Consider the following 55,862-nt stretch of genomic DNA (forward strand, 5'->3'; position numbering starts at 1 on the left):
TCGGATTACGGGTATGCCGAGCCTAGGCGAGGCACCTAGTGGTGGGGCAAGAGCGTTTTGGTTACTTTTGGCTGGGCCGGCTTCCGGAACCAAAAGTGAGGCGCCCTAAGGGCGCAACCAATAGAAGCCGTTACCTAAAAAACGGATATGTACACACCAACGGATATGCACACAAATCAAGCCCCACCTTCAGCCTGATTCCTCTCCCCCATCTTCTTGCTCCGCTTCTCCAGCACCAGATAAACCACCACAGCAATCGTCAGCGGCAGCAGAAAGTAAATCGCCCGATAACCGATCAACGCCGCCAGCAACGTGCCTTTGGAAAACTCATGCTGCAACAAGGTAATAAACACCGTCTCCAGCACCCCAAGGCCCGCCGGGATATGCGTGATCACACCGGCGATGCTGCTGATCAACAACACCCCAAGAATCGCCGGATAAAAAGCCTTCTCCGGCAACAGCGTATAAATAACCAACGCCATCAGCGACCAGTTCAACGCCCCCAGACTCGCTTGCAACAGTGCCTGCTTGAGCGAAGGAAGATTGATTTCCTGCTTGCGGATGGTCCAGGAGCGCCGTTTGGAAAACCGGCAGGCCAGCAAATAAGCCCCCGCCACTACCAGCAGTGCAAAACCAATCAAACGCAGGGTCCCGGAACCTACCGCCCAGTCCTTGGGCAACTCCAGAAAGCCCATGGCAAAAACGCCACCCGCCAGAATCATGTAGCCGAGCCAGTTAGTAATCAGGCTCAGACTCAACACACGAGTAATAGTCGGCACATCCAGCCCTAGCCGGGAATACAGGCGATAGCGCAACGCAATACCGCCGACCCACGAACTAAGGTTCAGGTTGAACGCATAACAGACAAAAGCCACCGGTACGATCTGTTTGATCGCCAGCTTGTGCCCGGTATAAAACCGCGCCAACACATCGAAACAGCAATACGTCAGGTAGCTACACAGTGCAATCACTACGCCCAGCGCCAGGGTGCTTAGCTTGTAGGACTGCAACGCCTGCTTCACTTCCTGCCAATCGAGGTTCTTGACCAGCAGAAACAACAACACCGGCACAGCGATGAAGAAGAACAGATTGAAAGCGCGCTTGGCCCACTTCCACTTGTTGCCATGCTTGTCTGGCGACTGATCCGCTGGCTGCTCGGAAGACGCTTCATAAGCCTTGCTCATAGCGACTTCTCCTGATCCGACTGCAAACTGGACTTCAGCTGCTGCGCAACGCTGCTCTGTTCGTTTTCAATGACGCTGGCTTCAGGGATCACATCGGCTGTCCGAAGCGGCTTGAGACGCATGCCATGGGCCGGGAACAGACCGGCAATAGCCGGAAAATGGCGCAAGAAGTGAAAGCTCAGGAAGATCATTGGCGTACGCCACCATTGACCCCGTGCAGCGCCCTTCAGGCTCATCTCTTTACTGTGAGCGGCGGCCAGCCCCGTCAAATGCTCATGCAGATGCTGATTGAGATGCTGATCGCGGATGAACAGGTTCACCTCAAGATTCAACGCGAGACTTAACGGGTCAAGGTTGCTTGAGCCCACGGTTGACCACTCACGGTCGATCAGCGCGACTTTGCCGTGCAGGGCGCGCTGGGTGTATTCGTGGATTTTCACCCCGTCACGCAGGAGATAGGTGTAGGTGAGGCGTGAGCAGACCCGCACAAAAGGCATGTCTGGCTGGCCTTGCAGAATCAGCGTGACCTTGACGCCCCGCCGCGCCGCATTACGCAGCTCACGCAGGAAGCGATAACTGGGGAAAAAGTAGGCATTGGCGATGGTGATCCGCTGGGTCGCGTTGCGAATCGCCTGCAAATACTGCTCTTCAATATCTGTGGTGTGTTCTTCATTGTCGCGTTCGCACAGCAGCATTCTCGCACTGCCCGCGTGCTGGGTTGCCACCTTCAAGGCAGGTACTTTGGCTCGCACCGCTTCGCTGAGTAAGCGCAAGGCCGAGTGATGTATATCGGCAACAATAGGGCCGCGCACCAGCACCGCATAATCCTGCTTGGCGGTCAGACCGGTGTCACTCATATGGTCGACGCTGTAGTTGATACCACCAATGAAGGCCAACTCACCATCGACAACCACTACTTTGCGGTGCAGGCGCCTGAACAGGTTGGTGCGCATGCCCATTAGACGTGGCCGTGGATCAAACAGCTGGATATGAACACCCGCAGCCAGCATGCGGCTGACGAACGATTTACTCAGATCTGAGGTGCCGTAGTCGTCGACCGTCACCACGACGTGCGCGCCATTACTCGCTGCCTGGATCAGGGCCTGTTGCAGTGCTTCACCAACGCGGTCTTCGAAGATGATGAAAGTTTCAAGCAGCACTTCTTTGCGGGCGGCCCGAATACACTCAAAAACCCGGCTGAAGTAGTCTTCGCCATTGATCAGCAACTCAACCGAATTGCCGTCTTGCCACTGCCCACGGTTATTCGCCTGGTCACTCATAACGTTACCTCCACAGCCAGCGGTGCATGATCTGAAAGGTGAGACCACGGACGATTGGACAATACTTTGGGTCGATTGCTCGTCGCGTTGCGCACGTAAATACGGTCCAGTCGAAGTAACGGCCAGCGTGCAGGGAAGCTCTTGGCGGGGACACCAAAGCGCTGGACAAAAACTTCGTGCAGGCCTGTGCCCTCCAGTACCGCGTCTGCGCGTTGCCGCCAATCATTGAAGTCACCAGCAACGATCACTGCTTCCCCCTCAGGCAACCGTTCCAACAACCCGGCAAGCAGTTTGAGCTGCTGCAGACGATGATGTTCCCGCAAGCCCAGATGAACGCAGATAGCATGCACCTGGCCGTGATGGGGAACCTCCAGTACGCAATGCAGTAAGCCTCGCTCTTCAGTGCCATGAATCGATATATCGAGGTTCTCGTGGTAGCTGATCGGGTACTTGGACAGCAATGCATTGCCATGGTGGCCATGGGGATAAACCGCATTGCGTCCATAGGCGAAGTCGGTCCACATGCTGTCTGCCAGAAACTCGTACTGGGAGGTGGTCGGCCAGTCTTTAACACGCTGCGCATGGTTTTGATGTTCACCATGCACCTCTTGCAAAAACACCACGTCGGCGGACACCGTACGAACGGCATCGCGTAGCTCGGGCAAAATGAATCGACGATTAAGAAAGCCAAATCCCATGTGCATATTCATGGTCAATACGTTCAGGGAAACGTTTGCAGAGGTTGCTGTTCGCACGCCAACAGGCGTTGTGGCACTGGTCAAAACTCAACTCCTTTCAGATCGCCCGGCGCGACTTCCAGTTCTTGGGCCAGGCCGAAGCGCTCAAGCAACTGACGTGCGTCATAGGGCGCCCGGACTTTGATGTCGTTATCGAAGTAACAATAAATATCCCGGGATTTGCGTGCGGGACCGCTTTTGGCCATCACCAGATGAGCGTCGGCAGGTTGTGAGCCGTGGCGCCAGGCATCGATACGCTCACCCCAGTGTTTAATAGCCGCGTCGCTATAACCACTGGCATAGAGCTTCTTGTCACCGTGCAGCCGCAGGTACACAAAATCACTGGTCAGGTCTTCGATATACGGCCACTTCCCCGCCGTATCAGCCGTCACCAGCGCAACGTTGTATTTGCGCAACAACGTAATGAACTCGGGGACCCTGAAACTTTCATGACGAATTTCTACGGCATGACGCAGATGACCCGTCTTGGGAATGTCCAGATAACCAGGTTTGTGCATTTTTTCATCACAGGCTGCCGCGCAGCGCCTGGCCTCTTTCATGTCATGAGGCAGCAGCGTCAGGAAGTGTTCGAATATCTCGGCATCGAATTTGAAGCTGGGCGGAAACTGCCAGAGAATCGGACCCAGTTTGTTTTTGAGCTGAAAAATGCCCGACGCGAAGAAATTCGCGATGGGCTTTTCCACGTCATTCAGCCGTCGCACATGGGTAATAAAGCGGGGCGCCTTGATGCTGAACACAAAATCATCAGGCGTATCGGCATACCAGCGCGCATAAAGGTCAGGCGACTGCAGGGCATAGAAAGATCCGTTTATCTCGATACTGTTGACCGCTCTGGAAGCGAATTTCAGCTCGTTTTTTTGCGTCAGCCCTTTCGGATAGAAGTCACCTCGCCACGGGACGTAACGCCAGCCAGAGATGCCAATGCGGATGTCGCTCATGATGAAAAGCCCAGTGCAATGCGCGTCGCTTGAACAGTTCAGACCTCCGGGCAACTCCTGGCCGGGGGTCCATGTCCGTGCTCAAGCATGAATGTTCAAATCATATGAAGCCTGGCACTGGCACAGGTTCAATACCGATCTAGCGGCTTATCCGCCCATCACTGACAGCGCTTGCGAAGTCGTTATATTTACGGCCGAGCTCTGCCGCGCACTGGTGAACATCATGAAGTTTCATGTGCGAGACAGCGAACCCCAGCAGTGACTCGATGATTTCCATATTCTCAGACTCGAAGCTGACACTGCCGTCAGCACCTATCGCGCGAATCCCGTCCTGGCGCTGGCCCGCCTGATTGACCGCAATGGCGTCGCCACGCGACACCCCATAAGGGAGCGCCAACATAACCTGCCCCATGCCCACCCGAACCGGATACCCGCCCGGCAGCCCATTTGGGCTTGGGGCATGGGTGATGATTTCATGTTCAGCATGCAAACTCTCGAGCAGCCGAATAGCAGAGATTGCGTTAAAGAAATTAATGTCTACCCCACCCAGACTGCGAAAGTGTGTGCACACCGCCTTGAAAATAACCTCATCATCAAACTCTCCAGTACATTCCCGGTTGTCCACCCAGTAGGTGAGTCGATACTGCGCATCCGGCGGCAATCCCGCTCGGGCGACCTGATGACAAAAACCTTGCTGCGCAACCAGCCTGACCTGAACGTTCTCGGGAGTACGCAGGGCTAACCGGGCGATTGAAAGTCGAATGGCAGGAACCAGATTAGCCACACCGCCAATTCCGGTGTCGGGGGCCATGCCGACTTTGTCGAGTACAACATTGACGGCGTCGGGGAATGCCGCATTGACCGTGAACACTTTTAAGCCTGAATGCTTGATGGCCCGCATGAGTTCATAGGCAGGGGCTAGGTGCATAGGCAACCAAGGGCCAAAACGGGCACGGTCCAACGCCTGATAGTGCACAGAGGATAGTTGCGTGATCACTCGCCACGACTGCAAGGAAGCACTGTTAAAAATAACATCAGGACGAATACGATGAATGATACCGGCGTTTTCCTCAATGTTGCCTTCCGCAAGGTCCATCGCCACAGGATAAACAGTGCAAGTCCCTCCTCCCATCTGCAAACAACCCAAGCGTAAAAAATTACAACTCCGGGTTATTTTTTCAATATCGCGACCGGCGACGTAAAAAATAAAACCATCACGGGGCACCAGCATTTTCAGAATTTGCAGGCAAAGATCGCCTCCACCCACTAGCATTAACCTTTTACGCTCCATTGACATTTCTCCCTCGCAGCGCGCTGCACGTCGCCTTGGCGGGGGCTCAATAGAGCGCCTGGCTCAGTGACGATATCCTTCTGTACCTTTGATGACGCACTCTAAAAGACAACCAACAGGCTTCAACGACTCACCTCTAAGAAGGCCACCTACGAAAGAACCAATCCGCTTTTAAATTTGCCGGCCTGCCATTAACCCGGCCCCCTTTATTTATTAAACGCCCCACAACCATTCAAGGCTTGTCCCCCTGACTGCTCTCAGGTGTAAGACGCCCGCTACATTACAAGCCCACTCGTCAACCGCGCTCACAAGCAGATCTGTTCCACGACAAGATGGATCCAATCGAAAAAGCTGTCAAATAGATAGGCAGCATTTACCATCATCATTGGATATAACCGCACGCTCTTTTAAAGCAAACATCTAATTCGACTGTTTAATTCAAGCGTTCGACTTCTTCTAATGCGCTCAAAAAGACCTCATTCCGCTTTTGCGCAACGCACACTTCAGGCATGGGGATTGCTTTTGACAAAGCAGATGCAAGGCAGTCAAAAAAGCGTCATTGCACAGGTCACGGATTATTTGTTGAGATTAAGCAAAAGAGAGTATCGGATAGTCAGAAAGGCAAGCGGCAACCCTGACGGTTCCTGTAGAGGCGGCTCCAACGCGAGCAATATCGACGGCCCGCTCCCCCAAAAAATCAACCAAGGAAAGCACCGTGAACACAACATCCGGAGCACGCTACAGCTACAGGGCTCGCTGGCTTCACTGGGTCATGGCGGTTTTGATTGTGCTGGCCTACGCCCTTATTCTGAGCCGTACGCAGTTTTCACGGGGTTCGGAACTGCGTGCACTGGTTGTGCAAAGCCATTTCTGGGTCGGCATTGTCGTGTTGATCATGGCTATATTTCGCATTGCAGAGCGACGTCGCCATACGCCCCCGGACATCACTCCGCCCCTTGAAGGTTTTTTGCGGCAAGCGGCCACCCTCTCCCACTATCTGCTTTATGCATTTCTGTTGGCCCAACCACTATTGGGGCTGTTTACCGTATTGATAGAAAAGGGCTCGTTACCCATACCGCTGACACAAATATTGATCCCTTCACCCTTCCCTCTGTCCGAACGTTTCGCGGAGTCTCTGGAAGACCTGCACAAGCTGCTGGGGTCGATTTTTTATTACGTGATTGGCTTGCATGTCGTTGCCGCAATCTGGCATCACGCTGTGCGCAAGGACAATACGCTCAAACGGATGCTGTAGAGACTTGTGGACGTTATGGTGACGCAAGGTATCATCGCCTGCGCTCGCCTTCAGAGCCTTCAGATATCAAGGACGCTCCATGCATACCCGCTTGTTCACTGCTCTGGCCATTGCCCTGAGTGCAACCATCGGCTCACAGGCCCATGCCAGTTCCGATGATTCCTGCTACCCGACATGGTCACTGCTCAAAGAACATCTGGACGTATGCAGCAACCTGTCTTTCCTCAGCCCCGGTAACGACAGTTCGGTGAACTTGCGGCTGTTGCTCGCCAATGCCAAAGACCACGGATTGACTCCGGCAGCCCTGACCGAAGATGACCTGGCGGAAGGATACGGCGAGGTGCCGTTTGCGCATTACCGTTTACAGTCAGCAGCGGAGAAAAACGAAGAAAAAACGTCAGAAAGCTCTGATACGCTTGGCCTCAATGAGATGTTGGCCACATTGGGCGTCAAGCGCGAGCCTGCACAAGTGGCTGGCGATACATTACTCGACGGAGAAGGTAGCCGCTGCCGCAGCAACAACGAAACAACCGCCACGCATTTCATCCAGACATTGATCAATACCCCACAGCTTGCTCCGGCCGAGCGTGCGGCACTGGCAACCAGCCGAATGCAAATGCTCTCCGCCTGTGGCTGGGAACCCGAGCAGTTGACCAGCCTGCTGCCGGGTAATATCCAGTCAGCTGCGGGCAAGTCATTCGTGAACTACCTGCAGGCTGCAGCCGACTTCTATAGCGGGCGCTTCATCGAAGCGAGCAAAGGTTTTACCCTGCTGGCCGACAATCCTCAGGAGTGGCTGAAGGATACAGCGCTCTACATGATTGGCCGTACCGAGCTGAACCTGGCTCAGGAAAAAGCTTTTGAATACGGCGAACTCAAGCCCGATCGCGTAGATCTGGGCGCAGCCAGACGCGCCGAAAGTGCCTTCAAGAACTACGTCGACAACTACCCGTACGGCACCTACTCCAACACCGCTCGCGGCTTGCTGCGTCGGGTGCACTGGCTGACTCAGGATAACAATCAGCTCGCCGCCGATTATGAAGCACATCTTTTGGGGGAAGACAGTCAGTCGGCAGGCCCGGCAGATGAAGCGCTGATCCGCGAATCCGACCTGAAGCTGATCACTGCGAACAAGGCGCCTGTCAATTCGCCGATCATTGCCGCTGTCAACGATCTGATGTGGATGCGCGAAGGAAGCAGCAACGCGCTGACCAAAGCCGCTCTGCTGGCGCAGAAGGATACCTTTGCCGGGCATCCGCAACTCTTTACTTATCTGCAGGCAGCTTTTGCGCTGTACGTCGAAAATGATCCCGACAGCGCGTTGAAACTGCTGCCAACGGAGATACCAGACACACTTGGCTATCTGGCGTTCAGCCAGCAAATGCTGCGAGGGCTGGCTCTGGAAGCCAGTCAGGACTGGAAGCAGGCACAAACGTTATGGCTGCAGTTGTTGCCATTAGCCAAATTGCCGTTGCAAAACGAACAACTGCAACTGGCACTGGCCATGAGTTACGAGCGAGACGAACAGATGGCCAAAGTGTTTGCCGCAGACTCGCCCATCAAAGCGGCAAAGTTGCGCTATATCCTGCTAAGCAAGACCGCCGATGCGGACCTCTTGATCCAGCAGACGACACAAGGCGCCAGCGAAACAGAGCGCAATACTGCGTTATTCGTACTGCTTTACAAAGACTTGATGCGCAGTCAGTTCGCCAGGTTTGGCGATGACCTCAAGCGGCTGCCGGATGCTCCGTCGCCAGAGAAACTCGGCTACAGCCTCGGCTATGTACACAACCAAGGCCCGTCGCTGAGTCTGTTTCACTGGAAAGGCAACGAAGCTGACGCCGGCTACGCCTGCCCTGGCATTGCTGAAATAGCAGCCGTACTGGCCAAAGATGCAATCAGCCCTCGAGGTTTGAACTGCATGGGCGAATTCATCCGGAGCAATCACCTGGACGGCATGCCGCTGGACGAGAAGCGCAACCCGGAAGTACTTGGCGGCACACCGCCTGGTTACGTGAAAAGAGTATTCGCCCGGCACACGGCCTATCAGGCGGTGATCGTCAATCCGAAAGCAGGCCACGAAGACAAAGCCTACGCACTGTATCGCGCCATCAACTGTTATGCCCCGTCAGGCAACAACGGCTGCGGCGGTAAAGCCGTGGTACCCGCAGAGCGCCAGGTATGGTTCAAAAAACTCAAAAGTGAATTTGCCGATACACCCTGGAGCAAGTCGCTGCAGTATTACTGGTAACCCATTGTTAATCTCGCTACGAACCTGGCTGATGTTGCTTAGCCTGCTGCAAACGGGTTCAGCCAGTGCGGCGGTGAACGCCGAAGAGCACGATGCATTTTGGCTGTGGGGAGGCGTTGCCGCACAGCCGGTGCTGGCCCAGGCGAAAACCCTTTACCTCTTGCAGGGGCAGGTCAGCAGCTCGCGCAGCGAACAGCACCGCAGGGTCAACTTCGTCGCTCAAGGCATGGCCGTGGCACAACTGCCTCAGCGCGAAATCTGGATCGTCTATCGCGCTCACACCTTGCGCTGGCCTGAACCGGTTTATAAACAGCTGCTGGGTCAAATCAAACGCTGGCGTGATACAGGCAGCCGGGTGGTCGGTGTCCAGATCGACTTTGATGCACGTACCCGCTACCTCGATGAATACGTGACGTTTCTGCGCGATTTGCGCAAACGCCTGCCTGCAGACTATCGCCTGAGTATCACCGGCTTGCTGGACTGGAGCAGCCATGCAGATACCGCCGTTATCGGCGAACTCAAAGGCGTGATCGATGAGGTGGTGGTGCAAACCTATCAGGGCCGCCACAGCATTCCCGACTACGACGCTTACCTGCCCCGTATGGCTCGACTAGGCCTGCCGTTCAAGATAGGCTTGATACAGGGCGGCGAATGGCAAGCGCCAGCCAGTCTGCAAACCAATCCGTGGTTCAAAGGTTACGTGGTGTTCCTGCAAAATCCTTGATCAGAGTCTGCTCAATAGCTCTTCGGTGGCCATTACCGTCGCATACTCTCCATGCAGATTGCCCAGAGACATAGCATGTACATCTTCCGCACTGCGCGGGGTACCGAAGAAGTCAGGTTTGTCGAAGGTAAAACATCCGTCATGAGGCACTATCACCTCAAAGCCGAGGTTGCCGCCCGATCGCGCACTGGACTCGACCGAGTTATTGGTCACGACGCCCACTATGATCAACTGAGTGATGGCTTCGCTTTTCAACCATTCTTCTAGCGGCGAATTGCAAAACGCATCCGGCACCTCTTTGCGCAATTCGCGCTCGCCTTCCATCGGCAAAAAAGCCGGCTGATAGTCAACGCCGGACTGCTGCGGCCAGAACACCGACTCGGGCTCACGGGAAAAATGCCTGACATGAATGACCGGCCGCTGCGTTCTCCGCCAGGCTTGCAGCAATTTGAGCATCTGCTCATCTGCATGAGCATTGTTGCGCCGCCCCAGTTTTGGATGCTGGATGCCTTGTTGCATGTCGATGATCAGTAATGCCGCGTTGGCCTGAATATCCATGTTGAAACGATTCCATTGAGAAGGGTTATACCGCACTGAATGTTCTGGCCAGTCCCTGACTGGCAAACTGCTCAAGCACAAAATCGACAAATGCCCGAGTCTTGCCCGGCAGCAATTTGTGCTCACTGTAATAGAGAGAAATATTGCCGTCATCGACATACCAGTCCGGTAACACGCGGCTTAGCTGTCCGCTACGCAAATAAGGCACGGCGAATGGCATGCTCACCAAAGCAATGCCCAGGCCTTGCTCGGCGGCAGAGCATGCCGCTTCCGAGTCACTCATGGTCATGCGCGGCTTCAAGCTCAGAGGGCTGTACTCATGCTCGCGACTGGTCAAGGGCCAGGAACGGATCCGGCCGGTCTGGGGCGAGCGGATCAGAATCCCCGGGTGTGCCTGCAGGTCTTCCGGGTGCTCAATGCGTGGCTGTTCAGCCAGATAACCCGGTGACGCTACCAGGATTCGATGCGCAGGTGCCAGCTTGCGGGCTACGACGCCTTGAGGCAGGTCGAAACCGCCGCCAATGGCCGCATCAAATCCTTGGGCGATCAGATCGACCTGTCGATTATCAAAATGCCAATCCGGTGTGATTGCCGGGTAACGATGCAGAAACCCGGCCAGCAGCGGCATGATGTAAAGCCGCCCGAATACAGTGCCCATGCTTACTTTGAGCGTACCGGCTGGCTGCCCTTCCGAGCTCGCCAGATTGGCAACGGCATTTTGAATGGTGATGAAGCTAGCGCCAACCTCCGCCAGAAAACGGTGTCCGGCTTCTGTCAGTGTCAGGCTGCGGGTACTACGCTGGAACAGGCGTACGCCCAACCGCGCCTCAAGTTTGGCGACACTTTTGCCCACTGCTGCGGGCGTAAGGCTCAGACGCCGGGCTGCTTCGGCAAAGCTGCCGACTTCGGCGCTACGCACAAAGCATTCGATGCTGCTGAAGTTATCCATGAGTCGGATTCTAAACTTTTGGTTTACTCAGACTATCGCAATTACCGTCTACTCAGCATGCAATCTGCGCCTGATACTGCTCGCCATTCACTCACTCGCAATTGCTCAGGAGAATCACATGACTCAGCACACCCCTCTCAGCACTAAAGTGGCCCTGGTCCAGGGTGGCTCACGCGGCATCGGCGCGGCCATCGTAAAACGTCTGGCCGATGAAGGCGCCGCAGTGGCCTTTACTTATGTCAGTTCAGAAACCAAGGCGCAGGAACTGCAGGACAGCATCACCGCAAGCGGTGGCAAGGCCCTGGCCATCAAAGCCGACAGCGCAGATGCCGACGCCATTCGCAACGCAGTCGCGCTCACCGTTGAAAAATTCGGTCGGGTCGACATTCTGGTCAACAATGCAGGCGTGCTCGCGATTGGCCCACTGGAAGAGTTCAGCCTGGAAGATTTTGACCGTACGCTGGATATCAATGTGCGCAGCGTGTTCATTGCCTCACAAGCCGCAGCGAAGCATATGGGTGACGGCGGTCGCATCATCAACATCGGTAGCACCAACGCCGATCGCATGCCCTTCGCGGGCGGCGGCGTGTACGCCATGAGCAAATCCGCCCTCGTCGGCCTGACCAAAGGCCTGGCAAGGGACCTCGGCCCTCGCGGCATCACCATCAACAACGTCCAGCCCGGCCCCGTAGACACTGACATGAACCCGGCAAGCGGTGATTTCGCTGAATCCCTGATTCCGTTGATGGCGGTAGGCCGTTACGGCCATGCCGAAGAGATCGCCAGTTTCGTCGCGTACCTCGCAGGCCCTGAAGCGGGTTACATCACCGGGGCAAGCCTGACAATTGATGGCGGGTTTGGCGCTTGATGCAGGCTTGAGCCCTGTATTTACTCAGCGTCTGCTGAGAGGCTTCAGGAAAGCCAGAAACGAAAAACCCCTGATTTCTCAAGGAAGTCAGGGGTTTCGTTTGTAGCGAATTTGGCGGTGAAGGAGAGATTCGAACTCTCGATACAATTTCTTGTATACACACTTTCCAGGCGTGCTCCTTAAGCCACTCGGACACTTCACCGTATCTCGTCACACCGTTGGTCTGTCGAGGCGCGCTAATGTAGTCGAAAGCTTTTACGAACGCAAAGGTTTTTTCAGAATTTTCATGCGGTTAAGCAAAATACCCACCTGCGCTCAGGTGCGTGCAATTCAGGGATGCAGGTTCAAGGGTAATGCTGATGCTGGCCAGGGTGATTTCCTATAGGGCATTGCTCTATATTCGAGGCCTGCTTGGCGGAGATAGAAATTAATGGCCCACTCACCCCGATATCAAGTCTCAGAATCCATTCGCACGATCGAAACAGAAGTCGGCAAATTGCTGGATCTGGTCGTCATGCTCAAGGAGGCTGGCGACGAAGGGTTATCCGCCTGCGTGGCGCTTCAGGCGCATAAGCTGCTGGAAACAGCAGTGGCACTGCGGATGGCGATGGCGGATTGAGAGCCTGAACACTCTTGAACACCAAAAGCCCGGCGGCACTGGCAGCGCCCCCCTCAATCAAGCACAATCGCGCTTCCTGTCGCTCCGGCGCATTAGCCGCCGGAGATGATCGATTTCGCTGCACACCTGCCGGAGAACCTAATGAATCTGCTCGAATGGAACGACGTCACTCAGGCCAAGTACCTGGAGACCAATCCGCTCCTGCGCGACGAAATCCAGAACCTCAGCGCCAAGGATCAGCAGGATCAGATCAAGTGGGCCTTTGAGGACGAGGCAGAGGCTCAGGGCATTGAGCCTTGGGAGCTGGCGGCGCAGTTGATCGCTGAAACGCCAGAACAACTCAAGGAAATACGTCACAACACCCATCAGCAGGTTGCTGAGGCTCTGGGCATGGAATGGACTGAATACTGCGAGTTGAACGACATTCAGGAGTGAGGCACGCATGAGTACTTCGTCCGAAGCCGGGGCCGCCGTTTACTCTCCTCTCACGCTGAAACTGTACGACGCCTGGGTGCTGGGTATCTCGAACCGTTTTGCCTGGCACTGCCCTACCCGGCAAGTGTTGCAGCCATTCTTCGACCGACATGTGGGCGCGCGCCATCTGGATGTCGGCGTCGGCACCGGCTATTACCTGGCCAATGCCCACCTGCCGGATACCACCCATGTCACGCTACTGGACCTGAACCCCAGCAGCCTTCAGGCAGCCAAAGACCGCTTCGGCCGCACTGACACGCAAATCCTGCAGCACGATGTGTTCAAGCCGCTGGATACCTCGCAGCATGGTCGCTACGACTCTATTTCGCTGTTTTATCTTTTGCATTGCCTGCCAGGCAACATGGTCGACAAGGCTCAGGTCTTCGCCAGCCTCAAACCCTGCCTGAAGGACAACGGCGTGTTGTTTGGCGCGACAATTCTCGGGGATGCTGCTGAGCACAATGGTTTTGGCCGCAAGCTGATGGACATCTACAACAAGAAAGGGATTTTCGGTAACCGCAGCGATAGCGTGGCTGGTCTACGCAGCGCCCTTGAACAGCACTTCGCTCAGGTGAGCATTGAAGTGGTGGGCAAGGTTGCGCTATTCAGTGGCCGTTCACCTATTCAATGAGCGGCCATAGGCCCGTGGCGATCAGAACAAAACTGACTCGGTAGTCATTGCTTTACCTGCCCCTTCGGGGTGGGTAACGTCTGCTCACGTCAATAACAAGGAACATTGCCATGAGTGATTTGATCTCTTACCAACTGGAAGACGGTATTGCCACCCTGACCCTGAGCAATGGCAAGGTCAACGCCATTTCTCCTGCGGTAGTGGCCGCTTTCAACAGCGCGCTCGATCAGGCGGAAAAAGACCGCGCGGTGGTGATCATCACCGGCCAGCCCGGGATTCTTTCCGGTGGCTATGACCTGAAAGTCATGACATCCAGTGCTGAAGCGGCCATCGGCCTGGTCAAGGAGGGCTCGACACTGGCCCGTCGCATGCTCGCACACCCCTTTCCTATTGTGATCGCCTGCCCAGGTCATGCCGTTGCCAAGGGTGCCTTCCTGTTGCTGTCCGCGGATTATCGAATTGGCGTCGAAGGGCCGTTCAGTATTGGCCTGAATGAAGTGCAGATCGGCATGACCATGCACCACGTCGGCATCGAGCTGGCACGGGATCGCCTGCGCAAATCAGCCTTCCATCGCTCGGTCATCAACGGCGAAATGTTTGATCCTGCCGGTGCCGTAAACGCGGGCTTTCTCGACAAACTGGTCAGCGTTGAAGAACTGCCTGAAGCTGCACGCACGGTGGCGCTGCAACTGAAAAAGATCAACATGAGCGCCCACAAGCACACCAAGCTGAAAGTGCGCAAAGCGTTGCTGGAAACGCTGGATGCAGCTATCGAAGCGGACCAGCATCACGCTCTGAGCTGAGATCAGGTCGCCCGTCAACGCGGGCGCACTCAAGCCCGCGAACTCCGCAGGCTTTACCGACTCTTAATCGTTAGCCCGCTGCCCGGGCATCCCCGCCATTCTCAGGATGCAAAAACAAATGGGTCGAGTCGTTGCCGCTGCGGTGTACAGCGCAGGCAAGAAAGTCTGCAATATCAGCCTGGAAGAAGGCGCAGCCTGGGCTGCAAAGCCCGGCCACTTTGTCTGGATAGGTCTGGAACAACCCAGCGCGACAGAACTGGCCAGCCTCAAGGAGCAATTCAACCTGCATGAACTGGCCCTTGAGGACGCTCTTGAGGTTCACAGCCGCCCCAAGCTGGAAACCTTTGGTGATGCGCTGTTCATCGTCACCTATGCACCCGTCAGGGAGAACGGAAGACTTGAGTTCATCGAGACTCACATTTTCGCTGGCAAGGGTTACATCATCACCTCGCGCAATGGCCACTCCAAGTCCTACGGGCTGGTGCGCCAACGTTGTGAAGCACGGCCATTGCTGCTTGAGCATGGCGAAGACTTCGTGCTCTACGCCTTGCTGGATTTCGTCACTGAAAACTATCAGCCCGTCACCGAAGCCATCCATTGCGAGCTGGAAGAACTTGAGCACAGCGTACTCAACGGGGCGTTGAAAGAGAGCGACATCCAGCGTATTCACAGCCTGCGCCGAGACCTGCTGCGACTGAGGCGTTACGTGGCCCCCATGGTGGAAGTCGGCGAAGAACTGCAGAAGCTCAACTTTCCTTTCATCGACAAGAACATGCGGCCCTATTTCCGCGATGTGGAAATTCACGTCAAGCGGCAGATGGAAGACCTGGGCAACCTGCGCGACATTGCCAGCCAGACCATTGAGATCGGCCTGTTGCTGGAGTCGTCACGGCAAAGCATAGTGCAGCGCAAGTTTGCCGCTTACGCAGCGATTCTGGCGGTGCCAACCGCAATTGCAGGTATCTACGGAATGAACTTCGAAAACATGCCCGAGCTGACATGGCACTACGGTTACTACGTGGTGCTTGGCACCATCGTGACCGTGTGTGGGGGATTGTTTGCCAGCTTCAAACGCTCGGGATGGCTTTGAGGATCCCGGACTTCATGTGGAACCGGCTTTAGCCGGGAAGAGGCCCGTACAGCCGCTACATCTGTACGATTAAAAACACCGCCTTCCCGGCTGAAGCCGGTCCTACGAAGTGCTGTCAGGGATACCTCAAACCGCAGCTTTATGCTGCACGAACCGCATCATCCACTCGGCCACGGTCAGACCATGATGGTCATGATCGAGACTGGCGACACCCGTCCGGTACACCGTTTCACCCAGGCACTCCTGGCGGATGTCCAACAACGTCCGTGAGTAATCGTGGATGAACTCCGGGTGCCCTTGAAAGCACAGCACTTGATCATTGATGTGATAAGCCGCGAACGGGCAGAACTCGCTGGAAGCAATCACTGTAGCGTTCTCCGGCAAGGCGGTGACCTGATCCTGATGACTGATCAGCAAGGTCAGCTTCTCCATGCCCGGTGTCATCCATGCAGTGGCAGGCGCCAGTGTGTAGTGATGAATACCCACGCCCCAGCCTTTGCTCGCCCGCTCACTCTTGCCGCCCAGTAGCAGTGCCAGCAACTGGTGTCCGAAGCAAATACCGAGCAGCTTGTCGCCACGCTGGTACAACTCGAGCAGATAGACTTTCAGGGTTTGAATCCACGGATCGGTCCCGAAAGAGTCAGCTTTGCTGCCCGTCACCAGATACGCATCAAAACGCTCGCCCTCTGGTGGATAGACGCCCTGCATCACGTTATAGACCTCGAACTCGGCGGCAATGGGCTGGCGCGCGAAAAGCCGTTCGAACATCCGTCCGTATCCCTGGTATTGATCAACCAACTCGGGACGCAGGACGTCGGTTTCCAGAATGCAGATGCGTAGCGACATAGAAAGTACCTGAAGCGGTAAAGGCAATAGTGCACCGCTCAAGCCTGCCTTGAACGGGCATGCCAAGGCAAGAGCCCTTTCAAAGGTCTGTGCACGATTACCTGAACCGCCGCTGTATCAGCGTCGTTTTTAAAACCGTTCCCCTTTGAGAGCCTTGTGTAATAACAGCGAAGGCGGTTCGAACCGCTCGCCATAGCGCTCGGCAAGGTACTCAGCGCGGGCGATGAACTTCGGCAGGCCGTACTGGTTGATGAACTGCAACGTCCCCCCTGTCCAACCGGCAAAGCCAATGCCAAATATCGACCCCACATTGGCGTCTGGCACGGATAACAAGACGCCCTCTTCCAGACAGCGCACGGTTTCAATCGCCTGAATGAACAACAGTCGATCCTGCACATCCTGTGAAGCTAACCGCAAACCGGTTTTTTCGAAGCGCGTTAACAGCCCTGGCCAGAGATGCCTGGGCTGGTCTTGCGGGTAATCATAAAACCCTGCCCCAGCCGCTTTGCCAAGGCGCCTGTGCTCATTGACCATCAGCTCAAGTATCGCCGTGGCCGGATGTTCCTTGACCACCTTGCCCTCGGCTTGGAGATCCTTGCGGGTCTGTTCGCGGATGTGAGCCATGAGACTCAACGACACCTCATCAGCAACAGCCAAAGGCCCTACCGGCATACCGGCCTTGCGCGCTTCGGTCTCGATCATGGGCGCTGGAACACCCTCGCCGAGCATGGCAATACCTTCATGGGTGAAGGTCGCGAACACCCTTGAAGTGAAGAAACCACGGCTGTCGTTCACGACAATGGGGATCTTCTTGATCTGTTGAACGAAGTCGAAAGCCCTGGCAAGCGTCGCCTCACTGGTCCGCGCGCCCTTGATGATTTCAACCAGTTGCATCTTGTCTACCGGGCTGAAGAAATGCAGGCCGATGAAACGCTCAGGCTCGGTCACGGCGGTTGCCAGACCGGTGATTGGCAAGGTCGAGGTGTTTGAGGCGATGACGGCATCCTTCATCGCGAACTGCTCGGCCGCAGCGCTGACTCTGGCCTTGAGCGCACGGTCTTCAAACACCGCTTCGATGACCAAATCACAGCCCGCCAGCTCGGCATCGTGCTCGGCGCAGTGAATCCTTGCCAGAATAGCCTCACTTTTCCCGGCGCTCATCCGGTCGCTGGTCACCTGTTTCGCCAACAGGCGAGCGCAGTGCTCGCGGCCTTTTTGCGCAGCCGCAAGATTGATGTCTTTAAGCACCACGTCAATACCTGCACAGGCACTGACGTAAGCGATACCAGCGCCCATCATGCCTGCGCCCAGCACCCCGACTTTGCGGGTGACGACCACAGGCAGATTGTGCGGTCGGGATCCGCCTGCTTTGATTTCATTCAGCTGAAACCAGAAAGTGCCGATCATGTTCTTGGCAACCTGTCCGGTCACCAGTTCTGTGAAGTAGCGCGTCTCGATCAACTGGGCGGTGTCAAAGTCCACCTGAGCCCCTTCGACGGCAGCGCAAAGGATTTTTTCCGGAGCGGGAAAGCAACCTTGGGTTTTACTGCGCAGGATCGATGGTGCAATGGCTAACATCTGCGCACCCCTGGGATGTGAGGGTGTGCCACCTGGTAGCTCATAACCCGGTCTGTCCCAGGGTTGCTGTGCGTCAGGATTGGCCAGAATCCAGGCGCGCGCCTTACTCAGCAATTCATCGCGATCACGTGCGATGTCGTCCACCAGACCGGCCGCCAGCGCCTGCCGAGCGTTGAGTTTTTTGCCTTCGAGCAGATAAGGCAACGCTTTTTCCAGACCAAGCATGCGCACCGTGCGCACGATCCCGCCGCCGCCCGGCAGCAAGCCGAGCGTGACCTCCGGCAAGCCGACTTGAGCATGAGGCTCATCCAGCAGAATACGATGCTGACACGCCAGGCAGATCTCCCAGCCACCGCCCAGTGCGGTTCCTTTAATTGCCGCAACCACTGGCTTACCCAAGGTTTCCAAGCTACGAAGCTGAGCTTTGAGCGTCTGCACAATGTCGTGAAACCAATGCGCACGGTCTTTGCCAACCTGTACCAGTTCATCGAGGTCTGCGCCGGCAAAAAAAGTCTGCTTGGCCGAGGTGATAATGACCCCTGCCATGGCGTGCCTGTCTGCCTGCAGCCTGACAATCGTTGCGGCCATCGCGTCGCGATAAACCGCGTTCATGGTATTGGCGCTTTGCCCGGGCATATCAATGGTCAGGACGACAATCTGGTCCTGACCTTTTTCATACTTAATGGCTTCAGTCATGAAAATGTTCTCTGCTATGCGGGAAAGGACTCAGTAGCGCTCGATGATGGTGGCGATACCCATGCCGCCGCCCACACACAAGGTCGCCAGGCCGTAGCGCAACTGACGCTCTTCCAGTTCGTCGAGCAAAGTGCCGAGGATCATGCAGCCGGTGGCGCCCAAAGGATGACCCATGGCAATAGCGCCGCCGTTGACATTGACCTTGAGCGGATCGACGTCCAGGTCCTTGATGAACTTGAGCACGACCGAAGCAAAAGCTTCGTTGACCTCGAACAGGTCGATGTCCTGAACTGTCAGCCCGGCTTTGCTCAGCGCTTTGCGCGTGGCAGGTGCTGGCCCGGTGAGCATGATGGTAGGGTCGGTGCCGGTGACGGCGGTGGTGACGATTCGACCGCGGGCCCGCAGTCCAAGCGCCCTGCCCTTGACGTCTGAACCGATAAGCATCGCAGCCGCGCCATCGACAATGCCGGAGCTGTTGCCCGGCGTATGCACGTGCCGGATACGCTCCACATGGCTGTAGACCCGAAGCGCGGTGGCATCGAAGCCCATTTGCCCGATCATCTCAAAGCTCGGTTTAAGCTTGCCCAGACCTTCCAGTGTCGAGTCGGCACGAATGAATTCGTCGTGATCCAGCAGCAAACAGCCATTCTGGTCACGAACCGCAATCAGTGATTTGCGAAAGGCTCCTGACTGTCGCGCCCGGGCTGCCTTGTGTTGTGAGTCGAGCGCAAAAGCATCTACATCAGCGCGGGAAAATCCCTCAAGCGTAGCGATCAAGTCAGCGCCGATGCCCTGAGGCGTGAAGTGACAGTGCATGTTGGTTTGCGGATCCAGTACCCAGGCACCACCGTCACTGCCCATGGCCACGCGAGACATGGACTCGACACCGCCGACCACCACCAGCTCTTCGAAACCGGAGCGAATCTTCATGGCCCCCAGATTGACCGCCTCAAGCCCGGACGCGCAAAAGCGATTGACCTGCACTCCCGCCACGCTGACATCCCAGTCGGCGACCATGGCAGCGGTCTTGGCGATATCCGCACCCTGATCACCTACTGGTGTGACGCACCCCAGAACAATGTCATCGACTTCGGCGGTGTCCAGGTCATTGCGCGTTTGCAGGGCTTTGAGAAGCCCGGCCATCAGGTTCACCGGTTTAACGCTGTGTAACGCGCCGTCTGCCTTGCCCTTGCCACGCGGCGTGCGTACCGCATCGAAAATCAATGCTTCGCTCATGAAGTCCTCGATCACTTTATTGTTATGGGTGAGTCGTTTGAAGACACATTAGCCGCAAGTGACAGGGATTCAATCGAGAGCACAAAGACCAGCGTAGGAAAATTCCGACACTGACGAACGGTTGCCGGGACCTGAGGCACAGCGGACGTTGTTGGAAGCGTCTAGTAAGGGAGCATCCGCCGGAACGCAGACTTTTCTATAACCATTAATTCGCTACAGTGATATCTAAATAGGAAATAGTTCTAAACAGCAGTGCTCTTGGACTCTAAGGTTAATTTTGTAGCAACAGTAGCGCGATAAGAAATACAGGTAGCGCTTGGTTTGTCGGCGGCTTCGCCGAACCAGTTGCTCAATGAATCACCTTTGCCAGCTGCCCGGACATTCATTAAGAATTCGGCGAGCTTTTGTCGCTCAGGAATAACAAAAAAAGGCGGACAGCCATGTTCAAGCATTCCAAAGTACGTCAGGCCGGACTCATTGTCTTCGCCACTACCCTGTTGTTGATCTTGCCAAACCTGAGTCGCCTGTTTGGATGAGGCCCTCGTGGCACTCAGGTTTTGATCATGTCAGCGCCCTACCGGACGACGCGCATCTGTGCCAATCTTTCCTCTCAAGGGAAGGAGGCAGTCACGATGAATAAAGGGTTGGCGCTGATATTGGTGGCTTTCTGCGGCAGTGCCGCAGCAGGCGAAGTCGAACAGGCAGTGGCGGTCGCAGCGCTGAAAGAAGGGAAACTGGCCGTCGATGTGCGTAGCCAGACTGATTACGACGCAGGGACAGTGCTCAATGCCGTGCGCGTTGAAGAACGGCGCCTGGTCAATCAGATGAAGCAGGTGCTCAACGACCGCAACGTCGTGTTCGTCGTGTTCAGCAGCAGTAACGAAAAAGCCAGCAAGGCTCAGGACAAGCTGAACAGGGCCGGGTACTACAGCGTTATCAACGGTGGTAACTACGAAGAGCTGCACAACGCCCTTTACGATATCAGCGACGATCCTGCGGAGTGATGATTTGCGTTTTATCCTTTCCCTGGCCGTGCTGATTCTGACACTAGCCCCTCAATGCTCCCTAAAAGCCGCACAGCTGAAGATTGAACGAGAAGATCAAGTCAACATCTGGCAGACCAGTCAGTTGCTCTCGCACCCGCAGATTCAGACCATCAAGATTGATGAGGACGTCGCCTACAAGCGTGCGATGAGCTATCGCGCCATACCGCTCGCGGCGTTGCTTGAAGGGGTCACGCCGCAGGATCACCTGCAGGCCGTTGCAACCGACGGCTTTGCGGCGGAGATACCAGCAGCGCCGGTCATGCAGCCCAAAGGGTCAAAAGCCTGGCTAGCCATTGAAGACCCGGCTCATCCATGGCCGCCCCTCAGCAACGGTACGCAGAGCGCCGGCCCGTTTTATCTGGTGTGGACGGATCCTCAGGCCGATGGAATTGGCCGCGAAGAATGGCCGTATGCAATGAGTATCCTGCGCGTACTGGCGTCCGTCAGCGAACGCTTTCCCGCGTTACTGCCCGACCCTAAGCTGGCGGCTGACAATCCGGTGAACAAGGGTTTCGCGTTGTTCCAGAAAAATTGTCTGGCCTGCCATCGTTTGAATGCAGCCGGGGACTCACAATTGGGCCCTGATCTGAACCTGCCTCACAGCCCCACTGAGTATTTCAGCGAAGGATACCTGCGCCAATACATTCGCGACCCGCAGAGCCTTCGTGAATGGCCGCAAGGCAAGATGCCCTCCATTCCAAAAGAAGTGCTGCCGGATACCGAACTGGATCAGGTCATTGCCTATCTGGAGCATATGGCGGCACGGCGCAAAGCGAAAGAATAACGGTAAGCGCAGCGCGGGTCTGGAAGCCTCGCGAACAAGTTCGCTCCTACCGGTTCAGCGCGGTGTCGGGTAGGAGGTAACTTGTTGCCGAGAGGGCTTGATGCGGTGGTTCAGGAATGGCGCCTCGGCATCAATGGCTGATGGCGCCCCTGGCAATCACTGATGCTGCGCCTGCATCATGACTTTGGGTGCGCCCGCCATTGGCGATACCAGCACCTTCGCATGCATCTGCTCACAGCCGCCACCGCGACGCATGCCACGAACCGGGCAAGCGTCCAGATAATCGAGGCCGACCGCGAGTTTCAAGTGGCGCTCCGGAATGGCCAGTTGGTTGGTGACGTCGAAGCTGTACCAGGCATCATCGATCCATGCCTCAGCCCAGGCATGGCTGGCCAGATGCTCGCTATCTTCGCTGTACAGATAACCCGAGACATAACGTGACGGAATCCCCAGGCTGCGAGCGCAGGCCAGAAATGCGTGGCTATGGTCCTGACAAACGCCCGACCTTGCGGCAAACGCCTGCGCAGCGCTCGTGTCCACCTCGGTGGAGCCCGGCGTATAGGTGATGTGCTGATTCAATGCATGCATCAGATCAATCAGCGCCGTGCGGTCTTTGCGGGTTTTGCATTGCTGAGCGGCAAAGGCGCGAATCGCTTCGTCTGGCTCGGTCAGGCGTGTAAAACGCAGAAATGGCAAAGGCGACTGACTTTCATGTTCAGCTTCACGCTTCTCATCGATTTCAACCTGACCGCGTGCACCGATGATTATCGCTTCGTGCGGCTCATCCATGCTCAACACATGCAGGATATTACCGAACGGATCGATCTGCGCGCGCACCGGACGTGGCAGCGTCAGTTGCCAACTGAGCACCTGCTGGCGCTCGCTGTCGTGGGGCGTAAGGCGTAGATACTGGATGCTCGCGCGGACCTGATCCTCGTAGTGATAGGTGGTCTCGTGGCTAATTGAGAGTCTCATGCAGCCTCCAGGTAAGAAGTGTGGATTGCGTTACCCAATTGGGCCAGCAAAGGAATGAATTCGTTCAACCACTTGTGCAGTCCCTCATCCAGGATTTCGTCGATCCCGGTATAACGCAGACGTGCATCCAGCTCCGCGGCCAATCGTTGCGCCGGGCGGCCGTTGGCGCCAGGCAGACTGGCGAGGATCTGGTCCAGCTCTTCCAGACAGGCACTCAGTGAACGAGGAACATCAGGGCGCAGCAACAGCAACTCTGCGACCTGCCTTGCACCTGGCGCATCGCGATACAACTCGGTATACGCCTCAAAAGACGACAGCGCCCGCAGCAAAGCGCTCCACTGGTAATAACCGTGAGCCGAACTGTCGGCCACTGCATTGGTGTCATTGCCACGAAGTTCGAGCATTTCGTAGCGGGCATCGAGCATGCGCATGGTGTTGTCCGCACGCTCGATAAAGGTCCCGAGACGAATAAAACGGAACGCGTCATGGCGCATGATCGTGCCGTAAGTAGCACCGCGAAACAGGTGTGAGCGCTCTTTGACCCACTCGCAAAACCGGCTCATGCCATAACGGGTCAGGCCTTGTTCGGCGATACCGCGAATTTCCAGCCATGTGGCGTTGATGTTTTCCCACATGTCCGCAGTAATTCGCCCTCGTACCGCATGAGCACTCGCCCGCGCAGCGCCCAGGCAACTGTAGATACTGGCCGGGTTGCTCGCATCAAGTGCGAAGAAATGCAGCAATCGTTCAGCATGCAACTCGCCGTGACGTTCCAGATAGTGATCCAGCGTGCCGGTGATCAGCAGCGGCATGGCCAGCTCATCAAGACCGTCACCACGCCCGTCCTGAGGCATCAAAGACAGCGAATAACTGACGTCCAGCATCCGGGCGAGGTTTTCCGCTCGCTCCAGATAACGCGACATCCAATATAAATCCGAGGCAGTTCTACTTAGCATTGGCAGGCATCCTTAATCCTCGACCACCCAGGTGTCTTTTGTTCCGCCACCTTGAGACGAGTTCACCACCAGCGAGCCTTCACGCAGCGCGACTCGGGTGAGCCCGCCGGGTACGACGCGGGTTTCACGACCAGAAAGGACAAACGGGCGCAAATCGATGTGGCGAGGTGCAATGCCGTTCTCGACAAACGTCGGACAGGTCGACAGGCACAACGTCGGTTGCGCGATGTACGCGTGCGGCTTGGCTTTGATACGGGCGCGGAACGACTCGATTTCCGCAGCAGTCGCGGCAGGCCCGACCAACATGCCATAGCCACCCGATCCCTGGGTTTCCTTGACGACCAGTTCCGGGAGGTTGGCCAGCACATGAGACAAGTCAGAAGGTTTACGGCACTGCCAGGTCGGCACGTTCTGCAGAATCGGTTCTTCATCCAGATAGAAACGGATCATGTCCGTCACATACGGGTAGACCGACTTGTCGTCCGCGACACCGGTACCGATGGCATTTGCCAACACCACATTGCCCGAGCGATAAGCAGACAGCAGGCCTGGCACACCCAGCATCGAATCAGGGTTGAACGCCAATGGATCGAGGAATGCGTCGTCTAGACGACGGTAGATAACATCGACTGCCTTAGGCCCGTCGGTGGTGCGCATGAACACACGATCGTCGCGAACGAACAGATCTGCCCCTTCAACCAGCTCCACTCCCATTTCCCGGGCAAGAAACGCATGCTCGAAAAAAGCACTATTAAAGCGACCTGGAGTGAGTACCACCACACTCGGATTGTCCAGCGGGCTGGAACTCTTCAGCGTGTCGAGGAGCAGATTCGGATAATGATCGATCGGCGCGATACGCTGCGCTGCAAACAGCTCGGGGAACAGACGCATCATCATCTTGCGGTCTTCGAGCATGTAACTCACGCCGCTCGGAGTGCGCAGGTTGTCTTCCAGCACGTAATAGGTGCCGTCGCCGTCACGAACCAGATCCACGCCGGAAATGTGCGAATAAAGGTCGCGGTGCAGATTCAGCCCCTGCATCGCCAACTGATATTGCTCGTTGGCCAGCACTTGCTCGGCAGGAATGACCCCGGCCTTGATAATGCGCTGTTCGTGATAGAGGTCAGCGAGGAACATGTTCAGTGCTTTGACGCGCTGAATACAGCCCTTTTCAACAACCCGCCACTCACTGGCAGGAATGCTGCGCGGAATCGTGTCGAAAGGAATCAGGCGCTCGGTGCCTTGCTCGTCACCATAGAGCGTGAAAGTGATCCCGGCGCGATGAAACAATAAGTCGGCCTCACGCCTGCGCTGAGCCAGAAGCTCAGGGGGCGTTTCACCCAACCAGCGGGCAAATTCCCGATAATGCGGGCGGACCAGACCGCCAGCATCGTACATCTCATCATAAAAGGTGCGGATCATGCCGTACTCCTTGTCACCACGGACACCAAGGGCCTTCGCAAGGCCCGTGCCATCGGCATAAACGCTTAAATATCAATTGGTTACATAAAATCAGAAAGCCACCCGCACCATTCCTGTGCAATAAGCTCCCCAACCAATTCTCCTACGCTTCATTCGGAAGCGTATTTCAACTGCAAAAGCTATGAACAGCATAGCCAGAGTTGATTTCACGAGACGATATTGTTTCCCGATAATCAACGACATCCGAAACACAGCGTATTTGTATGCCCCGTTTCAAGTCGTTGTCGAAAAACACGGCAGCGCTACCAGCACCGACTTCTCACCGAACTTCCCTTTGAGCCACTCACTGAGTGGCTCTTTTTTTTGCATGTCGTCCAGCGACAACGACCGTCAGAAACAACTCATACTCAATCTTGCGTTTAGAGCCTGCAAACTAAAAACCGGCCAACTCCCGGGCACACGCCCCGAAATCGGCCGGTCATTCAAGCTGTCACGGTAAAACTCATGCGTGTAAGCGCCTGATCTCCTGCCTGACTCCCCAACCCTCGACCTCACCGTCAAGCGGCGTGATTGCGGTCTGGAAATCCTGTTCGAAATCACCGATGCCGTCGTAGGTCGCGTGCATCACCTTGCTCAATTGCAAATGCCAGGCACCGTCGTCTCGAACGTTGATTTGAGTATTCAGCGATTCACCACGGTATTGATCCGCGGCCTGCCTTGCCCGTTCCTCATCCGGGAAAACGGCGTAGAACTCAATGGGATGTATACGTGCAAAATCAAAACCGCTTTCTTTCATGCGGCGCAGTACGTTACTGCTGATGTCCTCTTGATAGGCTGTGCTCATGAAACGTCCTCCTATTCAACGATAGATAGAGTTTCAACATTCCCGAATGACGCGCCCTTGCAGGTCGTCCACGGCAGATACTCCGCCGCCCCAGGATCAAGCATGTAGCTGACAAGGCCGTATCCAATTGCGGACCGGCATCGACATGGAGAAAACGGGAGAAGCGTTTCACCCGTCTCACTTGCAGAGTAACCCCATCATCGGCCTTCTGCCAATTCCCGATCAGGGCATTTTTTTCCGCGTGATCAGGAAGCCTCCTTGATGGAGAGGATCTGCACGGAGTTCTGGTCTTTCAACGACTTGGCCGTAGGCTCGGCTGTCCGGCCTTCCAGGTCATTCATGTCCAGCTCATCAGCCACCGGAAACAATATAGGTCGCAGACGACGAGCAACCTCCTCGTCACTGGGACGATGCTCGGACTCCATAGCATGGCTTTGCTGCACACCGTCTTTGTCGAGATACGAAATGGTCCACTGTTTCATCAAGGTCTCCTCGGCAGCCGACAATGCGGCTTACGTGATCTTGACCTTTTGATGCGGGCATTCGTTCACAGGATTTGAATCGCTTGGGCTGTAGGAGTGAGCTTGCTCTCGATAGCGGCGTATCAGTCACAGGTATTTAACTGCCAGGCCGTCATCGCGAGCAAGCTCACTCCTACAGGTCCAACTTCGCTGCGCGACAGCGCGGTGTAAATGACGGTGCCTTTCGCATACACCAGACAACAAAAAGCCCCTGCGCGAGGGGCTTTTTGCATTACATCACCACGGGATCAGTTCTTGCTGGCTTCGACCCCGGCAGTGTTATCCAGCAGGCTCTTGGTCGCCGTTTGCAGGAAGCTGTCGAGCTTCTCGCGCAACGCCTGGGTATCCGGTGCATCCGGAATCACTTCAGCGTGAGGTGTACGGCCAAGGGTGTAGGACAGCACCTTCGGATCCATCTCCTTGGGCTCGATCAGGATCCGGTCACCGGTGATCAGAGCAACCGTCTGCTCACTGCCCGAGGGCTTGATAACGCCGAAGCCCTTGTCGCCAGCAGGCAGGTTAAGCAGGTCACGCCCCCAGCACTGGTGACGGGTTTCGCCGCCAAGACGGCCCATGATCGTCGGCACGATGTCGATCTGCGTACCGACAATGCTGCTGCGCTGACCGAACTTCTCCTGCATGCCTGGTGCGATAAGCAGCAGCGGCACGTTGAAGCGACCCAGGTCCATTTCAGTGATTTGCTGATTGTTGCCGAAACCATGGTCGCCCACGACCACGAACAAGGTTTCCTTGTAATACGGCTCTTTTTTGGCCTTCTCGAAGAACTGCCCCAGCGCCCAGTCGGAGTAACGCATGGCCGTCAGGTGCTCATCCAGTGAGCCGTGCCCGGTAACAGGCTCCATTGGCAATTTTGGCGGCAGCGCGTAAGGCGTGTGGTTGGACAGGGTTTGCAGCAAGGCATAGAACGGCTTGCCGTTTGCACCCCGGGCTTTCAACTCTTGAGCGCCACGATCAAACATGTCCTGATCGGAAACGCCCCACGTCGGATCGGAGAACACCGGATCAACGTAATCGCCACGACCGATAAACGTGGTCATACCCTGATTGCTGAAAAAACCCGACTGGTTGTCCCAGGCGAAGTTACCGTTGTAGACATAAACGTCGTCATAGTTACGAGCGCTTAGCAGCTGCGGCAGACCGGACAGCTTGTGCGCACCTTCGGGCGTCTGCATCAGGTATTCGAAACCAGGCAGGTTCGGGAAGCACGCCATGGTCGCGAACATACCCTGATGGGTGTGCGTACCGTTGGAGAAGAAGCGGTCGAACAACAGCCCTTCTTTCGACAGTTTGTCGAAGTAAGGTGTGATATTCGACTCGTCCCCCAGAGCGCCCACCGAGTGACCGGCGAAGCTTTCCATGAGGATGACGACAACGTTCTTGATCGGCAGAGTATTTTCCACCGGCGGCGTGAAATCGCGGCGGATGGCAGCCAGATCAGGCTCTACCAGCTTGTCATTGGCGGTCAGCAGCATGTCCCGCACGGTTTGCTGAGCAGCCGGCTGTGGCAAGGTCGCTTTCCAGATATTGTCGCGATCTTCAGACATCCGGCTTTTGGCCGCGGCGATCAACGTCAAGGTACCGTTCAGGCCCAGCGTGTTGGCGAAATTGGATTCGGTGGTGTAAGCATCGCCCCAACGCAGTGGCGGCCCCTGACGCAGCGTACCGCGTGCGGCAACCACGGCAATCAGCAAGCAGACCACGAACACGCCAATGCGCGCATACCAGGGCGCAACATTACGATTGCTGGAATTGCTGACGCTGAACTCACGACGCGGACGAGTCGCCCGATCAACGCCTTTGAACACCAGACTCAATAGCCAGGTGACCACGGCCCATGCCAACAGGTAGCGAACCACCGGAAAGCCGTACCACAACATGCTCAGAACGGTCTTGGGATCTTCCTTCACGTACTGGAACACCAGTCCATTCAGACGCTGATGAAATTCGCGATAGAAGTCCATCTCCATCAGACCGAAAAACAGCGTGATGCTGGCGACCAGGGTCAACCAGAAACGGAAGAACCCGCGTGCAGCCATCGCGCGGACGCTGAACAGCGAGAGCAACAGCGGAATCATCAGGTAAACCGTCAGACGCAAGTCAAAGCGCATCCCATTGAACAGCGCTTCTACAAAGGTCGATGCCGGTGTATCGCCGATCATTTCGCGGTTGTAAACCAGCAACGCAACGCGCAATAGCGTGTACATCACCATCAACACCAGAGCACTGAGCAGCGTGTACGCAAGGTGGGATTTGACGGTAGGTTGCAGCGAGCGCGACGACGCGTGCTTATGAATCATAGCGTCCGGTTTAGCCATGTTGTTCTAGGATCCGTTGGATTCAGAGTAGGGTTCGAAAAGCGTGCGTCCGGCAATGACATTGCATTGGCGAACGGAGGGCGCAAATCTTACGTGATCGCCCGCGGTTTAGCAGCGATGCATGACAGATGTTTTACCTTCGATGGTAAGAAGTCAGGGTGAAAAAGACCCGACCACAGCGACACCCATCGCAGGCGACTGAAAATCGCGCGCAATTCTCTATGACAGGGCGTGAAAATTTCGTAGTGGCTAATGAGCGGCAACTACCGCTGATTGAGTGCTACGCAGAACTGACCTGCCATGGACAGATCAGGCCTGCGTAACCTTTTGAAGGGTATCAGTCGTTGCTTGGCTTGTTTACCGCTTGCAGCACGTACTGAGGCAGTGCGAAGGCGCCGATATGGATTTCGGGATTGTAATAGCGAGTAACAATACCGCTGCCTGCGAAACGCTGACGTAGGGTTTCCAGTGGCAGTTTGCGGTACGCCGGATCAGTCGCACCCCAGGCAAACGTCATTGCGCCGCCGATATAAGTAGGGATCGCCGCCTGATAGAAATGCCAGTCCGCGAACAGCCCACGCATGCGCCCTGCCGTGGTTTGCACGCCGCTGAGTTGCATGAACGGAGTGCCGTTCTGCGTGACCAGGATGCCGCCTTCGTTCAGGCAGCGATGACAAGCCTGATAGAAGTTTTCCGAGAACAACACCTCTCCAGGACCGATCGGGTCGGTGGAGTCGGAGATGATCACGTCGAATTTGTCTTGGGTGGTCGCGACGAAACGCATGCCGTCGTCGATCACCAGATTCAGGCGCGGATCGTCGAAGGCACCCTTGGAATGCTCCGGCAGGAACTCCTTGCACATTTCGACCACGGTGCCGTCAATTTCCACCATGGTGATGTGCTCAACCGTGCCATGTTTGGCCACTTCACGCAGCATGCCGCCGTCACCGCCACCGATGATCAGGACGCGACGCGCCTTGCCATGCGCAAGGATCGGCACATGAGTCAGCATCTCGTGGTAGATGAACTCGTCGGCTTCAGTGGTCTGAATTACGCCATCCAGCGCCATCACCCGGCCCATGCGCGGATTCTGGAAAATCACCAGATGCTGGTGCTCGGTGCGCACTTCGTGAAGCATTTTTTCAATGCGAAAGCGCTGGCCGTAACCCTCGTACAACGTTTCTTGATAATCGCTCATGGGTAGGTCCCTGATGAATGCTGAAAACAGGACGGCCAGCCGCCCATAAGAAAGGCGCGCATTCTACGTTGGGAAAGATGACAGGTCGAACCTTGGGTGCTGTAACCACTGAAAACCTTGGGCTTCTGTTAAAAAAATCCCTGAGTTTGAAGATGCGCTTTATGTAGGAGCTGCCGAGGCTGCGAAGCATTTAACCTGATACGCCGCTATCGCAGCCTTCGGCAGCTCCTACAGCTCACTCGTCTACAGCGCGATGCCAGCAGATATCAAATCCGCACATTACCCCGCGGGCCAGCGAGTGCCCAGATGATCAGCCCCAGCACAGGCATCAACACGATGAGCAATATCCAGAGGACTTTGATCCCGGTTTCGGCGCCACTTTTCAATACGTGGATGACGGCCCAGATATCGAGGGCCAATATGATCAGCCCTACCAGACTATTAAACGTCGAACCCATGATGTCACTCCAGATTGAATAATTGCCCCTTTAGGATAGTGGCATTCCTACAGGGTTCCGTTGAACCAACGGCATATTTTTGCGTTCCGAATCGAGTCACGTCCGCATTTACGCATTGACGTCCAGATTTTCCAGACAGGTCAGCCAGTCATGCAAACACCCGCACAACCAAGATCGCTCTGGGCCTCATGGCTGGCCCATGCTCAGTCCACGCCCCTGCTCAGCCTGGGGTTTCTGCTGGTGATACTGGTCGTGCTCGGGCTGTTTATTGCCAGCGGCTACAACGCTGTTTATGGCGCCAATCAGGACAACCTGCATTATGCGCTTCTGGGCGGCACTGCCGGTTTCGCCGCGACAGCACTCGGCGCAGTCATGGCGGTGGCGCTGAGAGATGTTGCCCAGCGGACTCAGGACGTCATGCTGGGCTTCGCCGCCGGCATGATGCTTGCGGCCAGCTCGTTTTCACTGATCCTGCCGGGGCTGGCTGCTGCTCGTGAGATAACCGATAGCGGGCCACTCGCTGCGGGTACCGTGGTAGTCGGTTTAGGACTGGGCGTGCTGCTGATGCTCGGTCTGGACAAATTTACGCCCCATGAACATGAAAGCGTTGGCCGGCAGGGCCCGCATTCGGAGCGCATCAACCGGGTCTGGCTGTTCGTGCTGGCGATCACCCTGCACAACCTGCCCGAAGGCATGGCCATTGGTGTCGGTTTCGCCAATGGCGATATGGAAGTCGGCATCCCGCTGGCCACCGCTATTGCGATTCAGGACATTCCCGAAGGGCTGGCGATCGCACTTGCGCTGCGCGTTACCGGCTTGTCTGCCATGAAAGCGATGCTGGTCGCGATAGGCTCCGGCTTGATGGAGCCTATCGGATCGCTGATTGGTCTGGGGATTTCCAGCGGCTTTGCCATCGCTTACCCCGTCAGCCTGGGTCTGGCTGCGGGCGCGATGATCTTTGTGGTGTCCCACGAGGTCATTCCGGAAACCCACCGCAATGGCCATCAGACTTCAGCAACGCTAGGGCTGATGGGCGGCTTTGCGGTGATGATGTTCCTCGACACGGCGCTGGGCTAGGCGTTTAAAGGCTGCGCAGCGCCTCCAGTGCTGGCGCTGCCTGGATGTTCAGCGCGGCACACAGCTCTAGCACTCGTGCCTGATCGCTGCCATAGACCAACACTGCCTGCAGTTCATCATCCAGAGGCTGACTGAAATTCATCAGCACATACCCGCCGTTTTCCTTGTTCATGCTGCCCAGCTGGATCTGGATGCGATTGAGCGCTACCAGCGCATCGACCTTTGCCAATTGTTTGGGCTTGATGTTGAACGCGACATCTTTACCAAATGAATCGACGATCTGCGCGAACAGGTCCATGTAAGTGTCAGCCTGGAACAGAACAGTATCGGGGAGGCTCCCCACCACGACCCATTCACCCAACGGAATAGGGAACGTGTCGTCGTAGTTGATATCGGGATTGGCCGCCAGAAATGCCGACGGATCCGCGTACGCCTGGGCAGCCTCATCCGCAACACGTTCGATATCCTGCTCCCCCATGCAACCCGAACTGATTTTGCCGATTAATTCGATGAGTTGATTCTTCATGGGAGGTCCTGATGTCGAGCAAAAATAAAGGCGCGAAGGATACCGACAAATCCTTCGCGCCTCTATCACTTACGCCGGTATTACATTTCAGCCAGCAAGTTGAGCCAATTGCGCTGCGGTATCTGCTGCGCCCATGGTCTGGGCGGCAGCCAGCGGCGTCACGCCCTTCGCATCACGGGCGTTGGGGTTGGCGCCTTTGCTGATCAGGTAGTCGACAATTTCGGTCCGGTTGAACATGGCCGCCATCATCAATGCGGTGCGACCGTCAGCAGAGGCACCCTCAACTTCAGCCCCTGCGTCGACCAGCAATTTGACGACGGCCAGGTCGCCTTTAAACGCCGCACCGGCAATGGGGCTTTGGCCGTTGTCATTGCGAATCTCCGGGTTAGCCTGGTACTTGAGCAAAACCTGCACGGCATCCTGGTGACCGTGGTAGCTGGCAAGCATCAACAGCGTGTCGCCTTTGTGGTTGCGCAAATCAGGTGTAAGACCTTTCTCCAACAACCTGTCCAGCATCACTGCGTCCCCGCGACGGGCTACGTCAAAAACCTGCTCGGCAAACTCCAGAGCTTCCTCGTCGTTCATTTGTACAGGTTGATTGCTGGTGTGGTGATCTGACATGGGTAACTCCGGCAGTATCCAGGTGTGAGAAGAGTATCCGCACGACAGCTCTCCCCCTTCAATTTAATGACAACAAGTCTCCAGAGCGGTTCGTCATGGGTCAAGGTGTAGAGCCATAAACTAACCGTTCATCGACTGATGAGACGTCCGTCCCATCTTTTTTATTGGATGCCCGAATAAAAACCAGAAAGCGCGGTCGGATTATTCACGCAACATGCCACGACCCACCCGCTGAATCCTTTCTGCTCTGCGCAGCAAAGTTCCCTCGCCGCTGAAAAAAACCTGAAAAAAACCGCAAAATGCAGGATGCCCGATAGCCATTCATGCATATTGCACGAATACGAAAAAACCAGATTTGTGCAAGTACTTGTTTTTAAAGGATTTTTATCGAATGCAAATACTGGCACAGTCACTGCACTAGTACTACCAAGCTTGTTATCCCATGAGCAATGGAGCCGCTAGACATGACTTTTATCCAAGAAAAATTCGCTTCCGTATTTTCCGAATTCGACGTCACCACTCAAGCTCGCCCAGATGGTGGTGTACTGCTCTCTCTGCGTAATAACGAGGGCAAGCAAATCCGCCGCTCTGTGTCCTACGCCCAGCTTCACACCCCGGTTCAACTTGAGTGGGTGATCAGTGCGATCCGCCGTGACCTGGCTGGACAGGCAAGTGACCTCCCGGCGATTTCCATGCTGCAAAGCCAGCACCGTTTCGACCTGCCGACGTATCACACCCGTTGATCCAGGGTCTGTTGATCCAGAGCTTCGAGAGTTCCAACTGTCCGTTTCACGCTGCACCGATTCAAACGCTTCGCTCCCTTTGTTTAGCCGTGATTGCCTGTTGGCTTTCACGGCTTTTTTTTGCCTGAGCGTTTCTTACCGCGCAGTCCAGCCCTCAGCAGTAAATCTCCCGGCTCCGGTTCAGTTAACAGGTGTCATTCATTTGATGATCCCCTGGCATAACGCCTCGCCTACCGCTTGAGCCTTGTTGGACACTCCGAGTTTGCTGTAAATGCTCTTGAGGTGATATTTGACGGTGGCCTCAGACACCTGTCGAATCGTGGCAATCTCCCAGGCTGTCTTGCCGTCGCGAGCCCACTCAAGTATCTCGATTTCCTTTTCACTCAACCCTCTGGATCGCAATTTCGTCCCTCTCCCGACCAGATGGAGCACAGGCACCAGACTGGAAAGCAGATACCTGTCTGCGCCTTTAAGCCCCCGGCTCAAGCCATTGAGCGAGCAAATCGATGTGACGCCCTGAAAGCTTCGGGCCGGGCTTGTGTACCCATAGGAACACGCGGGTGTCAGCCCATACTGCTCCACCGCCAGGTCATAGCTGGCAGGGCCCGGATAACGCTTGAAAGCTGACTTCCAGTCGATAAACCCCAGTTGTTCGCGGTAATGATTGACCACTGGATCGTCCATTAGCAGCAGGTGCCTTCGGTAATCCTGACTCCACCGAGGATCGACATTAGAGGTCACCAGCGTCAGCAGCATCGAGCCTCTGAACTGGCAAAATATCGCCCGTTTACACTCACACTCCTGCCGCAACCACTCCAGCGCATTTTCGATGGCCTGATGACTGTCCAGTTCGTGAATGCTTCTGACCATCTGTTGTATGAGTGGATTTTCGGTCGAGTTGATTGATTCCGCACTTCCCATCGCAATTCGCTCCTCTGCCCAGTCACGGCGCAGGATTGAATTGATTGTTGGTCAGGCTGCGCCAGAGCTGGATCAATCAGAAAACTACACGATTAAAAGTGCTGAAGAACAACACTCGAAATAAACAGGTGTTGCCTACCCAAATAAAAGCCCCATCCTACTTTTCCGCAGGATGGGGCTGACTGAACTGCACCGACTGCGCCCTTCGGCTCAGCAGATTACGGCGCGAAGATGCCTACGAGGGGAGCACATCCACTCGCCGTTAGAATGCAGACAGATCGATGTCGGCAAAGCTGACCACGTTGACGTGCCCAGGCAACTTGCCGCCCACACGTACCAGCCCGCAAGTAGCCATGCCTGCGGCCTTTGCGGCGTCCAGCTCTTCGACGATGTCCGAAAGGAAAATGATCTCCCCGGCTAGCAGCCCAATGGCCTGGGTGATGTTGCGATACGACTTCGCCTCACGCTTGGCACCGGAGGTGGTGTCGTAATAGCCACTGAACAGCCCTGAAAGATCTCCTGCCTCGGAGCATCCAAAAATCAGCTTCTGCGCCTGAATCGAGCCCGAGGAATAAACATAAAGGCCATAACCCTGTTCATGCCAGCGCTGAAGAGCTTCGACTGCATCAGGGTAAACATGCCCCTTGAGCTGACCGGCGTTATAGCCCTGCTCCCAGACCATGCCTTGCAACGCCTTGAGCGGGGTTGCCTTGCGATCTTCGGCTATCCACGCCAGCAGAATCACGATGACACGCTCGACATCAGCGTCCGGCTCCGCGCTGTCCTCGCGCACCGCCTGCAACTGCGCGGCAACATCAGGGCGTGAAGCCTGCTGGCGAACAAAGTCGGGCAAATGCTTCGCCGCGAACGGGAACAGCACGTCGAATACAAAACTGACCGCGCTGGTAGTGCCTTCGATATCGGTCAGGACCGCTTTGATTGTCATGGAAACCGAATCCTATAAATCGTCGAGCTGCGGGAATTGACTGGCGATCTTTTCACCCGTGAAATTCGCGACCCAGCCTTCAGGATTGTTGAACAGGCGAATCGCCACGAAATGCGGATTCTCGCCCATGTCGAACCAGTGTGGCGTGCCCGCAGGTACTGAAATAAGGTCATTCTTTTCGCACAGTACGGCGTAGACATACTCACCGATGTGCAACGTGAACAAACCACGACCGGCGACGAAGAAACGCACTTCATCTTCGGAGTGCCGATGTTCATCGAGGAACTTCGCGCGCAGTTCAGCTTTTTGCGGGTGATCGCTGTTGAGGCTGATGACGTCAACCGTGACGTAACCGCGTTCGGTCATGAGCCGGTCAATTTGCACACGATAGGCACTGATCACTTCTTCCTGGCTGGCACCCGGGGTAATCGGCGTGGCTGCCTGCCAGCGGTCAAAACCCACGCCATGCTCGGCCAGGGTCGAGGCGATATCTTCGACATGGGTCAGGACTTTATGTGGCTGCTCAGGGCTGGACTGGTGATAAACATACAGGCTGCTCATGGCTGCGCTCCTCGGCTCGGTTCGGTTTGTCCCGCGACTTTTACAGGTCGCTCGGGCTGATGCTAAAACGTTATCGGTTCAGTATGGCCAGGGTCTTGAGTTCGCATTCAAAGAGAAACTCAAACGCCTCGATTTGCCGCAGCGCATCGCTCATCTTCGCGCCCCAGGTATATAAACCATGGCCGCGAATCAGGTAACCGGCGCAATCGGGATGCGCATCCAGCCAGGGCTGCACTTTAGCCGCCAGACGCGCGATGTCCTGATCGTTGTCGAAGATGGGCACCACGACCCGTGATTCATGCGTGACAACGCCACTGAACGCTTTCTGCAGTTCGTAATCTTCGAAGACCAGGTGATCTGCCTCGGTCAGACGAGAGAGAACGGTCGCGTTGACCGAATGAGTGTGCAGTACGGCACCCACCTCCGGCTTGCAGCGGTAGAGTTGCGTGTGCAGCAAGGTTTCCGCCGAAGGTTTTTTCCCCGGCTCCAGGCTATTGCCGTCAAGATCAGTGGCCAATACATCGTCGATGCCCAACTGCCCCTTGTGTTTGCCAGAGACGGTCAGCAATACCTCGCTGGCAGACAGCCGCGCCGAATAGTTACTGCTGGTCGCGGGAGACCAGCCACGACCGTATAGAAAACGCCCGGCGTCGATAATTGCCTGACTCAGTTGTTCGCGGCTCATGCCCGCTCCTCTTTCATTCGTGTAGCCGCCATGATGGCAGCGGCCAATGCCGCGACACTGGCGATGGTAAATGTCCAGCCTGCCCCAAGGAAGTTCCAGGTGTAACCGGAGTAAAGCGCCCCCAATGCACCGCCCGTACCGGCCAGCGCCGCGTACAGTGCTTGCCCCTGGCCTTGTTGCTGCGGGCCGAAGCTACGTTGCACGAAGTGGATGGCAGACGCGTGAAAGCTGCCGAATGTGGCGGCGTGCAGCAATTGGGCAAAGAGCAGCACCGACAGATGGTCGGCAAAATTGCCCAGCAATGACCAGCGCAATCCCGCCAATAAAAAACTGACCAGTAATACCTGGCGCACCGAGAAGCGTTGCAATATCCGGCTCATGGCCATGAACATCAGCACTTCAGCAACCACGCCAACCGCCCAGAGCATCCCGATCAACCCGCGACCGTAACCCAGCTGATCCAGGTGCAGGGTCAGGAAGGTGTTATACGGGCCGTGACTCAATTGCATCAAGCCGACGCAGGCATAGAAAGCCAGTACCCCTGGCCGCCTCAGTTGCCGGAAAAAACCACCCGTTTCCGGATGAGTCGTGGACACGACGGGGTGCGCATTGGGCACCCACCAACTGCTGATGACAATCCCGAAAATGATCGCTACCAGCACATAAGGGAAATAGTCGAGGCTCAACCACTCGAATAAACGCCCCACGCCCACTACGGTAAGAATAAAACCGATGGAGCCCCACAACCGAATCTGGCTGTAGCGGGACGTCTGACCTCGCAGATGCGCCAGGGTAATGACTTCGAATTGCGGCAGGATCGCATGCCAGAAGAACGCGTGCAGGGCCATGACCATCGCCAGCCAAATATAGCTTTGCTCAATCAGAATCAGGGAAAAAGCGAGCAATCCACAGATGGCGCCAAGGCGCACGATTACCAGACGACGCCCGGTGTAATCCCCCAGCCAGCCCCAGAGGTTGGGTGCGATACAACGCATCAGCATCGGGATCGCCACCAGTTCACCAATTCGCGCGCTGGAGAACCCGAGATGACTGAAATACAACGGCAGAAACGGTGCTGTCGAGCCCAGTAAAGCGAAGTAAAACACGTAAAAACTGGACAGCCGCCAATAAGGCAGCTGTCCAGCGGGGGGATGCGTCACGTCAGTTTGCCCTGGCAGCAGCAACGCCATCGGGCATTACAGTTGACCCAGCACGGGCGTTGTCACCTGAACATCGGCGTTCTGACCACGATGGCGCAGAAGATGATCCAACAGCACGATGGCCATCATTGCTTCGGCAATCGGTGTAGCGCGGATGCCTACGCAAGGGTCATGACGCCCTTTGGTGATCACATCCACCGGATTACCGTGCACATCGATCGAGTGGCCTGGCGTAGTGATGCTGGAGGTCGGCTTGAGGGCCAGATGCGCAATAATTGGCTGCCCCGATGAAATACCACCGAGAATCCCGCCCGAATTGTTCGAGGTGAAACCTGCGGGGGTCAACTCGTCACGATGCTCGGTACCGCGCTGCGCAACACTGGCAAAACCGGCGCCGATTTCCACACCCTTGACCGCGTTGATGCTCATCAGCGCGTGAGCCAGATCGGCGTCCAGACGGTCGAAGATCGGCTCGCCCAGACCGGGCATCACACCTTCGGCAACCACTGTGATCTTCGCACCGACCGAATCCTGGTCGCGCCGTAGCTGGTCCATATAGGCTTCCAGCTCCGGAACCTTGTCAGGATCGGGACAGAAGAAAGCGTTCTCCTCAACCGATTCCCAGGTCTTGAAAGGAATTTCAATCGGCCCCAGTTGGCTCATGTAGCCGCGGACCACGATGCCCATCTTCGCCAGATACTTTTTGGCGATAGCACCGGCCGCAACGCGCATGGCCGTTTCTCGCGCCGAACTGCGACCGCCGCCGCGATAATCGCGAACGCCGTATTTGTGGTGGTAGGTGTAATCGGCGTGAGCTGGACGGAACTGGTCCTGGATCGCCGAATAGTCCTTGGACTTCTGATCGGTGTTACGAATCAGCAGGCCAATCGAGGTGCCGGTGGTTTTGCCTTCGAACACGCCGGAGAGGATTTCCACCTCATCGGCTTCCTGACGCTGGGTCGTGTGCCGACTGGTGCCGGGCTTGCGCCGATCCAGATCAACTTGCAGGTCTTGCAGCGACAGCTCAAGGCCCGGCGGGCAGCCGTCAACGATGGCAACCAGCGCCGGACCATGGCTTTCGCCAGCAGTGGTGACAGTGAACAGCTTGCCGAAGGTGTTGCCGGACATGCGGACGCTCCGATAAATCAGCGAAAAAACCAGATCGATAAAAACAGACCCGCCAGTATACGCAGGCTGCTCGCGTAGTTCATCCTCGAACCTTATTCGTCTGGCCGCGTCCAATCGGCATCCCATCAGATAGTGGCCCAACGATGCTACGCGTTATCGCTTTGATTCTTCCCTTGCTCACCGGGCTTGCTCACGCTGCCACTCCTTCAGTTCTGCAGCGGCCCATCGTCTTGCAAACTCCGACAGGCGAGTTGGCAGGTACCTTATTGCTGCCCAGATCCAACGCCCCGGTGCCGGTGGTGTTGATCATTGCCGGCTCCGGCCCTACCGATCGTGATGGCAACAACCCGGACGGCGGACGTAACGACAGCATGAAACGGCTGGCGCGGATCCTCGCCAAACACAACATCGCCAGCGTGCGCTACGACAAACGAGGTGTCGCCGCGAGCAAGGCCGCAACACCTGACGAGCGCAATCTGAGTATCGAAGCCTACGTCGCCGACGCCGAGGCCTGGGGCCGGAAACTCAAGACTGACCCGCGCCTGGGTCAATTGATCCTGCTGGGCCACAGCGAAGGTGCGCTCGTCGCTTCCCTGGCCGCTGAAAAGGCAGGTGCCGCCGCAGTGATATCCGTGGCAGGTACCGGGCGCCCGGTGGACGAGGTATTGCGCGAACAGTTGCAAGACCGTTTGCCGCCACCTTTGCTGCAGCGCAGCAATCAATTGATTGATGAAATAAAGGCGGGCAAGACCGACAACGCTGTGCCGAAAGAGCTGGAAGTCGTCTTCAGACCCAGCGTTCAGCCTTATCTGATTTCACTGTTCCGACAAAACCCTGCCGCCGCATTCGGCAAACTGCAGGTCCCCGCACTGATCGTGCAGGGTCGCCATGACATTCAGGTGGGTGTTGGTGACGCAGAGTTATTGAAAAAGGCCAAACCCGATGCCGAACTGGCCTTGATCGAGGGCATGAATCACGTCTTGCGCATCGTGCCAAACGACATCAAACGTCAGTTGGCGTCTTACAAGGATCCGCAGCTCCCTCTGTCGAGCGAGCTTTCCACGCGCATTTTGCGTTTTATCGAAGCGGTGCCCGCGGCGTGACCAAGGAAATTTGACGTCAGGAAATCATGGACACCCTTCAGGACTCGTAAAAACTGCCGATAGGGATTTGCTGGCGCTGTGTTTGCTGCACAGGGTCAAGGACAGGATTGCCGTAAACATGACAGAAACAACAGCGCTACCCAAAACCACTGAAGATACCGACGTCGCTGAAGCGCAAGCTTCAGCGCCTGCGCAGCTGTGGGACGACGTCAAGCCGGAACACTTTTTGATGCTGCGTCTGGCCCCGCTGCAGACCGACCGCGCCACCGGTGGCCGTCCACTGCGTTTTGTACAGTTTGGCCGTGCCGAACGTCACAGCAAGGAAGTGAGCCTGCTGCGCATGAACATCCAGTTGCCTGGGCAACGGGTGCGTCGCGAGCAGAACCATCTGGACGTATGGGTAGATCATGAAAAGCATATCGTGCGCTTCGGCCCCGATTCAGGCTTGCAGATCGAGCCATGGAACCGCGGTATCGGGCGCTTTTTGATCGCTCAAGGTATCCACTGGGCGCAGAAAAAGTGGTCGGCTTACAAAGTCGAGACCTTTGCACTGCCCAGCAAGGACGGCCTGAACGAAGACACTCGCCTGCGCCGCGACCACTTTCTGAAGACTCAAGGCTTCGAAGTTGCGTACGCCGACGCGCAGCACATGAAAGGCAGCTTCAAGGAAGTACAGGTGGGCAACCTGCACAGCACCTGGAATAACGACAAGATTCAGATTATCGAGATTCTCGAAGCATCACAGATGCTGGAAGGCGCCGAGAAAAAGATGATCGAACAAGAAGTGTTGATCCGTCAGCACGAGGATCGGGTCGGTAAGTACAAGCGTGAAGACAGTGGCTTGCGCTTCACCATCGCCTGCCTGGTGACGTTTGCAGTTTTCCAGGCCGGGTTGTTGATCTGGATTGCAACGCACCGCTAATCGTCAAACGGAGGCGCTCATCGCGAGCGCCTCCGGTTTTGATCGATCAAACCCGAGATTCGAACAGCGCCTGATGTTCACGACACTGAGCCGCACTGAGCATGAATACCCCATGGCCGCCGCGCAGGAAATCCAGCCAGGCAAATTCGACTTCCGGGTAAAGCGCCTGCACGTGAACCTGACTGTTGCCGACCTCAACGATCAATAGCCCCTTCTCGGTCAGATGATTGGCCGCCTGGCTCAACATCCGCCGCACAAGATTCAGGCCGTCACTGCCACAGGCCAAAGCCAGTTCGGGCTCGTGCTGGTACTCATCCGGCATGTCCGCGAAATCTTCTGAATCAACATAAGGCGGATTAGAGACGATCAGGTCAAAGCGCTGACCCGGCAGACCGTCAAAGCCGTCGCCCTGAACGGTGTAGACGCGCTGATCCACTCCGTGACGCTCGATGTTCTGGTTAGCAACTTCCAACGCTTCGAAAGACAGATCAGCCAATACCACTTCGGCTTCCGGAAACTCATCAGCGCAAGCAATACCGATGCAACCGGATCCCGTGCACAAGTCGAGAATGCGTGCTGGCTCATTGGCCAGCCAGGGTGCGAAGTGGTTTTCAATCAGCTCGGCAATCGGTGAGCGCGGGATTAACACCCGCTCATCGACGATGAACGACATGCCGCAAAACCATGCTTCGCCCAGCAAATAAGGGGTTGGCACACGCCCGTCGATGCGTCGTGCAATCAGACGCTGCAGTTCGGAAATTTCATCAAGCTCCAGACGGCAATCCAGATAGCTGTCGGCAATTTCCCAAGGCAGATGGAGTGCACCCAGAACCAACTGGCGCGCCTCGTCCCAGGCATTATCGGTACCATGTCCGAAAAACAGGTCTTCTTCGTGAAAGCGACTGACCGCCCAACGGATATGGTCGCGCACAGTGCGCAAGCGGGATGTGATCACTGGGGCAAGCTCCTTGGAATACGTCTTGAGATTCTAGCAGCCATGACCGTAACACACGATGCCCGAGTGCCATTACTGACCTGCCTCACGTACGACGATGGTTTTGGATACGCAGCTTTTTAATCAAGGCATAATGCTGGCCGCCGAGAAACATCTAGGCCGCTAAAGGCCAGAGAAACCGGAGCTTCTCATCGCCGCCATTCCCAGAACCGCTCAAGCGGAGGAGAATGTCGCAAAAGCCCCACACAAAGGAGCCCCAGATGTCCGATCCAAAGACCATGTTTCAACTCAGCGGCCGTGGCTATGCAGCGGCCACTTTGAGCAATGCCACGCTGATCATTATCGATGCACAGAAAGAATACCTCAGTGGTCCGCTGGCTCTGACCGGCGTGAATGAGGCGGCAGCCAATATCCACAAACTGGTCAGCGCAGCTCGCGCCGGTAAAAACCCGATTGTGCACATCCGCCACCTTGGCACTGTGGGCGGTCTGTTTGATCCTCAAGGTGAACGCGGCGAATTCATGCCTGATTTGAAGCCACTCGAAGGTGAACAGGTGGTTGAAAAACGCCTGCCGAACGCCTTCAACGGCACCGGGCTGGACGATTTGCTGCAAAGCCTTGGTCATCTGGACCTTATTGTCTGCGGCTTCATGAGCCACTCAAGCATCAGCACCACGGTGCGTGCGGCGAAGGATTATGGCTATCGCTGCACCCTGGTAGACGATGCCTGTGCGACGCGCGACCTGCCGAGCCCGGATGGCGTTGTTAGAGCGCATATCGTTCACCGCACTGAAATGGCGATCATGAACGATAACTTCGCGACCCTTGCCCTGACCAAAGACCTGATCTGAATCGCGCTACACCTCCAGAACTATCTGCCCTGCCCGGCTACGAGCACGATCACTCAACGCCGGACTGCCCCACGCCTGGCTTCCTGTAGCCAGTGTCGTTTGGGCGGTCATGTGACGCTGTTCACATTACCGCCTATCCATTAATACCCGCCATTTGCCTCTGATTCCCTGACAACGGGAACCCGCTGACGCTTGTCCGGGTCAGACCCCGATACTCTGGAGGAAATCAGAATGAAAGTATCCGACGGTTTTGATGCCCGTCGCCTGCGTCCAAAAGGATCGGGCAGTTGGGGCGTCCGCATTGGCTCAGCCATTGCTGCCCTGTTGGCGACTTTCGGCGTGTTGCTGGCAATGGCAGGTATTTCCAGCCTGATCGGTCATCCTCAAGCGCTGGGTGAACTCAATGCCAGCCCGCTTGGCGCCGGCCTGATGGTATTGGGTGGTCTATTGGTTCTTTATGCGGGCATCTGGCTTTGGCGCCGCTGCCGACTGGGCCGACGCCGCAAAAACGGGCTGAACATGTCGCCCCATTTGATGAAGAAGCATGACTGACAGGCCGTGCAGATAATGTCGTGGGACCGGCTTTAGCCGGGAAAGCGGCCTTCCTGACATCAAATTTTGTTGGCTGTACCGGCCTCTTCCCGGCTTTAGCCAGTCCCGCCTCACTGCGCCTATATCGGGATCACGCCACCGCTGACACTGCGACTTGGTTAAACTAGCCTCCTTCGCGGAGGCTGACATGCAAGACGATGACTTTTCCCTGTTCAAAAACGAGTTACGCGGCGTCAAGCCCATCAAGCAAGAATATGCCGATGTAGGCAAACCGAAAACCGACCGCAAACTCCTGGCCAAACTGCGCCAGTCCGCGACGGTGCGCACCGACTCGACAAGAGTCGACGGATTGTCTGATCAGTTCGTAATCGATGTCGGACCAGAGGATGTGCTGAGCTGGTCACGCGATGGTGTTCAGGAAGGCCAGATGCGCAAGCTGAAGCTTGGCCAGATCAGCTTCGAAGGCAGTCTGGACCTGCACGGCATGACCGTTGAGGTCGCACGGGAAACCTTGTGGGAGTTTCTTGCAGAAGCGACCAAACTGGAAATCCGCTGCGTGCGCGTTACCCATGGCAAGGCAGTGCGCCTGGATGGCAAGCGGCCGATGATCAAAAGCCACGTCAACACCTGGTTGCGACAACACCCGCAAGTGTTGGGCTTCTGCTCGTGTCAGGCTAAACATGGCGGCGCAGGCGCGGTGTACGTCATGCTCAAACGGACCATGATGGAAGGCCGCGACGAATAGACCGTCGCAGCCTGAGTCAGCGCCGGGGGCGTTATGGACGCCCGCCAGGGCCGCCGCCACCCGGACCACCGCGGTCGCCACCTTCATAGTGACCGCCGCCATGCCCACCACCGCCTCCATGCCCGCCGGGTCCGCCTGGACCCCAGAACGGCCAACAGCCTGAAACTGTAGACAGCACTGCAATCACCATTGCCACTTTCACCATTCGACCAAACATCACTTAACTCTCTCATGCGACAGGTATTTGTTACCTGTTCATTCAGACAGCACAGGAGGTGTTAAGTCTGTAGCGGGTTGGTACGGGGTTGGTAAGCGACTGGGTACAATCCCCCCCCCCCAGAGATGCCGCTTGATAAATAAGTACGCTCCTATATACTCGAAATTTAACGAATAACGTTAAGCATTATAGATGATTCAGAGCTTTCGCTGCATCGATACCCAGACGCTTTTTGAAACCGGCAAGACCAGACGTTGGAGCGGGGTGAAAAATGTAGCTGAAAGAAAGCTGGCGATGCTCGACGCTGCAACTGCGCTGAAAGATCTCAAGTCACCACCCGGCAATAGGCTTGAAGAGCTTCAGGGGGACAGACAAGGCCAGCACAGCATACGCATCAACGCTCAGTTCAGAGTTTGCTTCGTATGGGGCAGCAATGGACCGGAACATATAGAAATTGTTGACTATCACTGAGGTGAACCATGCATAAGAACGGCATGCGCCCGATACATCCGGGAGAAATTCTCAAGGAAGAGTTTCTTGAGCCACTGGGGGTGACCCCGGCAGCACTCGCCCGCGCGCTTCATGTCTCGGCCCCGACAGTCAACGATATTGTCAGAGAACGACGCAACATCAGTGCAGATGTCGCATTGCGTCTCGCAACGGCACTCGGTACATCTGCGCAATTCTGGTTGAATCTTCAAGCGTCCTACGATCTGCGCAAAGCAGAGATCGAAAAAGGTGAAGAAATCTACCGGGATGTCCACCTTCTCGACTGCTGTGCCTTCAGCTAAAAAACCTGAACGACCAGCCTGCTGTCACACCAATAGGCCCTTCTGTAATAGACGGCAATACAACTACAGTCGCACCTACGCTACTATGTGCGACCTGCCAGAAAAAGCCCGGCAATGGCTTAAGCGAAGCGGCAAATCCCGCTGTCGATTTATGCATCCGCTTGACTCGGGCGCTGATTGGGCGAGATCGGGAAACTCGAATAGAGCTGGATTGGTACAACATTGGTACGACCCGACATGGTACCTATCTGAAAACCTTATGGAATCAACCCCTGTGACACTGGAACAGAACTACACCGCGATCCTTGGCCAACTGGGGGAAGACGTTTCCCGCGAAGGTCTGCTCGACACTCCCAAGCGCGCTGCCAAGGCGATGCAGTACCTGTGTCGCGGTTATGAACAAACTCTGGAAGAGGTCACCAACGGTGCCCTGTTCAGCTCCGATGCCAGCGAAATGGTGATGGTCAAGGACATCGAACTGTATTCGTTGTGTGAACACCACCTGCTGCCGTTCATTGGCAAGGCGCACGTTGCTTACATCCCTAACGGCAAGGTGCTGGGACTGTCCAAGGTCGCTCGCATCGTCGACATGTATGCTCGTCGCCTGCAGATCCAGGAAAACCTCAGCCGTCAGATCGCCGAAGCGATCATGCAGGTTACCGGTGCGCTGGGTGTCGCGGTGGTGATCGAAGCCAAGCACATGTGCATGATGATGCGCGGCGTTGAAAAGCAGAACTCTTCAATGATCACCTCGGTAATGCTCGGCGAATTCCGCGATAACGCTTCAACCCGCGGCGAGTTCCTCAGCCTCATCAAGTGATTGACGCCCTGCCCGGCTGAGCATTCGCCGGGCGCGGGCGATCACTTCACGCCCGTCTTCTGCGAGGTCTTCACGTGTTTATCAAGGCATTAAGGGTTGGTCTGGGCCAACTGGTCATCTTCATCGACTTCATCACCCGCCCGGCGAAGAAAAAACGCACGCCCGAGGCTCAGGCAGCCGTCGAGCAATCAGCAAAAAATCTGAGCCTTTATCAGTTCAATGCCTGCCCGTTCTGCGTCAAGACGCGACGCACCCTGCACAAGCTCAATGTGCCGGTTGTGCTGCACGACGCCAAGAACAATGAACAGGATCGTCAGACACTGCTCAATGAGGGCGGCAAGATCAAAGTGCCTTGCCTGCGTATTGAAGAGGACGGCAAGACCACCTGGATGTACGAGTCCAAAGTGATCATCGACTATCTGAATCAGCGCTTCGCAGCCGTCTGATTGAATGCTGACTGCCCGACATCAGTTCGGGCAGCCTTGCTCACGGCACGTCGAATACGCCTTCAACTGCTCGACCCGCACTTGAGTATGTTCGGCCAGGCATTGAGACTGCTGCAGCGGCCAGATTGAGCCGGAGTCCTCAGCCTTGCCGACCTGATAAAGACAATCCGCATCACGAAAAGCGATCCATTTCTGCTGCGCGCCCTTGAGCGCCTGTTTTTTCGCCGGGCTCTGCAAATAGGCCATTTGCGCCTTGTACTGCTTGTTCAACTCAGCATCGAGCGCAGCCAGCTTTTGACCTGCACAGCGGTTCATGGCCGCCTGATTGGCATTGCAGTCTGCTGTCTGGGCAGAAGCAGAGCAGCCGATGCCCAGCGCCATGAATGTCAAAACGGCCATCATTGAAAAGCGCATGTGGAACTCCTTTCCCGAGAGTGATTGTGATGGATGGGCAAAGCTGATCCCGACCGGCGCGAAGATTAACGGCCAGTGCCAGCCCGACCCAGCGATTTCAACCTGCTAAAACAATCGGACATAAAAAAACCGGTCATGTTGCGTGACCGGTTTTTTCAGGTGCCTCTGACGATCAATCCAGCATGCCGACATAGCCGGGCTGCGCCTTCACTCGCTCCAGCCATTGCTCGATGCCTGGATAAGGCGTCAGATCAAAGCCGCCTTGATGGGCAACGTGGGTATACGCGTACAGCGCGATATCGGCGATGGAGAAGGTCTCCCCTACCAGAAACGGCGTGCGCTTCAGTTGCTGCTCCATCACCGCCAAGGCGCGGTAACCTGCCTTGTGCAGCGAGCGATACTCTTCAAGTCGCTCGTCAGGCAACCCAAGGTAAAACTGGATAAAGCGTGCTACGGCAATACTCGGCTCATGGCTGTATTGCTCGAAGAACTGCCATTGCAACACCTGCGTACGCAACCGCGGCTCACCCGGCAGGTACTGGCTACCATCGGCCAGGAAATTGAGAATCGCATTGGACTCCCACAGGCAAGTCCCGTCCTCGAGCTCCAGCACCGGGATCTTGCCGTTGGGGTTCTTCTCCAGAAACGCAGCGGTCTGGGTTTCACCGTTGAGAATGTCCACCGGCACCCAGTGGTACTCAACACCCAACAGGCTAAGCATCAGCTTGATCTTGTAGCAGTTGCCCGAATTGTAATCGCCGTAAACCTTATACATACCCTTCTCCTTGAATGCTTCGCCTGGTCCACGCCATTACGCGACTTGCTCTAAACGGGCCTGACGCACGACCGCTGCCAATCTTTTCAGGCCTTCATCGAGACGGGCCGGATCAATATGACTGAAGTTCAGCCTCAGGTAGCCAAGGTTGGCATCCGGATCAGCAAAAAAAGGCTCCCCCGGCATAAACGCTACATCCTGCCTCAGCGCTTCGTCGAGCAAGCTCCGTGTGTCCATTGGCTGCTTGAGCGTCAGCCAGAAAAACAGACCACCTTGCGGACTGTTCCAGTCAGCTATATCGGCAAAATGTCGTTTCAGTGCAGCCTCAAATGCATCCCGACGCTGACGGTAGAAGCTCTGCAGCTCAGACAAATGCTCACGGTAGTGCTCGGTGCCAATCCATTGCAGCGCCTGCCACTGGCCCAACCGGTTAGTGTGCAAATCCGCCGACTGCTTCAAACGCAGTAGATGCGGGAACAGATCCGGACTGGCGATCAAGTAACCGACCCTCAGACCCGGCAGCAGCGTTTTCGACACGGTGCCGGTGTAGATCCAACTGGCCTTTTGCAAACGGCTGGCGATAGGTCTGGCACTGCCCCCATCAAACGTGAGGTCACGATAAGGTTCGTCTTCGATCAGGGTCACGCCAAACTCATCGAGCAAGGCAGCCACCGCTTCACGACTGGCTTCGCTGTAACGCACTGCGGACGGGTTCTGGAAGGTCGGAATCAAGTAAGCAAACGCAGGGTTGTGCTGCTCCAGTTGCTGTCGCAAAGCAGGTAAATCAGGGCCGTCGGCCTGTAGCGGGACGGTCAGGCAGTCAGCACCAAACAACTGGAATATTTGCAGCGCCGCGAGATAAGTCGGCGCCTCAAGCACGATCTGCGTGCCTTTATCGATGTACAGCTTGGCGGCCAGATCCAGCGTCTGCTGCGAACCACTGACAATCAGCACCTGGCTGACATCGCACTGCAGACCAATCGCCCGCGCCTCAGCAGCCAAGGCCTCGCGCAATCCGGGCTCGCCCTCACTCATGCCATATTGGCCGAGCGAAACAGGCATGTCCGCCCACTCCACCCGAGGCAGCATCGCTTCGGCAGGCAGGCCACCCGCGAAGGACATGACTTCCGGACGCTGCGCTGCGGCAAGGATTTCACGAATCAGAGAACTTTTAAGCCGGGACACGCGTTCGGAGAAAGCCATTGAGATCACCGCTAGCCGAAGTAATTGGAAATAAGTCAAACTGGTTGACCGAAATTACGACGCCGGACCTAGATACGTCAATATGCTTGACCTTAAAAACTCCGCATCTCAGCAAATCGCCATGGAAGCTTTTTTCTTCGGGTATCAGGCATTCACGGCCAAAGCAGACGAAATGCTTGCCCGACGAGGCTTCAGCCGCGTGCATCAGCGCATCGTCTTTTTCATCGCTCGCTACCCCGGCTTGAGCGTGAAAGAGCTGCTCAGCGTGCTCGGCGTGAGCAAGCAAGCGCTGAATGCACCGCTGCGCCAACTGATTGCCATGGATCTGGTCCAGAGCGCAGCCCCGGACAGCGACAAGCGCAAGCGTTTACTCGGCCTGACTGAAGAAGGCGTGAAATTCGAACAGGCATTGCGCCGCGAACAGGTGAAGCTGCTGCAACGGGTCTTTGCCGAGGCGGGTCGCGAGGCGGTCGACGGTTGGCTGCAAGTCAACGAGGCGCTGGGCAAAACGTTGCAGAGCGGTGCGCGGCCTGTTTCTCGTGAGGATGATTAAAAATCCAGCACCGGACCTGTAGGCCTCGCTTTTAGCCGACAGAGGCCGGTCCATTCGCAGATAATCCTTCGGCCCTACGGGCTCTCTGTTGCTGAGCTGAACGATTGCCCTGAGCACATCGTAACTGTACTCACGTTTACGAATGCCGCTGTATCGCAACACTCTGATAGCACTACGTTTACGCTTGTCGCCTGCCGTTGCACACGCTCAAGGATGGATCGATGAACGCTTCAAACCCCACCCGTCTGCGCCCTCTCGCCGATACGTCGCCCGCCGCCATCGTCGCAGGCTTCATTGCCATGATGACGGGCTGCACCAGTTCGCTGGTGCTGATGTTCCAGGCTGGTCAGGCCGCGGGGCTCACCAGTGGGCAAATCTCTTCGTGGATCTGGGCATTATTCATGGGCATGGCCGTGTGCAGCATCGGCCTGTCCTTACGCTACAGAACACCCATCACCGTGGCATGGTCGACCCCCGGCGCAGCGCTGCTGATTACCAGCCTGGGCGGCGTGGCGTATCCCGAAGCGATCGGCGCCTTCATTACCTGCGCAGTTCTGGTGATCATCTGCGGCGTGACCGGCAGCTTTGACCGGCTGGTAAAAAAGCTTCCGGCATCCCTTGCAGCGGCTTTACTGGCGGGCATTCTGTTCAAGATTGGCAGTGAAATCTTCGTCGCCGCCCAACACCGCACCGCGCTGGTACTGGGCATGTTCTTTACCTATTTGCTGATCAAGCGGGTGTCACCACGCTACGCGGTGCTGGCCGCTCTGCTGGTGGGGACGGCACTGTCCGGATGGCTCGGCTTACTGGATTTCAGCGGTTTCAAACTTGAAGTGGCGATGCCCGTCTGGACCACGCCAGAGTTTTCCCTGGCGGCGACCGTCAGCATTGGTATTCCGCTGTTTGTGGTCGCCATGACTTCGCAGAATATGCCGGGCGTCGCAGTGTTACGCGCTGATGGCTACCACGTGCCGGCCTCTCCGCTGATTTCTGCAACCGGCATCGCCTCACTGGTCCTGGCACCGTTCGGCTCCCACGGGATCAACCTCGCTGCTATCAGTGCAGCCATTTGCACCGGCGCCCACGCTCACGAAGATCGTGACAAGCGTTACACCGCTGCAGTCTGGTGCGGAGTGTTCTACGCCATTGCCGGGATCTATGGCGCAGCGTTAGCCGCGCTGTTTGCCTCGTTTCCCAAGGAGCTGGTGTTGTCGATTGCCGCCCTTGCGCTGTTCGGCTCGATCATCAATGGCCTGACAGTCGCCATGAACGAACCCAAAGAGCGCGAAGCGGCACTGATCACCTTCATGGTGACCGCCTCGGGACTGACCCTGCTGTCCATTGGCTCTGCGTTCTGGGGGATTGTGGCGGGGGTTCTGACGTTGGTGATCCTGAATGGGCGTTCACGCCGGTAGAGGCAGGTAGAGGCCGGTCGCTTCGAATACATGCGATCTGCAGGAGCTGCCAAAGGCTGCGATGGCGCTGCATCAGGCTAAGTGCTTCGCAGCCTTCGGCAGCTCCTACAGGCCGGCAAAAACCCAGTCACCCTACAACCTGAAATGCCCAACCATCCCTTTCAGTTCGGTTCCCAGCGACGCCAGCTCAATACTCGACGTCGCATTGCCTTGCATGGCCACAGCGGACTGATCGGCGCTCGCGCGAATGCTGGTGACGCTGCGGTTGATCTCTTCAGCCACTGAAGTCTGCTCTTGTGCCGCGGCTGCGATTTGCTGATTCATTTGCTGAATCATCGACACTGCCGACGCAATGCTGCCCAGTGCACTTTCGGTTTGCAGCACATCGCTGACCGCAAGTTTGACCAGCTCACCGCTGCTCTGGATCTGCGCCACGGAGGCGGACGCACCATTGCGAAGACTGCTCACGAGACGTTCGATTTCTTCGGTGGATTGCTGAGTACGTTTGGCCAGAGCCCGTACTTCATCGGCAACCACTGCAAAGCCTCTTCCCTGCTCACCCGCACGCGCAGCTTCGATGGCCGCGTTCAGTGCTAAAAGATTGGTCTGTTCGGCCACGCTTTTGATCACCCCCAGCACTGTGCCAATGTTCTGGATTTCAGCACTGAGGTTTTCAATACTGCTGCTCGCTGATGCCGACGAACTGGCCAGTTGCTCGATACGCTGCAGGCTCTGGCGTACCACGGTCTGACCGCTGGTAACTTTATCGTCGGCACTCTGCGCAGCAAACGCCGCCTCCTCGGCATTACGGGCGACATCATGCACCGTTGCCGTCATTTGGTTCATGGCGGTCGCAACCTGGTCGGTCTCCTCCTGCTGACTACTGACTTCGCGATGGGTTTGCTCGGTCACGGCTGAAAGGGAATGCGCCGAGACGGCCAGTTGATGGATGCCTGCTTGCAGCCCCCTGACAATACCGCTCAAACCAGCGCCCATCTGCTGCATGGCGAGCATTAACTGGCCGATCTCATCCCGACGCTGCACATCAATGCCACCGCTCAGATCACCTGCAGCAATACGTTGAGCAATGGCAATCACACTTCGCAGTGGCCGAACAATCAGGCGGGTGATCAACAGCGAAGCAATGACTCCTACCAACAAAGCAACCACCGATGAACCGATAATCTGCAAGGTGTTGATGCCAAGCTGCGTCTGCATGGACTGATCTTCAGCAGCGTAGGCCTGTTTGACCTGCTCGACGACCTGCCTTGCATTGGCTGCCAACTGCAACGAGACCTGCGCCTCGCTGGCAAGCAGATCGGTGTACTCGTTGAGCTTTTCGGTGAAGTTGACGATATGCGTGCTGACCTCCCCCAACACCGTCAGGTACCCCTCATCCTTGACCACCCCTTTGAGTTCTTCAGCCAGGGCCTTGGCCTCATCGGCCTGTTCGATCCGGCCGGTTTTAACCTCGTCACCCGAGCCTGTCTTGCGACTCTTGTCGAGGCGCACACGGGCCTCATCCATGGCCTGCATCATCAATCTGGAAACCTGACTGACCTGGTTGGCCTGCTCAATGAACTCCGAGCCCTGCTCGCCCTTCGAGTCCTTGAGCCCATAGGCCCCGTCATCTGCCAGTCCGGCCTGCAGGACATCTAAATTGTTGGCAACGCTTGATACCGACCAACTGGCCATTTCCAGAGCAATATCCTTGCTCTGGCTGATATCGACAAATTGATCGAAGGTCTTGCGGTAGGCAACCAGCGTCTGCTGAACGTCGGTCATGCGCGACTCGCTGGCAGGGGACTGGCTTTTCAGTTGTTCGGCGAGTGCATTCAACTCATCGACGCCAGTGTGCAGTTGCTCAACCAACTTAGGGTCGCTATGCAACGCGTATTCCTGCTCAAGCAATCGAACCTTGAGCAGCCCGCTGTTCAGGGACGACATCTGCTTCAACCCATCGAAATGCACGCTGATACTTTTAAGCGACCAGACACCAATGGCCGCCACCAACGCGGTCAGGAGCAAAACCAGCGTAAAACCAACGCCAAGTTTTTTCGCCATTCCGAGGTTGGCTACGCGAGCTTGCACGGCCGAAATCATAGCGCTCATCTCCGTTCGATCACTCAAAGCGTGAAGGCCACTGAATCAGTACCTTTTCATCACGTCATTCAATAATCGTGCAGATTCGCAACGGCTTCAGGGATGTACAAGAGATTGACGCCGAGATAATGGCTAATAGCTATGCCGGAGTCGTTTTCAGGATGGATTCGGCACACGACGCTGACCACACCCAGTCCACGACACTGAAATTTTCAGCTAAACCAGCTCGACTGCACTGCTCGAACGCCTGATAAAAGCCCGATTTGAAGCAATGACCAGGGTTCGAGCGCTGAACATGTGCAAGGCAGGTTCAGCGAGTGGCAGCACCTACTTGCAAGGTACCGGCATCCGCATCAAGGGTGGCTTCAACGCCCAATGGTACTGCGTAATTGACGGCGTCATGACCGATGGAAAGGCCACCCAGTACAGGAATGCCCAGATCGCCAAGTCGTTCCATCAATACGCTTGAATGGGTGATCGAGCCTGTAGACCCCTTTGGCTCACTGAACTGACCTACAGCGATACCCGCCAGGCCCTCTAAAGCGCCGCTGTTAAGCAGGTGGGTAAGCAAGCGGTCGACGCGATAGGCCGCTTCGCTCACATCCTCGATCAACAGAATGGCGCCGTTCAGATCCGGCATGTAATCGGTGCCCACGCTGCTGCTCAGGATGCTCAGATTGCCGCCCAGCAATACGCCGCGGGCGCTGCCCCGGGTACGCACATCAAAAGTGGCTTCGGCTGGACTGGCTGTCACCAGAACCGGTTCGGTGCTCATGGTCGCGTGCCGCAGGCCACTGACGAACACGCCTCCCCGCTCCAGCTGGCTGGCCACCGGGCCATGAATGGTTGCCAGTCGGGCATGCTCCCAGAGCGCCCCGTGAAAAGCCGTGATGTCGGAAAACCCGATTACCAGTTTTGGATCACGCCGCACTGCATCGAAGTCCAGATGCCTAACGATACGTTGTGCGCCATAGCCACCACGATTGCAGAATATTGCACGAATTTCCGGGTCAGCCAGCGCTGCGTTGAAGTCAGCAAGCCGATGTTCATCTGTCCCGGCATAAAAGGAATGAGTGTCCAGTGCGTGAGGGTAGATTCGAGGTTTGAGCCCCCAACCTTTAAGAACCTCAACCGCACTTTCGACCTTCCCTGCCGCGACCGGACCAGCCGGTGAAACCAGAGCGACCGCATCTCCAGGGCGCAGGACGTTCGGGTAAAGGGTAGGCATACAGATGGAAGACATTACGGCAACTCAAGTTTCAGGCAATGCGAGTAATGTAGATCAGTCTGGGCTATTGATCTACCTGCATAACTATTTACCCTGGAATATCGATCGTGTTGTCATCCCTCTGCACACCGGCGGTGGTGAGCCTCCCCTCAAGCTTTATTCAGCACTTACCGCTCAAGCAGCTCATCCTGTATCGCCAACTATCGCTTTATAACCTTAGTGCAGACTTCTGTGCCTCGCCCACCGGGTCCTTTCCCCTCTTTCGAAGTACGCATGTAATCCGGCAGATAATAAGACTTGTGTAACGTTGTAATGTAATTTCCGCCTGAATCCTGATCATGGCTAATCAGTGCCAGACCGACGCCACGATCCGTGGGTGCCTGTTTGCTGTCGTTGGCAAAATACATCGCCAGGGATTGACGCTGTGCTGCGGCATAGCCCGAGAACGTTGAGGCATGCCCATCGATATCGACGTCCAGCTTGAACTGATAAGCGCCAAAGCCCTGCTGAAAATGACTGGCCTGCTCGTCCAGCTTTAACGTCAAGGCGCCTTTAAAGGCGCCGTCATGGCTATCGAACCCTGTGCAGGTATAGTCACCGGAGATATGCAGAGGATCTGCAGGATTAGCGACTGCCTGAGCAGCGAACGAAACAGCCATGACCAGTGCGGCAAGAGAGCTTATTGTCTTCTTCAATGTATGACTCCATTTGAAATAGTGCGCCCCTCACTCGGGGAGCGGCACTTTTCCATAAATGAAGAGGTCACAACACCCTGCAATACCACGCAAATCTTACTGCACATTTCTAAACGGCTATTTAGTCATACTTGCATACACACCCGTAAAAACTTACACATTAATCACACCGGAATTACCTGCCACGCTTGAAAAAACGGAGCCTTTTATATAAGGCGCCTCATCATCGAACTGGATCGAATCGTATTCGCAAGCTGATCTTCACTTGCCGGGCATCGACTCAGAGACTTCAATAAACGTTTAACCTCTCACAAGGAGCTGCCATGAGCACCCAGACTAACCGCCAATTCCTGCTAGCAAAACGCCCGGTCGGCGAGGCGAGCCGCGAAGACTTCACCTATCAGGAAGTACCGGTCGGCGAACTGAACAGTGGGCAGATTCTGGTCAGAAATCACTATCTGTCGCTGGACCCTGCAATGCGCGGCTGGATGAATGAAGGCAAGTCGTACATTGCTCCAGTCGGGTTGGGCGAAGTGATGCGGGCGCTGGGCGTGGGCGAAGTTGTTGGCTCGCAAAATGATCAGTTCGCCGTGGGTGATTTTGTCCAGGGTGCACTGGGTGTTCAGGATTACTTCCTGGGTGAGCCCAAAGGCTTCTACAAGGTAGACCCGAACCTTGCCCCGCTGCCCCGTTATCTCTCCGCTCTGGGCATGACCGGCATGACCGCCTATTTCGCCCTGCTGGATGTCGGCGCGCCGCAAAGTGGCGACACTGTAGTGATATCCGGTGCTGCGGGCGCAGTAGGCAGTGTGGCCGGGCAAATCGCCAAATTGAAAGGCTGCCGCGTCATCGGTATCGCGGGCGGGAAGCAGAAATGTGAATCACTGATCAATGAACTGGGATTCGATGGGGTTATCGATTACAAGAGCGAAGATGTACTGGCAGGGTTGAAGCGTGAATGCCCCAATGGCGTGAGCGTTTACTTCGACAACGTGGGTGGCGACATCCTTGATGCGGTGCTCAGCCGCCTGGCACCCAAGGCGCGGGTCGTGATCTGTGGCGCAATCAGCCAGTACAACAACACATCGCCGGTCAAGGGACCCAGCAATTACCTGTCGCTACTGGTCAACAGGGCTC

At 56.1% G+C, this 55,862-nt stretch carries 59 protein-coding genes, 1 tRNA gene and 1 pseudogene (1 of these 61 running past the window's edge); 26 read left to right on the top strand and 35 right to left on the bottom strand.

The features are described from left to right. Positions 1-176 precede the first annotated feature (176 nt). The 5 genes from AUC61_RS21010 to AUC61_RS21030 all read right to left on the bottom strand — a co-directional run bounded on the left by AUC61_RS21010 (position 177) and on the right by AUC61_RS21030 (position 5,451). Positions 177-1,184, bottom strand: coding sequence for a lysylphosphatidylglycerol synthase domain-containing protein (locus AUC61_RS21010; RefSeq protein ID WP_243248068.1), 1,008 nt, complete (start codon positions 1,182-1,184; stop codon positions 177-179). Continuing rightward, positions 1,181-2,464 (bottom strand): cardiolipin synthase ClsB, encoded by a 1,284-nt coding sequence (gene clsB, locus AUC61_RS21015; protein WP_243248069.1) that lies wholly within the window; start codon positions 2,462-2,464, stop codon positions 1,181-1,183. Before clsB ends, AUC61_RS21010 begins: the two co-directional genes overlap by 4 nt. Further along, entirely contained in the window at positions 2,461-3,246 is a 786-nt protein-coding gene (locus AUC61_RS21020) for an endonuclease/exonuclease/phosphatase family protein (RefSeq protein WP_243248070.1), read from the bottom strand. The genes clsB and AUC61_RS21020 overlap by 4 nt, the downstream gene beginning before the upstream one ends. Beyond that, positions 3,243-4,160 carry a DUF72 domain-containing protein gene (locus AUC61_RS21025; protein ID WP_243248071.1) on the bottom strand — a complete coding sequence of 306 codons (918 nt, stop codon included), beginning with the start codon at positions 4,158-4,160 and terminating at the stop codon, positions 3,243-3,245. The genes AUC61_RS21020 and AUC61_RS21025 overlap by 4 nt, the downstream gene beginning before the upstream one ends. Before the next feature lie 139 nt (positions 4,161-4,299). Further along, positions 4,300-5,451 carry a hypothetical protein gene (locus tag AUC61_RS21030; protein ID WP_243248072.1) on the bottom strand — a complete coding sequence of 384 codons (1,152 nt, stop codon included), beginning with the start codon at positions 5,449-5,451 and terminating at the stop codon, positions 4,300-4,302. A gap of 715 nt (positions 5,452-6,166) precedes the next feature. Here AUC61_RS21030 and AUC61_RS21035 point away from each other — a divergent pair. From AUC61_RS21035 to AUC61_RS21045, 3 genes are all read left to right on the top strand, one after another. Continuing rightward, positions 6,167-6,706: a cytochrome b gene (locus AUC61_RS21035; protein WP_243248073.1), complete on the top strand. Its 540-nt coding sequence runs from the start codon at positions 6,167-6,169 to the stop codon at positions 6,704-6,706. Between the two features lie 79 nt (positions 6,707-6,785). Further along, positions 6,786-8,957 (top strand): PA5441 family protein, encoded by a 2,172-nt coding sequence (locus AUC61_RS21040; protein WP_243248074.1) that lies wholly within the window; start codon positions 6,786-6,788, stop codon positions 8,955-8,957. Positions 8,958-8,988: 31 nt separating this feature from the next. Then, the gene (locus tag AUC61_RS21045; RefSeq protein WP_243248075.1) at positions 8,989-9,681 is read left to right on the top strand and encodes a DUF3142 domain-containing protein; all 693 of its coding nucleotides are present in this window, start codon (positions 8,989-8,991) and stop codon (positions 9,679-9,681) included. On the opposite strand, the gene AUC61_RS21050 is transcribed toward AUC61_RS21045, so the two are convergent. Beyond that, a complete protein-coding gene (locus AUC61_RS21050; RefSeq protein ID WP_243248076.1) occupies positions 9,682-10,239 on the bottom strand; it encodes a cysteine hydrolase family protein in 558 nt (185 codons plus the stop codon). A 25-nt stretch (positions 10,240-10,264) separates the two neighbouring features. Further along, the gene (locus tag AUC61_RS21055) at positions 10,265-11,188 is read right to left on the bottom strand and encodes a LysR family transcriptional regulator (RefSeq protein ID WP_243248077.1); all 924 of its coding nucleotides are present in this window, start codon (positions 11,186-11,188) and stop codon (positions 10,265-10,267) included. Between the two features lie 118 nt (positions 11,189-11,306). Between AUC61_RS21055 and AUC61_RS21060 the strand changes: the two genes are divergently transcribed. Beyond that, on the top strand, positions 11,307-12,056 hold the full coding sequence (locus AUC61_RS21060; protein ID WP_243248078.1) for a 3-oxoacyl-ACP reductase family protein: 750 nt from the start codon (positions 11,307-11,309) through the stop codon (positions 12,054-12,056). A gap of 112 nt (positions 12,057-12,168) precedes the next feature. Here the strand turns inward: AUC61_RS21060 and AUC61_RS21065 are convergent. Beyond that, positions 12,169-12,258, bottom strand: a tRNA-Ser gene (locus AUC61_RS21065). A gap of 228 nt (positions 12,259-12,486) precedes the next feature. On the opposite strand from AUC61_RS21065, the gene AUC61_RS21070 reads away from it, so the two are divergent. The 5 genes from AUC61_RS21070 to AUC61_RS21090 all read left to right on the top strand — a co-directional run bounded on the left by AUC61_RS21070 (position 12,487) and on the right by AUC61_RS21090 (position 15,673). Further along, complete coding sequence (locus tag AUC61_RS21070; protein WP_243248079.1) at positions 12,487-12,675, top strand: hypothetical protein; 189 nt, start codon at positions 12,487-12,489, stop codon at positions 12,673-12,675. Positions 12,676-12,816: 141 nt separating this feature from the next. After that, the gene (locus AUC61_RS21075; protein ID WP_243248080.1) at positions 12,817-13,110 is read left to right on the top strand and encodes a DUF6388 family protein; all 294 of its coding nucleotides are present in this window, start codon (positions 12,817-12,819) and stop codon (positions 13,108-13,110) included. A gap of 7 nt (positions 13,111-13,117) precedes the next feature. Then, positions 13,118-13,780: a class I SAM-dependent methyltransferase gene (locus tag AUC61_RS21080; RefSeq protein WP_243248081.1), complete on the top strand. Its 663-nt coding sequence runs from the start codon at positions 13,118-13,120 to the stop codon at positions 13,778-13,780. A 110-nt stretch (positions 13,781-13,890) separates the two neighbouring features. Beyond that, positions 13,891-14,583 carry a crotonase/enoyl-CoA hydratase family protein gene (locus tag AUC61_RS21085; protein WP_243248082.1) on the top strand — a complete coding sequence of 231 codons (693 nt, stop codon included), beginning with the start codon at positions 13,891-13,893 and terminating at the stop codon, positions 14,581-14,583. A 118-nt stretch (positions 14,584-14,701) separates the two neighbouring features. Then, a complete protein-coding gene (locus AUC61_RS21090) occupies positions 14,702-15,673 on the top strand; it encodes a magnesium and cobalt transport protein CorA (RefSeq protein WP_243248083.1) in 972 nt (323 codons plus the stop codon). Positions 15,674-15,799: 126 nt separating this feature from the next. Here the strand turns inward: AUC61_RS21090 and AUC61_RS21095 are convergent, their stop codons facing one another. From AUC61_RS21095 to AUC61_RS21105, 3 genes are all read right to left on the bottom strand, one after another. Beyond that, on the bottom strand, positions 15,800-16,519 hold the full coding sequence (locus tag AUC61_RS21095; protein WP_243248084.1) for an amidotransferase: 720 nt from the start codon (positions 16,517-16,519) through the stop codon (positions 15,800-15,802). A gap of 129 nt (positions 16,520-16,648) precedes the next feature. Beyond that, positions 16,649-18,793, bottom strand: coding sequence for a 3-hydroxyacyl-CoA dehydrogenase NAD-binding domain-containing protein (locus AUC61_RS21100; RefSeq protein ID WP_243248085.1), 2,145 nt, complete (start codon positions 18,791-18,793; stop codon positions 16,649-16,651). Between the two features lie 30 nt (positions 18,794-18,823). Further along, complete coding sequence (locus tag AUC61_RS21105) at positions 18,824-20,029, bottom strand: acetyl-CoA C-acetyltransferase (protein ID WP_243248086.1); 1,206 nt, start codon at positions 20,027-20,029, stop codon at positions 18,824-18,826. Between the two features lie 632 nt (positions 20,030-20,661). On the opposite strand from AUC61_RS21105, the gene AUC61_RS21110 reads away from it, so the two are divergent. Together AUC61_RS21110 and AUC61_RS21115 are read left to right on the top strand one after the other, a co-directional pair. Further along, positions 20,662-21,033: a rhodanese-like domain-containing protein gene (locus tag AUC61_RS21110; RefSeq protein ID WP_243248087.1), complete on the top strand. Its 372-nt coding sequence runs from the start codon at positions 20,662-20,664 to the stop codon at positions 21,031-21,033. Between the two features lie 4 nt (positions 21,034-21,037). Beyond that, a complete protein-coding gene (locus AUC61_RS21115) occupies positions 21,038-21,859 on the top strand; it encodes a cytochrome c (protein ID WP_243248088.1) in 822 nt (273 codons plus the stop codon). 156 nt (positions 21,860-22,015) lie between these two features. On the opposite strand, the gene AUC61_RS21120 is transcribed toward AUC61_RS21115, so the two are convergent. The 8 genes from AUC61_RS21120 to AUC61_RS21155 form a co-directional block, all read right to left on the bottom strand. Then, positions 22,016-22,834 (bottom strand): transglutaminase family protein, encoded by an 819-nt coding sequence (locus AUC61_RS21120; RefSeq protein ID WP_243248089.1) that lies wholly within the window; start codon positions 22,832-22,834, stop codon positions 22,016-22,018. After that, the gene (locus AUC61_RS21125; protein ID WP_243248090.1) at positions 22,831-23,790 is read right to left on the bottom strand and encodes an alpha-E domain-containing protein; all 960 of its coding nucleotides are present in this window, start codon (positions 23,788-23,790) and stop codon (positions 22,831-22,833) included. The genes AUC61_RS21120 and AUC61_RS21125 overlap by 4 nt, the downstream gene beginning before the upstream one ends. A gap of 12 nt (positions 23,791-23,802) precedes the next feature. Next, complete coding sequence (locus AUC61_RS21130; RefSeq protein WP_243248091.1) at positions 23,803-25,212, bottom strand: circularly permuted type 2 ATP-grasp protein; 1,410 nt, start codon at positions 25,210-25,212, stop codon at positions 23,803-23,805. 502 nt (positions 25,213-25,714) lie between these two features. After that, entirely contained in the window at positions 25,715-26,056 is a 342-nt protein-coding gene (locus AUC61_RS21135; RefSeq protein WP_243248092.1) for a ribonuclease E inhibitor RraB, read from the bottom strand. Between the two features lie 245 nt (positions 26,057-26,301). Next, on the bottom strand, positions 26,302-26,538 hold the full coding sequence (locus AUC61_RS21140) for a hypothetical protein (protein WP_122663860.1): 237 nt from the start codon (positions 26,536-26,538) through the stop codon (positions 26,302-26,304). Between the two features lie 287 nt (positions 26,539-26,825). Next, positions 26,826-28,913, bottom strand: coding sequence for an LTA synthase family protein (locus AUC61_RS21145; protein ID WP_243248093.1), 2,088 nt, complete (start codon positions 28,911-28,913; stop codon positions 26,826-26,828). 337 nt (positions 28,914-29,250) lie between these two features. Continuing rightward, complete coding sequence (gene speE / locus AUC61_RS21150; RefSeq protein WP_243248094.1) at positions 29,251-30,111, bottom strand: polyamine aminopropyltransferase; 861 nt, start codon at positions 30,109-30,111, stop codon at positions 29,251-29,253. Between the two features lie 266 nt (positions 30,112-30,377). Then, positions 30,378-30,569 carry a PLDc N-terminal domain-containing protein gene (locus tag AUC61_RS21155; RefSeq protein ID WP_027898882.1) on the bottom strand — a complete coding sequence of 64 codons (192 nt, stop codon included), beginning with the start codon at positions 30,567-30,569 and terminating at the stop codon, positions 30,378-30,380. A 150-nt stretch (positions 30,570-30,719) separates the two neighbouring features. On the opposite strand from AUC61_RS21155, the gene AUC61_RS21160 reads away from it, so the two are divergent. Beyond that, positions 30,720-31,646: a ZIP family metal transporter gene (locus AUC61_RS21160; protein ID WP_243248095.1), complete on the top strand. Its 927-nt coding sequence runs from the start codon at positions 30,720-30,722 to the stop codon at positions 31,644-31,646. 4 nt (positions 31,647-31,650) lie between these two features. On the opposite strand, the gene AUC61_RS21165 is transcribed toward AUC61_RS21160, so the two are convergent. Both AUC61_RS21165 and AUC61_RS21170 read right to left on the bottom strand, forming a co-directional pair. After that, positions 31,651-32,172, bottom strand: coding sequence for a hypothetical protein (locus tag AUC61_RS21165; RefSeq protein WP_243248096.1), 522 nt, complete (start codon positions 32,170-32,172; stop codon positions 31,651-31,653). Between the two features lie 87 nt (positions 32,173-32,259). Continuing rightward, positions 32,260-32,793, bottom strand: a complete 534-nt coding sequence (locus AUC61_RS21170; protein ID WP_243248097.1) for an ankyrin repeat domain-containing protein — start codon at positions 32,791-32,793, stop codon at positions 32,260-32,262. 464 nt (positions 32,794-33,257) lie between these two features. Here AUC61_RS21170 and AUC61_RS21175 point away from each other — a divergent pair, with 464 nt between their 5' ends. Further along, positions 33,258-33,536 (top strand): DUF3509 domain-containing protein, encoded by a 279-nt coding sequence (locus AUC61_RS21175; protein WP_122665590.1) that lies wholly within the window; start codon positions 33,258-33,260, stop codon positions 33,534-33,536. Between the two features lie 198 nt (positions 33,537-33,734). Here the strand turns inward: AUC61_RS21175 and AUC61_RS21180 are convergent, their stop codons facing one another. The 6 genes from AUC61_RS21180 to aroC form a co-directional block, all read right to left on the bottom strand. After that, a complete protein-coding gene (locus AUC61_RS21180; protein ID WP_243248098.1) occupies positions 33,735-34,457 on the bottom strand; it encodes a helix-turn-helix transcriptional regulator in 723 nt (240 codons plus the stop codon). A gap of 262 nt (positions 34,458-34,719) precedes the next feature. After that, on the bottom strand, positions 34,720-35,403 hold the full coding sequence (gene mtnC / locus AUC61_RS21185; protein ID WP_243248099.1) for an acireductone synthase: 684 nt from the start codon (positions 35,401-35,403) through the stop codon (positions 34,720-34,722). A gap of 12 nt (positions 35,404-35,415) precedes the next feature. Beyond that, on the bottom strand, positions 35,416-35,964 hold the full coding sequence (locus AUC61_RS21190; RefSeq protein ID WP_122665593.1) for a 1,2-dihydroxy-3-keto-5-methylthiopentene dioxygenase: 549 nt from the start codon (positions 35,962-35,964) through the stop codon (positions 35,416-35,418). A 70-nt stretch (positions 35,965-36,034) separates the two neighbouring features. Further along, entirely contained in the window at positions 36,035-36,649 is a 615-nt protein-coding gene (locus tag AUC61_RS21195; protein ID WP_122665594.1) for a methylthioribulose 1-phosphate dehydratase, read from the bottom strand. Then, the gene (locus AUC61_RS21200) at positions 36,646-37,809 is read right to left on the bottom strand and encodes an MFS transporter (RefSeq protein WP_243248100.1); all 1,164 of its coding nucleotides are present in this window, start codon (positions 37,807-37,809) and stop codon (positions 36,646-36,648) included. Before AUC61_RS21200 ends, AUC61_RS21195 begins: the two co-directional genes overlap by 4 nt. A gap of 36 nt (positions 37,810-37,845) precedes the next feature. Then, the gene (aroC, locus tag AUC61_RS21205) at positions 37,846-38,937 is read right to left on the bottom strand and encodes a chorismate synthase (RefSeq protein WP_243248101.1); all 1,092 of its coding nucleotides are present in this window, start codon (positions 38,935-38,937) and stop codon (positions 37,846-37,848) included. Positions 38,938-39,080: 143 nt separating this feature from the next. Here aroC and AUC61_RS21210 point away from each other — a divergent pair, with 143 nt between their 5' ends. Both AUC61_RS21210 and AUC61_RS21215 read left to right on the top strand, forming a co-directional pair. After that, entirely contained in the window at positions 39,081-40,040 is a 960-nt protein-coding gene (locus AUC61_RS21210; RefSeq protein ID WP_243248102.1) for an alpha/beta hydrolase, read from the top strand. 118 nt (positions 40,041-40,158) lie between these two features. Continuing rightward, the gene (locus tag AUC61_RS21215) at positions 40,159-40,962 is read left to right on the top strand and encodes a hypothetical protein (protein WP_243248103.1); all 804 of its coding nucleotides are present in this window, start codon (positions 40,159-40,161) and stop codon (positions 40,960-40,962) included. Between the two features lie 46 nt (positions 40,963-41,008). Here AUC61_RS21215 and prmB read toward each other — a convergent pair whose 3' ends face one another. Continuing rightward, entirely contained in the window at positions 41,009-41,917 is a 909-nt protein-coding gene (gene prmB, locus AUC61_RS21220) for a 50S ribosomal protein L3 N(5)-glutamine methyltransferase (protein ID WP_243248104.1), read from the bottom strand. Between the two features lie 260 nt (positions 41,918-42,177). On the opposite strand from prmB, the gene AUC61_RS21225 reads away from it, so the two are divergent. The 7 genes from AUC61_RS21225 to AUC61_RS21255 all read left to right on the top strand — a co-directional run bounded on the left by AUC61_RS21225 (position 42,178) and on the right by AUC61_RS21255 (position 46,339). Further along, on the top strand, positions 42,178-42,768 hold the full coding sequence (locus AUC61_RS21225) for a cysteine hydrolase family protein (protein WP_243248105.1): 591 nt from the start codon (positions 42,178-42,180) through the stop codon (positions 42,766-42,768). A 231-nt stretch (positions 42,769-42,999) separates the two neighbouring features. Next, entirely contained in the window at positions 43,000-43,320 is a 321-nt protein-coding gene (locus AUC61_RS21230; protein WP_243248106.1) for a hypothetical protein, read from the top strand. A 187-nt stretch (positions 43,321-43,507) separates the two neighbouring features. Further along, positions 43,508-44,065 (top strand): Smr/MutS family protein, encoded by a 558-nt coding sequence (locus AUC61_RS21235; RefSeq protein WP_243248107.1) that lies wholly within the window; start codon positions 43,508-43,510, stop codon positions 44,063-44,065. A gap of 409 nt (positions 44,066-44,474) precedes the next feature. Beyond that, positions 44,475-44,753 (top strand): type II toxin-antitoxin system RelE/ParE family toxin, encoded by a 279-nt coding sequence (locus AUC61_RS21240; RefSeq protein WP_243248108.1) that lies wholly within the window; start codon positions 44,475-44,477, stop codon positions 44,751-44,753. An 8-nt stretch (positions 44,754-44,761) separates the two neighbouring features. Further along, complete coding sequence (locus tag AUC61_RS21245; RefSeq protein ID WP_027898900.1) at positions 44,762-45,073, top strand: HigA family addiction module antitoxin; 312 nt, start codon at positions 44,762-44,764, stop codon at positions 45,071-45,073. Between the two features lie 274 nt (positions 45,074-45,347). Next, positions 45,348-45,893: a GTP cyclohydrolase I FolE gene (gene folE, locus AUC61_RS21250; RefSeq protein WP_243248147.1), complete on the top strand. Its 546-nt coding sequence runs from the start codon at positions 45,348-45,350 to the stop codon at positions 45,891-45,893. 74 nt (positions 45,894-45,967) lie between these two features. After that, complete coding sequence (locus AUC61_RS21255; protein ID WP_243248109.1) at positions 45,968-46,339, top strand: glutathione S-transferase N-terminal domain-containing protein; 372 nt, start codon at positions 45,968-45,970, stop codon at positions 46,337-46,339. Positions 46,340-46,360: 21 nt separating this feature from the next. Here the strand turns inward: AUC61_RS21255 and AUC61_RS21260 are convergent, their stop codons facing one another. The 3 genes from AUC61_RS21260 to AUC61_RS21270 all read right to left on the bottom strand — a co-directional run bounded on the left by AUC61_RS21260 (position 46,361) and on the right by AUC61_RS21270 (position 48,731). After that, the gene (locus AUC61_RS21260) at positions 46,361-46,753 is read right to left on the bottom strand and encodes a lysozyme inhibitor LprI family protein (protein WP_243248110.1); all 393 of its coding nucleotides are present in this window, start codon (positions 46,751-46,753) and stop codon (positions 46,361-46,363) included. A gap of 172 nt (positions 46,754-46,925) precedes the next feature. After that, positions 46,926-47,528, bottom strand: a complete 603-nt coding sequence (locus AUC61_RS21265) for a glutathione S-transferase family protein (protein WP_243248111.1) — start codon at positions 47,526-47,528, stop codon at positions 46,926-46,928. Positions 47,529-47,564: 36 nt separating this feature from the next. After that, a complete protein-coding gene (locus tag AUC61_RS21270) occupies positions 47,565-48,731 on the bottom strand; it encodes an aminotransferase-like domain-containing protein (protein ID WP_243248112.1) in 1,167 nt (388 codons plus the stop codon). Between the two features lie 82 nt (positions 48,732-48,813). Here AUC61_RS21270 and AUC61_RS21275 point away from each other — a divergent pair, with 82 nt between their 5' ends. Beyond that, the gene (locus tag AUC61_RS21275; protein ID WP_243248113.1) at positions 48,814-49,284 is read left to right on the top strand and encodes a MarR family transcriptional regulator; all 471 of its coding nucleotides are present in this window, start codon (positions 48,814-48,816) and stop codon (positions 49,282-49,284) included. Between the two features lie 221 nt (positions 49,285-49,505). After that, on the top strand, positions 49,506-50,699 hold the full coding sequence (locus AUC61_RS21280; RefSeq protein WP_122665610.1) for a benzoate/H(+) symporter BenE family transporter: 1,194 nt from the start codon (positions 49,506-49,508) through the stop codon (positions 50,697-50,699). A gap of 132 nt (positions 50,700-50,831) precedes the next feature. On the opposite strand, the gene AUC61_RS26730 is transcribed toward AUC61_RS21280, so the two are convergent. The 3 genes and pseudogenes from AUC61_RS26730 to AUC61_RS21290 form a co-directional block, all read right to left on the bottom strand. Further along, complete coding sequence (locus AUC61_RS26730) at positions 50,832-51,713, bottom strand: methyl-accepting chemotaxis protein (RefSeq protein WP_422765567.1); 882 nt, start codon at positions 51,711-51,713, stop codon at positions 50,832-50,834. After that, positions 51,693-52,811 (bottom strand): annotated as a pseudogene (locus tag AUC61_RS26735) (HAMP domain-containing protein); the annotation flags it as partial. The gene AUC61_RS26730 and the pseudogene AUC61_RS26735, both read right to left, overlap by 21 nt. Positions 52,812-53,112: 301 nt before the next feature. Beyond that, positions 53,113-54,045: a S66 peptidase family protein gene (locus AUC61_RS21290; protein ID WP_243248114.1), complete on the bottom strand. Its 933-nt coding sequence runs from the start codon at positions 54,043-54,045 to the stop codon at positions 53,113-53,115. Here AUC61_RS21290 and AUC61_RS21295 point away from each other — a divergent pair. After that, positions 54,035-54,244, top strand: a complete 210-nt coding sequence (locus AUC61_RS21295) for a hypothetical protein (protein ID WP_243248115.1) — start codon at positions 54,035-54,037, stop codon at positions 54,242-54,244. The two genes, AUC61_RS21290 and AUC61_RS21295, sit on opposite strands and share 11 nt — an antisense overlap. On the opposite strand, the gene AUC61_RS21300 is transcribed toward AUC61_RS21295, so the two are convergent. After that, positions 54,231-54,725: a hypothetical protein gene (locus AUC61_RS21300; protein ID WP_243248116.1), complete on the bottom strand. Its 495-nt coding sequence runs from the start codon at positions 54,723-54,725 to the stop codon at positions 54,231-54,233. The genes AUC61_RS21295 and AUC61_RS21300 overlap by 14 nt on opposite strands. 323 nt (positions 54,726-55,048) lie before the next feature. On the opposite strand from AUC61_RS21300, the gene AUC61_RS21305 reads away from it, so the two are divergent. Then, a protein-coding gene (locus AUC61_RS21305; RefSeq protein WP_243248117.1) for an NADP-dependent oxidoreductase crosses the window boundary here: on the top strand, positions 55,049-55,862 show its 5' portion. It continues 191 nt past the right edge of the window; the window shows 814 of its 1,005 coding nt (coding positions 1-814); the start codon lies at positions 55,049-55,051; its stop codon lies beyond the right edge, outside the window.

The organism is Pseudomonas maioricensis (assembly GCF_022790535.1).
GTDB classification, from domain to species: domain Bacteria; phylum Pseudomonadota; class Gammaproteobacteria; order Pseudomonadales; family Pseudomonadaceae; genus Aquipseudomonas; species Aquipseudomonas maioricensis.

Bases quoted from the DNA above. Each gene is read 5' to 3' on its own strand.
- AUC61_RS21010 (WP_243248068.1), bottom strand. From the start codon at position 1,184: ATGAGCAAGGCTTATGAAGCGTCTTCCGAGCAGCCAGCGGATCAGTCG.
- clsB (WP_243248069.1), bottom strand. From the start codon at position 2,464: ATGAGTGACCAGGCGAATAACCGTGGGCAGTGGCAAGACGGCAATTCG.
- AUC61_RS21025 (WP_243248071.1), bottom strand. From the start codon at position 4,160: ATGAGCGACATCCGCATTGGCATCTCTGGCTGGCGTTACGTCCCGTGG.
- AUC61_RS21030 (WP_243248072.1), bottom strand. From the start codon at position 5,451: ATGGAGCGTAAAAGGTTAATGCTAGTGGGTGGAGGCGATCTTTGCCTG.
- AUC61_RS21040 (WP_243248074.1), top strand. From the start codon at position 6,786: ATGCATACCCGCTTGTTCACTGCTCTGGCCATTGCCCTGAGTGCAACC.
- AUC61_RS21045 (WP_243248075.1), top strand. From the start codon at position 8,989: ATGTTGCTTAGCCTGCTGCAAACGGGTTCAGCCAGTGCGGCGGTGAAC.
- AUC61_RS21050 (WP_243248076.1), bottom strand. From the start codon at position 10,239: ATGGATATTCAGGCCAACGCGGCATTACTGATCATCGACATGCAACAA.
- AUC61_RS21055 (WP_243248077.1), bottom strand. From the start codon at position 11,188: ATGGATAACTTCAGCAGCATCGAATGCTTTGTGCGTAGCGCCGAAGTC.
- AUC61_RS21060 (WP_243248078.1), top strand. From the start codon at position 11,307: ATGACTCAGCACACCCCTCTCAGCACTAAAGTGGCCCTGGTCCAGGGT.
- AUC61_RS21070 (WP_243248079.1), top strand. From the start codon at position 12,487: ATGGCCCACTCACCCCGATATCAAGTCTCAGAATCCATTCGCACGATC.
- AUC61_RS21075 (WP_243248080.1), top strand. From the start codon at position 12,817: ATGAATCTGCTCGAATGGAACGACGTCACTCAGGCCAAGTACCTGGAG.
- AUC61_RS21080 (WP_243248081.1), top strand. From the start codon at position 13,118: ATGAGTACTTCGTCCGAAGCCGGGGCCGCCGTTTACTCTCCTCTCACG.
- AUC61_RS21085 (WP_243248082.1), top strand. From the start codon at position 13,891: ATGAGTGATTTGATCTCTTACCAACTGGAAGACGGTATTGCCACCCTG.
- AUC61_RS21090 (WP_243248083.1), top strand. From the start codon at position 14,702: ATGGGTCGAGTCGTTGCCGCTGCGGTGTACAGCGCAGGCAAGAAAGTC.
- AUC61_RS21095 (WP_243248084.1), bottom strand. From the start codon at position 16,519: ATGTCGCTACGCATCTGCATTCTGGAAACCGACGTCCTGCGTCCCGAG.
- AUC61_RS21100 (WP_243248085.1), bottom strand. From the start codon at position 18,793: ATGACTGAAGCCATTAAGTATGAAAAAGGTCAGGACCAGATTGTCGTC.
- AUC61_RS21105 (WP_243248086.1), bottom strand. From the start codon at position 20,029: ATGAGCGAAGCATTGATTTTCGATGCGGTACGCACGCCGCGTGGCAAG.
- AUC61_RS21110 (WP_243248087.1), top strand. From the start codon at position 20,662: ATGAATAAAGGGTTGGCGCTGATATTGGTGGCTTTCTGCGGCAGTGCC.
- AUC61_RS21120 (WP_243248089.1), bottom strand. From the start codon at position 22,834: ATGAGACTCTCAATTAGCCACGAGACCACCTATCACTACGAGGATCAG.
- AUC61_RS21125 (WP_243248090.1), bottom strand. From the start codon at position 23,790: ATGCTAAGTAGAACTGCCTCGGATTTATATTGGATGTCGCGTTATCTG.
- AUC61_RS21130 (WP_243248091.1), bottom strand. From the start codon at position 25,212: ATGATCCGCACCTTTTATGATGAGATGTACGATGCTGGCGGTCTGGTC.
- AUC61_RS21135 (WP_243248092.1), bottom strand. From the start codon at position 26,056: ATGAGCACAGCCTATCAAGAGGACATCAGCAGTAACGTACTGCGCCGC.
- AUC61_RS21140 (WP_122663860.1), bottom strand. From the start codon at position 26,538: ATGAAACAGTGGACCATTTCGTATCTCGACAAAGACGGTGTGCAGCAA.
- AUC61_RS21145 (WP_243248093.1), bottom strand. From the start codon at position 28,913: ATGGCTAAACCGGACGCTATGATTCATAAGCACGCGTCGTCGCGCTCG.
- speE (WP_243248094.1), bottom strand. From the start codon at position 30,111: ATGAGCGATTATCAAGAAACGTTGTACGAGGGTTACGGCCAGCGCTTT.
- AUC61_RS21155 (WP_027898882.1), bottom strand. From the start codon at position 30,569: ATGGGTTCGACGTTTAATAGTCTGGTAGGGCTGATCATATTGGCCCTC.
- AUC61_RS21160 (WP_243248095.1), top strand. From the start codon at position 30,720: ATGCAAACACCCGCACAACCAAGATCGCTCTGGGCCTCATGGCTGGCC.
- AUC61_RS21165 (WP_243248096.1), bottom strand. From the start codon at position 32,172: ATGAAGAATCAACTCATCGAATTAATCGGCAAAATCAGTTCGGGTTGC.
- AUC61_RS21170 (WP_243248097.1), bottom strand. From the start codon at position 32,793: ATGTCAGATCACCACACCAGCAATCAACCTGTACAAATGAACGACGAG.
- AUC61_RS21175 (WP_122665590.1), top strand. From the start codon at position 33,258: ATGACTTTTATCCAAGAAAAATTCGCTTCCGTATTTTCCGAATTCGAC.
- AUC61_RS21180 (WP_243248098.1), bottom strand. From the start codon at position 34,457: ATGGGAAGTGCGGAATCAATCAACTCGACCGAAAATCCACTCATACAA.
- mtnC (WP_243248099.1), bottom strand. From the start codon at position 35,403: ATGACAATCAAAGCGGTCCTGACCGATATCGAAGGCACTACCAGCGCG.
- AUC61_RS21190 (WP_122665593.1), bottom strand. From the start codon at position 35,964: ATGAGCAGCCTGTATGTTTATCACCAGTCCAGCCCTGAGCAGCCACAT.
- AUC61_RS21195 (WP_122665594.1), bottom strand. From the start codon at position 36,649: ATGAGCCGCGAACAACTGAGTCAGGCAATTATCGACGCCGGGCGTTTT.
- aroC (WP_243248101.1), bottom strand. From the start codon at position 38,937: ATGTCCGGCAACACCTTCGGCAAGCTGTTCACTGTCACCACTGCTGGC.
- AUC61_RS21210 (WP_243248102.1), top strand. From the start codon at position 39,081: ATGCTACGCGTTATCGCTTTGATTCTTCCCTTGCTCACCGGGCTTGCT.
- AUC61_RS21215 (WP_243248103.1), top strand. From the start codon at position 40,159: ATGACAGAAACAACAGCGCTACCCAAAACCACTGAAGATACCGACGTC.
- AUC61_RS21225 (WP_243248105.1), top strand. From the start codon at position 42,178: ATGTCCGATCCAAAGACCATGTTTCAACTCAGCGGCCGTGGCTATGCA.
- AUC61_RS21230 (WP_243248106.1), top strand. From the start codon at position 43,000: ATGAAAGTATCCGACGGTTTTGATGCCCGTCGCCTGCGTCCAAAAGGA.
- AUC61_RS21235 (WP_243248107.1), top strand. From the start codon at position 43,508: ATGCAAGACGATGACTTTTCCCTGTTCAAAAACGAGTTACGCGGCGTC.
- AUC61_RS21240 (WP_243248108.1), top strand. From the start codon at position 44,475: ATGATTCAGAGCTTTCGCTGCATCGATACCCAGACGCTTTTTGAAACC.
- AUC61_RS21245 (WP_027898900.1), top strand. From the start codon at position 44,762: ATGCATAAGAACGGCATGCGCCCGATACATCCGGGAGAAATTCTCAAG.
- AUC61_RS21260 (WP_243248110.1), bottom strand. From the start codon at position 46,753: ATGCGCTTTTCAATGATGGCCGTTTTGACATTCATGGCGCTGGGCATC.
- AUC61_RS21265 (WP_243248111.1), bottom strand. From the start codon at position 47,528: ATGTATAAGGTTTACGGCGATTACAATTCGGGCAACTGCTACAAGATC.
- AUC61_RS21270 (WP_243248112.1), bottom strand. From the start codon at position 48,731: ATGGCTTTCTCCGAACGCGTGTCCCGGCTTAAAAGTTCTCTGATTCGT.
- AUC61_RS21275 (WP_243248113.1), top strand. From the start codon at position 48,814: ATGCTTGACCTTAAAAACTCCGCATCTCAGCAAATCGCCATGGAAGCT.
- AUC61_RS21280 (WP_122665610.1), top strand. From the start codon at position 49,506: ATGAACGCTTCAAACCCCACCCGTCTGCGCCCTCTCGCCGATACGTCG.
- AUC61_RS26730 (WP_422765567.1), bottom strand. From the start codon at position 51,713: ATGCTCGCCATGCAGCAGATGGGCGCTGGTTTGAGCGGTATTGTCAGG.
- AUC61_RS21295 (WP_243248115.1), top strand. From the start codon at position 54,035: ATGGAAGACATTACGGCAACTCAAGTTTCAGGCAATGCGAGTAATGTA.
- AUC61_RS21290 (WP_243248114.1), bottom strand. From the start codon at position 54,045: ATGTCTTCCATCTGTATGCCTACCCTTTACCCGAACGTCCTGCGCCCT.